Annotated in this window: 53 protein-coding genes (2 of these 53 only partly in view); 30 read left to right on the forward strand and 23 right to left on the reverse strand. The window is 70.8% G+C overall.

Translation table 11 applies throughout. From position 1 onward, the window contains the following. The 3 genes from DLJ49_RS04785 to DLJ49_RS04795 form a co-directional block, all read right to left on the reverse strand. A protein-coding gene (locus DLJ49_RS04785; protein WP_115392392.1) for a YbcC family protein crosses the window boundary here: on the reverse strand, positions 1–1,485 show its 5' portion. It extends 930 nt beyond the left edge of the window; the window shows 1,485 of its 2,415 coding nt (coding positions 1–1,485); its start codon is at positions 1,483–1,485; its stop codon lies beyond the left edge, outside the window. A gap of 19 nt (positions 1,486–1,504) precedes the next feature. Then, positions 1,505–3,049 (reverse strand): proton-conducting transporter transmembrane domain-containing protein, encoded by a 1,545-nt coding sequence (locus DLJ49_RS04790; RefSeq protein ID WP_115392393.1) that lies wholly within the window; start codon positions 3,047–3,049, stop codon positions 1,505–1,507. Positions 3,050–3,412: 363 nt separating this feature from the next. Further along, positions 3,413–4,057: a TetR/AcrR family transcriptional regulator gene (locus DLJ49_RS04795; protein ID WP_115392394.1), complete on the reverse strand. Its 645-nt coding sequence runs from the start codon at positions 4,055–4,057 to the stop codon at positions 3,413–3,415. A 97-nt stretch (positions 4,058–4,154) separates the two neighbouring features. On the opposite strand from DLJ49_RS04795, the gene DLJ49_RS04800 reads away from it, so the two are divergent. After that, positions 4,155–5,084, forward strand: a complete 930-nt coding sequence (locus DLJ49_RS04800; protein WP_115392395.1) for an AEC family transporter — start codon at positions 4,155–4,157, stop codon at positions 5,082–5,084. 254 nt (positions 5,085–5,338) lie between these two features. On the opposite strand, the gene DLJ49_RS04805 is transcribed toward DLJ49_RS04800, so the two are convergent. Then, entirely contained in the window at positions 5,339–5,536 is a 198-nt protein-coding gene (locus DLJ49_RS04805) for a CsbD family protein (RefSeq protein ID WP_115392396.1), read from the reverse strand. Between the two features lie 179 nt (positions 5,537–5,715). Here DLJ49_RS04805 and DLJ49_RS04810 point away from each other — a divergent pair, with 179 nt between their 5' ends. The 4 genes from DLJ49_RS04810 to ccoS all read left to right on the forward strand — a co-directional run bounded on the left by DLJ49_RS04810 (position 5,716) and on the right by ccoS (position 10,267). Next, positions 5,716–7,290 carry a 4Fe-4S dicluster domain-containing protein gene (locus DLJ49_RS04810; RefSeq protein ID WP_115392397.1) on the forward strand — a complete coding sequence of 525 codons (1,575 nt, stop codon included), beginning with the start codon at positions 5,716–5,718 and terminating at the stop codon, positions 7,288–7,290. A 25-nt stretch (positions 7,291–7,315) separates the two neighbouring features. Continuing rightward, on the forward strand, positions 7,316–7,792 hold the full coding sequence (locus tag DLJ49_RS04815) for a FixH family protein (RefSeq protein WP_115392564.1): 477 nt from the start codon (positions 7,316–7,318) through the stop codon (positions 7,790–7,792). Positions 7,793–7,901: 109 nt separating this feature from the next. Beyond that, on the forward strand, positions 7,902–10,106 hold the full coding sequence (locus DLJ49_RS04820) for a heavy metal translocating P-type ATPase (protein WP_199533300.1): 2,205 nt from the start codon (positions 7,902–7,904) through the stop codon (positions 10,104–10,106). Continuing rightward, complete coding sequence (ccoS, locus tag DLJ49_RS04825; protein WP_115392398.1) at positions 10,106–10,267, forward strand: cbb3-type cytochrome oxidase assembly protein CcoS; 162 nt, start codon at positions 10,106–10,108, stop codon at positions 10,265–10,267. The genes DLJ49_RS04820 and ccoS overlap by 1 nt, the downstream gene beginning before the upstream one ends. Positions 10,268–10,461: 194 nt before the next feature. On the opposite strand, the gene yaaA is transcribed toward ccoS, so the two are convergent. The 9 genes from yaaA to DLJ49_RS04870 form a co-directional block, all read right to left on the reverse strand. Continuing rightward, positions 10,462–11,250 (reverse strand): peroxide stress protein YaaA, encoded by a 789-nt coding sequence (gene yaaA, locus DLJ49_RS04830; RefSeq protein WP_115392399.1) that lies wholly within the window; start codon positions 11,248–11,250, stop codon positions 10,462–10,464. Between the two features lie 456 nt (positions 11,251–11,706). Continuing rightward, entirely contained in the window at positions 11,707–12,591 is an 885-nt protein-coding gene (locus DLJ49_RS04835) for a 2-oxo acid dehydrogenase subunit E2 (RefSeq protein WP_115392400.1), read from the reverse strand. Between the two features lie 2 nt (positions 12,592–12,593). Next, positions 12,594–14,051 carry an NAD-dependent succinate-semialdehyde dehydrogenase gene (locus DLJ49_RS04840; RefSeq protein WP_115392401.1) on the reverse strand — a complete coding sequence of 486 codons (1,458 nt, stop codon included), beginning with the start codon at positions 14,049–14,051 and terminating at the stop codon, positions 12,594–12,596. Positions 14,052–14,065: 14 nt separating this feature from the next. After that, positions 14,066–15,454, reverse strand: a complete 1,389-nt coding sequence (locus DLJ49_RS04845) for a biotin/lipoyl-containing protein (protein ID WP_115392402.1) — start codon at positions 15,452–15,454, stop codon at positions 14,066–14,068. Continuing rightward, positions 15,444–16,442: an alpha-ketoacid dehydrogenase subunit beta gene (locus DLJ49_RS04850; RefSeq protein WP_115392403.1), complete on the reverse strand. Its 999-nt coding sequence runs from the start codon at positions 16,440–16,442 to the stop codon at positions 15,444–15,446. Before DLJ49_RS04850 ends, DLJ49_RS04845 begins: the two co-directional genes overlap by 11 nt. Further along, positions 16,439–17,428 carry a thiamine pyrophosphate-dependent dehydrogenase E1 component subunit alpha gene (locus tag DLJ49_RS04855; RefSeq protein WP_233488769.1) on the reverse strand — a complete coding sequence of 330 codons (990 nt, stop codon included), beginning with the start codon at positions 17,426–17,428 and terminating at the stop codon, positions 16,439–16,441. The genes DLJ49_RS04850 and DLJ49_RS04855 overlap by 4 nt, the downstream gene beginning before the upstream one ends. A 191-nt stretch (positions 17,429–17,619) precedes the next feature. Next, a complete protein-coding gene (locus DLJ49_RS04860) occupies positions 17,620–18,918 on the reverse strand; it encodes a M24 family metallopeptidase (RefSeq protein ID WP_115392405.1) in 1,299 nt (432 codons plus the stop codon). 128 nt (positions 18,919–19,046) lie between these two features. Further along, positions 19,047–19,853, reverse strand: a complete 807-nt coding sequence (locus DLJ49_RS04865; RefSeq protein WP_115392406.1) for an SDR family NAD(P)-dependent oxidoreductase — start codon at positions 19,851–19,853, stop codon at positions 19,047–19,049. A gap of 27 nt (positions 19,854–19,880) precedes the next feature. Further along, a complete protein-coding gene (locus tag DLJ49_RS04870; RefSeq protein ID WP_115392407.1) occupies positions 19,881–21,635 on the reverse strand; it encodes an extracellular solute-binding protein in 1,755 nt (584 codons plus the stop codon). Between the two features lie 297 nt (positions 21,636–21,932). Here DLJ49_RS04870 and DLJ49_RS04875 point away from each other — a divergent pair, with 297 nt between their 5' ends. From DLJ49_RS04875 to DLJ49_RS04905, 7 genes are all read left to right on the forward strand, one after another. Then, positions 21,933–22,889: a sugar ABC transporter substrate-binding protein gene (locus tag DLJ49_RS04875; RefSeq protein ID WP_115392408.1), complete on the forward strand. Its 957-nt coding sequence runs from the start codon at positions 21,933–21,935 to the stop codon at positions 22,887–22,889. A gap of 75 nt (positions 22,890–22,964) precedes the next feature. After that, positions 22,965–23,777, forward strand: a complete 813-nt coding sequence (locus tag DLJ49_RS04880) for an SDR family oxidoreductase (RefSeq protein WP_115392409.1) — start codon at positions 22,965–22,967, stop codon at positions 23,775–23,777. A 160-nt stretch (positions 23,778–23,937) separates the two neighbouring features. Beyond that, positions 23,938–24,837 (forward strand): ABC transporter permease, encoded by a 900-nt coding sequence (locus DLJ49_RS04885; RefSeq protein WP_369932491.1) that lies wholly within the window; start codon positions 23,938–23,940, stop codon positions 24,835–24,837. Between the two features lie 16 nt (positions 24,838–24,853). Continuing rightward, positions 24,854–25,855, forward strand: a complete 1,002-nt coding sequence (locus DLJ49_RS04890) for an ABC transporter permease (protein WP_115392411.1) — start codon at positions 24,854–24,856, stop codon at positions 25,853–25,855. Further along, the gene (locus DLJ49_RS04895; RefSeq protein WP_115392412.1) at positions 25,852–27,366 is read left to right on the forward strand and encodes a sugar ABC transporter ATP-binding protein; all 1,515 of its coding nucleotides are present in this window, start codon (positions 25,852–25,854) and stop codon (positions 27,364–27,366) included. Before DLJ49_RS04890 ends, DLJ49_RS04895 begins: the two co-directional genes overlap by 4 nt. After that, positions 27,363–28,232, forward strand: coding sequence for an NAD(P)-dependent oxidoreductase (locus tag DLJ49_RS04900; RefSeq protein ID WP_115392413.1), 870 nt, complete (start codon positions 27,363–27,365; stop codon positions 28,230–28,232). The genes DLJ49_RS04895 and DLJ49_RS04900 overlap by 4 nt, the downstream gene beginning before the upstream one ends. Continuing rightward, on the forward strand, positions 28,229–28,942 hold the full coding sequence (locus DLJ49_RS04905) for a ThuA domain-containing protein (RefSeq protein WP_115392414.1): 714 nt from the start codon (positions 28,229–28,231) through the stop codon (positions 28,940–28,942). Before DLJ49_RS04900 ends, DLJ49_RS04905 begins: the two co-directional genes overlap by 4 nt. Before the next feature lie 33 nt (positions 28,943–28,975). Here DLJ49_RS04905 and recQ read toward each other — a convergent pair whose 3' ends face one another. Beyond that, positions 28,976–31,054, reverse strand: coding sequence for a DNA helicase RecQ (gene recQ / locus DLJ49_RS04910; RefSeq protein WP_115392415.1), 2,079 nt, complete (start codon positions 31,052–31,054; stop codon positions 28,976–28,978). Between the two features lie 10 nt (positions 31,055–31,064). Beyond that, a complete protein-coding gene (locus tag DLJ49_RS04915; protein WP_115392416.1) occupies positions 31,065–31,355 on the reverse strand; it encodes a YggT family protein in 291 nt (96 codons plus the stop codon). A gap of 227 nt (positions 31,356–31,582) precedes the next feature. Here DLJ49_RS04915 and DLJ49_RS04920 point away from each other — a divergent pair, with 227 nt between their 5' ends. The 6 genes from DLJ49_RS04920 to DLJ49_RS04945 all read left to right on the forward strand — a co-directional run bounded on the left by DLJ49_RS04920 (position 31,583) and on the right by DLJ49_RS04945 (position 37,023). Beyond that, positions 31,583–32,854: a lytic murein transglycosylase gene (locus DLJ49_RS04920; protein WP_115392417.1), complete on the forward strand. Its 1,272-nt coding sequence runs from the start codon at positions 31,583–31,585 to the stop codon at positions 32,852–32,854. Between the two features lie 285 nt (positions 32,855–33,139). Continuing rightward, entirely contained in the window at positions 33,140–33,613 is a 474-nt protein-coding gene (gene smpB, locus DLJ49_RS04925; RefSeq protein ID WP_115392418.1) for an SsrA-binding protein SmpB, read from the forward strand. Between the two features lie 88 nt (positions 33,614–33,701). After that, positions 33,702–34,316 carry a class I SAM-dependent methyltransferase gene (locus DLJ49_RS04930; RefSeq protein ID WP_115392419.1) on the forward strand — a complete coding sequence of 205 codons (615 nt, stop codon included), beginning with the start codon at positions 33,702–33,704 and terminating at the stop codon, positions 34,314–34,316. 84 nt (positions 34,317–34,400) lie between these two features. Then, the gene (sseA, locus tag DLJ49_RS04935) at positions 34,401–35,264 is read left to right on the forward strand and encodes a 3-mercaptopyruvate sulfurtransferase (protein WP_115392420.1); all 864 of its coding nucleotides are present in this window, start codon (positions 34,401–34,403) and stop codon (positions 35,262–35,264) included. Then, entirely contained in the window at positions 35,261–35,827 is a 567-nt protein-coding gene (locus DLJ49_RS04940; RefSeq protein ID WP_115392421.1) for a GNAT family N-acetyltransferase, read from the forward strand. Before sseA ends, DLJ49_RS04940 begins: the two co-directional genes overlap by 4 nt. An 8-nt stretch (positions 35,828–35,835) precedes the next feature. Next, the gene (locus tag DLJ49_RS04945; protein ID WP_115392422.1) at positions 35,836–37,023 is read left to right on the forward strand and encodes an amino acid aminotransferase; all 1,188 of its coding nucleotides are present in this window, start codon (positions 35,836–35,838) and stop codon (positions 37,021–37,023) included. Between the two features lie 4 nt (positions 37,024–37,027). Here DLJ49_RS04945 and DLJ49_RS04950 read toward each other — a convergent pair whose 3' ends face one another. From DLJ49_RS04950 to DLJ49_RS04970, 5 genes are all read right to left on the reverse strand, one after another. Continuing rightward, positions 37,028–37,456, reverse strand: a complete 429-nt coding sequence (locus DLJ49_RS04950; protein ID WP_115392566.1) for a GNAT family N-acetyltransferase — start codon at positions 37,454–37,456, stop codon at positions 37,028–37,030. After that, on the reverse strand, positions 37,456–38,595 hold the full coding sequence (gene dapE, locus DLJ49_RS04955) for a succinyl-diaminopimelate desuccinylase (RefSeq protein WP_115392423.1): 1,140 nt from the start codon (positions 38,593–38,595) through the stop codon (positions 37,456–37,458). The genes DLJ49_RS04950 and dapE overlap by 1 nt, the downstream gene beginning before the upstream one ends. Positions 38,596–38,684: 89 nt before the next feature. Continuing rightward, positions 38,685–41,018 (reverse strand): ribonuclease R, encoded by a 2,334-nt coding sequence (gene rnr, locus DLJ49_RS04960; RefSeq protein ID WP_115392424.1) that lies wholly within the window; start codon positions 41,016–41,018, stop codon positions 38,685–38,687. Positions 41,019–41,141: 123 nt separating this feature from the next. Beyond that, on the reverse strand, positions 41,142–42,497 hold the full coding sequence (gene amt, locus DLJ49_RS04965; protein WP_115392425.1) for an ammonium transporter: 1,356 nt from the start codon (positions 42,495–42,497) through the stop codon (positions 41,142–41,144). 35 nt (positions 42,498–42,532) lie between these two features. Further along, a complete protein-coding gene (locus DLJ49_RS04970) occupies positions 42,533–42,871 on the reverse strand; it encodes a P-II family nitrogen regulator (RefSeq protein ID WP_115392426.1) in 339 nt (112 codons plus the stop codon). A 309-nt stretch (positions 42,872–43,180) separates the two neighbouring features. On the opposite strand from DLJ49_RS04970, the gene DLJ49_RS04975 reads away from it, so the two are divergent. Beyond that, entirely contained in the window at positions 43,181–45,406 is a 2,226-nt protein-coding gene (locus DLJ49_RS04975; protein WP_115392427.1) for a transglycosylase domain-containing protein, read from the forward strand. A gap of 150 nt (positions 45,407–45,556) precedes the next feature. On the opposite strand, the gene DLJ49_RS04980 is transcribed toward DLJ49_RS04975, so the two are convergent. Continuing rightward, positions 45,557–45,955, reverse strand: coding sequence for a hypothetical protein (locus DLJ49_RS04980; protein ID WP_115392428.1), 399 nt, complete (start codon positions 45,953–45,955; stop codon positions 45,557–45,559). Between the two features lie 219 nt (positions 45,956–46,174). Here DLJ49_RS04980 and DLJ49_RS04985 point away from each other — a divergent pair, with 219 nt between their 5' ends. The 5 genes from DLJ49_RS04985 to DLJ49_RS05005 all read left to right on the forward strand — a co-directional run bounded on the left by DLJ49_RS04985 (position 46,175) and on the right by DLJ49_RS05005 (position 49,530). Continuing rightward, positions 46,175–46,642, forward strand: coding sequence for a RidA family protein (locus DLJ49_RS04985; protein WP_115392429.1), 468 nt, complete (start codon positions 46,175–46,177; stop codon positions 46,640–46,642). 2 nt (positions 46,643–46,644) lie between these two features. Then, on the forward strand, positions 46,645–47,400 hold the full coding sequence (locus tag DLJ49_RS04990) for a glycerophosphodiester phosphodiesterase family protein (RefSeq protein WP_199533307.1): 756 nt from the start codon (positions 46,645–46,647) through the stop codon (positions 47,398–47,400). Between the two features lie 64 nt (positions 47,401–47,464). Further along, positions 47,465–48,664, forward strand: a complete 1,200-nt coding sequence (locus DLJ49_RS04995; RefSeq protein WP_115392431.1) for a GNAT family N-acetyltransferase — start codon at positions 47,465–47,467, stop codon at positions 48,662–48,664. After that, a complete protein-coding gene (locus tag DLJ49_RS05000; protein ID WP_115392432.1) occupies positions 48,664–48,951 on the forward strand; it encodes a 4a-hydroxytetrahydrobiopterin dehydratase in 288 nt (95 codons plus the stop codon). Before DLJ49_RS04995 ends, DLJ49_RS05000 begins: the two co-directional genes overlap by 1 nt. Positions 48,952–49,044: 93 nt before the next feature. Beyond that, on the forward strand, positions 49,045–49,530 hold the full coding sequence (locus tag DLJ49_RS05005; RefSeq protein WP_233488748.1) for a DUF411 domain-containing protein: 486 nt from the start codon (positions 49,045–49,047) through the stop codon (positions 49,528–49,530). Positions 49,531–49,545: 15 nt separating this feature from the next. Here DLJ49_RS05005 and DLJ49_RS05010 read toward each other — a convergent pair whose 3' ends face one another. Then, positions 49,546–49,794: a ParB N-terminal domain-containing protein gene (locus tag DLJ49_RS05010; protein ID WP_115392433.1), complete on the reverse strand. Its 249-nt coding sequence runs from the start codon at positions 49,792–49,794 to the stop codon at positions 49,546–49,548. Positions 49,795–49,878: 84 nt separating this feature from the next. Beyond that, entirely contained in the window at positions 49,879–50,367 is a 489-nt protein-coding gene (locus DLJ49_RS05015; RefSeq protein ID WP_115392434.1) for a peroxiredoxin, read from the reverse strand. A 95-nt stretch (positions 50,368–50,462) separates the two neighbouring features. Between DLJ49_RS05015 and DLJ49_RS05020 the strand changes: the two genes are divergently transcribed. The 6 genes from DLJ49_RS05020 to rfbD form a co-directional block, all read left to right on the forward strand. Further along, the gene (locus DLJ49_RS05020) at positions 50,463–51,656 is read left to right on the forward strand and encodes an NAD(P)/FAD-dependent oxidoreductase (RefSeq protein ID WP_115392435.1); all 1,194 of its coding nucleotides are present in this window, start codon (positions 50,463–50,465) and stop codon (positions 51,654–51,656) included. Next, the gene (gene rsmD / locus DLJ49_RS05025; RefSeq protein WP_115392436.1) at positions 51,656–52,228 is read left to right on the forward strand and encodes a 16S rRNA (guanine(966)-N(2))-methyltransferase RsmD; all 573 of its coding nucleotides are present in this window, start codon (positions 51,656–51,658) and stop codon (positions 52,226–52,228) included. Before DLJ49_RS05020 ends, rsmD begins: the two co-directional genes overlap by 1 nt. 158 nt (positions 52,229–52,386) lie before the next feature. Then, positions 52,387–53,874 (forward strand): glycerol kinase GlpK, encoded by a 1,488-nt coding sequence (gene glpK, locus DLJ49_RS05030; RefSeq protein ID WP_115392437.1) that lies wholly within the window; start codon positions 52,387–52,389, stop codon positions 53,872–53,874. A gap of 77 nt (positions 53,875–53,951) precedes the next feature. Next, a complete protein-coding gene (gene rfbC / locus DLJ49_RS05035; RefSeq protein ID WP_115392438.1) occupies positions 53,952–54,509 on the forward strand; it encodes a dTDP-4-dehydrorhamnose 3,5-epimerase in 558 nt (185 codons plus the stop codon). After that, a complete protein-coding gene (gene rfbB / locus DLJ49_RS05040) occupies positions 54,506–55,552 on the forward strand; it encodes a dTDP-glucose 4,6-dehydratase (RefSeq protein WP_115392439.1) in 1,047 nt (348 codons plus the stop codon). The genes rfbC and rfbB overlap by 4 nt, the downstream gene beginning before the upstream one ends. Continuing rightward, positions 55,552–55,697 carry the beginning of a dTDP-4-dehydrorhamnose reductase gene (gene rfbD, locus DLJ49_RS05045; protein ID WP_115392440.1) on the forward strand. The gene runs 721 nt beyond the window's last position, so 146 of the gene's 867 nt are visible here — the first part of the coding sequence; its start codon is at positions 55,552–55,554; its stop codon lies off the right edge, out of view. Before rfbB ends, rfbD begins: the two co-directional genes overlap by 1 nt.

The raw sequence follows: 55,697 nt of genomic DNA on the forward strand, positions 1-55,697 counted from the left end.
GGTGACGTTCGCGCCGTGCCCCGCCAGCAGGACGATGCGCGCGAAGTTCTCGGTCAGCGACATGGCGCGCAGCACCGTCTCGGCGGCGCCGATACGCGCATCGAGCGGCAAAGCCGGGTCGAGACGCGGGGGCGGGCCGTCGGGCAGCCCGGCCGCATCGAGGCCGAGCGAATCGCGCACCAGCTTGCCGGCATAGACCGGACCCATCGCCTCGACGAAGGCGAACGACGACACCGCCGCCAGCTTGAAGCGGCCCCAGGCGCGCTTGGCGCGGGCGGCGAAGCGGGCATCCTGGTCTTCCTCCGCGGTGTCGGGGCCGCCGGAGCAGGTGCTGACCGAGGGGTTCAGCAGCACCGGCAGGCGCAGTTCGTCGACGTCGGAGGCGAAGCCGCGGTGCTTCGTCGCCACGCCGAAGAAGCCGGCGAAGCCCAGCGTCTCGACTCCGGGATCGACCGCTTCCAGCGCGCGGCGGAACACCTCAGACCGAACGTCGATGCAGAAGGCGGCCTGCACGGCGGGCCGCGCCTCCTGCGCCTGAGGCGTCTCGGCGGCGAAGAGGGCGGCGAGATCGCGCTGGGCGGCGCGCTCGGCGGCCTCCTGCAGGATCTCGTCGATGATGAGCGCGTCGGTGGCTGCCACCGGCTCTTCATGGGCCGCGCGGGTGCGGGCCCATTCGTCGGCGATCTCGTCCTCGTAGTGGCGGAAGAGCGCCTCCTCCCACGTCAGGCGGATCGCCAGCATCTCGGCCATGATCGGGTCGGCGCCGCCGCCGAGCTCGACCTGCCAGAGCCGGTAGCGGGCGAACTGCGCCCAGCCGCCCATGCTCATCAAGAGCTGGTGGAAGTAGGTCTCGAGCATCGGTCGGCTCAGGCCGAGCGTCAGCGCGGCGCGGGCGATGGCGCCCTCGGCGGTCTCGGGCGCGTCGAAGACATGGGCGGCGAAGCCGGTGAGGCCCTGGATCTCGGGCGTCAGGTCGTGGGTGGCGACGGCACGCCATTCCGTCCACGGCCCGCGCCGCTTGGGCGCGGCCCAGAGCGCCTGGCCGGCGTCGAAATAGGCGCCGGACCAGGCGCCGATCCGCTCGGCGATCAGGCCCGGCCAGTCGAGGCGCGAGGCATCGGCCGCGAGGTCGGCGACCGTGGGCAGCGCCTTGGGCGTGCGGGCCGGCGAGGCGACCGCGGCCCTGAGCGCGGCGAGGTCGGCCGGCCGCCCGTCCTGCGGGGCTGCGGCGAGGGCGGCGGCGAGATCATCGTCGGTGATCCGGCCGTCGGCGATGCGCTCGGCATACCAGTCGCGCGGCATGGCGACGGGGATGCCCGCGACCCGCGCAAGGCGCGCACCGGTCACGGCGAGGCGCTCGCCGGTCTGTCCGAGATAGGGGTTCACCGCGACCGACGAGGCGAGCGGCCAGACCGGGGGGATCGCCCGGCCGGCGCCGTCGGCGGCGGCCATCAGGGCGGCGGGGGAGAGGGGGGCGTTGGTCATGTCTCAGGTCTCCCTTGTCTCAGAGGGTCCGCCGGACGGCCCAGCCGCCGAGCACGCGGTCGAACACGGCGTTCGCGTAGAGGCCGTTGGAGAGGTGCACGCGCAGCCCCGCCGCGGCCGGGTGATAGGCCCAGAGCGGGAACATGGCCTGCGCGATCGCCACCGCGCCGAAGCTGACGACGGCAAGGACGATCAACGCCCATTCGAGCGGGCCCGGCGCGGGCGTGGCGGGCAGCGTGCCGGCCATCAGCCATTCCGAGCCGCGCTGGAGGGCGAAGTAGGCCACCGAGGCCGCGACCGACATCGCCGCCGTCCGCCGGGTCAGCGCCGCGGGGGCGGCGTCGGCGAGGCCCTGCGCGAGAAGGTAGGCGACCCCGAAGATCAGGATCGCGCCGAGGGCGATGGCCTGGGGCGACTTGTTCTCGAAGCCGAAGCCGAAGCCCACGAGACCGTAGATCGCCAGCGCCGCGACGAAGGCCTTGAGCACCGCCGCCCCGTTGGGGATGGCGACCGGCCCCGGGCGGCGCACCTGCGCGACCCCCTCGACGGCCTGCCCCGCGGCGAGGAAGGCATGCGCCTTGTAGAGCGAGTGCGCCACGATGTGCAGCAGCGCCAGCGGGAAGAGCGCGAGACCGCATTGCAGGATCATGAAGCCCATCTGCGCAACGGTCGACCAGGCGAGCGAGGTCTTGACCGCCGGCTGAGTCAGCATCACCAGGCCGCCGAACACCGCGGTGAAGCCGCCGATCATCACCAGCACCGCCAGCACGCCGGGCGAGAGCAGAAGCACGTCGGCGAAGCGGATCAGCAGGAAGCCGCCCGCATTGACGACGCCCGCGTGCAGCAGGGCCGAGACGGGGGTCGGCGTCTCCATCACTTCGGTCAGCCAGCCGTGCATCGGGAACTGCGCCGACTTGAGCAGCGCCGCGACGGCGAGGAAGGCCGCGGCCCAGATCGCGCCGTCCGGAGCCGTGCCCTCGCGGGCGGCCGCCAGGATCGCGCCGATGTCGCCGGTGCCGTAGCCCATCTGCAGCAGCACGGCCGCCGCGATCATGGCGAGGTCGCCGAGCCGCGAGGTGACCCACTTCTTGCGGGCGGCGCGGCGCGCGGGCACCCGGCCGGGGTAGAACAGCAAGAGCCGCTGGAGGAAGACGCTGGTCGCGATCCAGGCGAGCACGAACAGCCAGAGCGTGCCGGCGGTGACCAGCAGCATCACCGCGGCGAGGGTCGCGCAGAGCCAGCCGGTAAAGGCGCCCTGACGGTCCTCGCCGTCCATGTAGGTCGACGCGTAGCGCAGCACGACCCAGCCCACGAACGACACCAGCGTGAGCATCACGGCGCTCACGGCGTCGAGCCTGACGGTCAGGCTGAAGAGGCTGGCCGAGGCGGGCCCGGCGAAGATCAGCGTGAGGCCGGCGACGAGCGCGGCGGCGAACGCGGCGAGGCCCGCGGCCTCGGCCGCGCGGGGCGCGGCGCCTGGCCGGCGGCCGGGCGTGGTGAAGGCGAAGGCCATGGCGGCGACCATGATGGCCGGCGCCAGAAGCGGGATCGGGAAGGACTCCATCGTGCGCGTCTCCCATGATTGCGGCGAGATGTCGCCGCGAGGTAGCAGCGCGCAGGATGGGATAAAAATTCAATCTTTCGCGGATTTCGTTCTCTTTTATGGATTGGTTTGGCGGGTGTCCATGCGCCGGGCGAGGACGATCGCCTCTGGTGCCCACCGGCCCCCGCCACACCGGCCCCCGCCACACCGGCCCCCGCCGAACTGGCACCGCCACACCGGCCCCGACAGGTGAAGCCTCGTCTCGCCCACGCGGGAGCGGCGGCACACTCGCGCCAGCGCGGGGTCGAGTCCGCCCGGCGGGCGCATGGCCGTGGCCATCGGGCGCCCGCCCTGCGCCGCCACCTGTCGGGCGCCGTGCCCTGGTCAGGTGCCAGCGCCGTAGCGCGCGAGGAAGGTCTCGACCGCCCCGTCCGCCACGCGGGCGCGCTCGGCGTCGGTGAACTCGGTCGAAAGGCCGAAGATCAGCCGGGCGAAGAGGTCGGCCTTGCAAAGCTCTGAAAACTGGTCGGCCGCGAGCCGCAGGTCGTCTATGCGCAACTCGCCCCGGGCGCAGGCCTCGCGGAAATAGTCCACGAGGATGCCCTTGCCCCGCTCCGGCCCGCACAGCCAGAACTCGCGCCCGATCTCGGGAAAGCGCCCCGTCTCGGCCACCACGATGCGGAACACGCCGAGGCCGAAGGGCGACAGGACAAACTCCATCATCCGGTCGGCGGCGAAGCGCAGCACCTCGCGCGGCGGGCGCGACATGTCCACCCGTTCGAGCGCCGTGTCGGTCTGGCGGCGGCATTCGAGCGTCGCCACCTCCATGAACAGCAGGCGCTTGTCGGGGAAGTAGCTGTATAGCGTGGCCTTCGAGACGCCGGCCGACCGGGCGATCTCGTCGACGCCGGCGCCCTCGTAGCCCTTGGCGAGAAACACCTCGCGCGCGCCGGCCAGCACCTGCTCGTACTTGCGGCCGCGCTTGATGTCGGCAGCGGTGGCGCGCTGCGGGCTGGCCTGGACGTTCATGCGATCCTCCCCCCGTGCAACATAAACCGTCCGGTTCAGTTCCCGCAAGTTCGCGCGCCATTCCCTCTCGCTTCGCAAAGAGTTAGGGCGAGGGCGGATGCTGGCGATCTTTCTCGAAACGCTGCCCTTCTTCGGGGTGATCGGTCTCGGCTGGTGGGCCGGGCGCACGGGATTCTTCACGCCCGAGGCCACGGCTTACCTCACCAAGTTCGTCTTTTATTTCGCGCTGTCGGCGATGCTCTTCCGCTTCTCGGCCGACTTGTCGCTGCGCGAGATCCTCGACTGGAGTTTCGTCGCAGCCTACCTCTGGGCGTCGATGACGGTCTACCTGATCGCGACCGCCATCGGCTTTATCCGCCGCCGCCCGATGGAGGAGATCGCGGTCGAGGCGCAATGCGCCGTGATCGGCAACACCGGCTTTCTCGGCATCCCGATGTTCGCTCTGCTGCTCGGCCCGCAGGCCGTCGGGCCGCTGATGCTGGTGCTGGCCGTCGACCTGATCGTGTTCTCCTCTCTCATCGTCATCATCGTCACGGGCAGCCGCGACGGGCGGGTCAGCCCGGCGGTGCTGCGCACAGTGGGGCTGGGCCTGCTCAAGAACCCGATGATCGTGGCGATCACGGCGGGGCTGGGGTGGTCGGCGCTCGATCTTCCCTTCCCCGGGCCGATGGAGAGCTTTCTGGCGCTGCTCGGCGGCGCGGCCACCCCCGGTGCGCTCTTCGCCATAGGCGCGTCGCTCGCGGGCAAGAGCGCCGAGCGGCTGTCGGTGGCGGGCTATCTCGCCACGTTCAAGCTTGTGGTGCACCCCGCGGCGGTGGCTTTCGCCGCGCTGGTGCTCTTCCCGGTCGAGCCGTTCCCGGCGATGGTGATGATCGCCGCTGCAGCCCTCCCGGTGGCGGGCAACGTCTATATCCTCGCGCAGCATTACGGGGTGGCGCCGGCGCGCGTGTCGGCCTCGATCCTCATCTCGACAGTGGCCTCGATCGTGACGGTGCCGCTGGTCGTGGCGTGGCTTCAGGGCGGCTGAGGCCGTCGGGGCTGCCGGAACGCGGGCGATGCGGGGGCCGGCTCGCCATGATCGGCACCCGAGCGGCGAGACGGACCCTGCGGATGTGCCGCGCATCATCCGGTCGATCCGGCTGCCGCCACTTGGTCAGGCCCACGGCATTTTCCAGGCGGTCCGGATCATCGCGCGGCGTCGACGACCGATCGCCCTGACGCGTGAAGGCACCGAGGGGTCGACCCCCGGCGCCTGTTCGAGTCGGGTCACGGCCGGCGCGCTCAGTTGCGCGCCATCCAGTCGTCGACTTCCTTGCTGGCCTCTTCCCTGGTGCGGCCATAGCGCTGCTGGATCTTGCCCTCGAGCTGCTCGCGGTTGCCCGCGGCCTCTTCGACGTCGTTCTCGGTCAGCTCGCCCCATTGCTCGCGGACCTTGCCCTTCATCTCTTTCCAGCGGCCCTTCACTTCGTCCCAGTTCATGGCGGCACTCCTTTTCGTTGAGGTCGCTGAGAGAACCCGGGCAGGGGGGCACTGTTCCCCGCATCGTGCGGACGCCGCGCCCGCAGGGCGCCCGTGGGCAATTGATGCATGTCAAAGACGCCTTTTGGACGGCTTCATAGGAGGGACGGCATACCGTCATCGACCGGAGTCCGTCCCCCGTGAGCGACAGCCAGCCAGAGCGTCTCTACGCTGCCCGCGAGCCGATCTTTCCCAAGCGGGTGCACGGCTCGTTCCGCACGCTGAAATGGGCGATCATGATCGTGACGCTCGGCATCTACTACCTGACGCCCTGGATCAGGTGGGACCGGGGGCCGAACCTGCCCGACCAGGCTGTGCTGGTCGACCTCGCCAACCGGCGGTTCTTCTTCTTCTGGATCGAGATCTGGCCGCACGAATTCTACTTCGTGGCCGGCCTGCTCATCATGGCGGGGCTCGGGCTGTTCCTGTTCACCTCGGCCCTGGGGCGGGTCTGGTGTGGCTATACCTGCCCGCAAACGGTATGGACCGACCTCTTCATCGCGGTCGAGCGGTGGATCGAGGGCGACCGCAACGCGCGAATCCGCCTGCACCGGCAGGAGAAGCTCGACGCGCGTAAGATCCGGCTGCGCGCCACGAAATACCTCGTCTGGCTGCTGATTGCCGTGGCCACCGGCGGGGCCTGGGTCTTCTACTTCACCGATGCGCCGACGCTTGCGGTGGACCTGGCGACCTTCTCGGCGCACCCCGCCGCCTATACCACCATCGCGATCCTTACCGCGACGACCTTCTTCTTCGGCGGGTTCGCCCGAGAGCAGATCTGCATCTACGCCTGCCCCTGGCCGCGCATCCAGGGCGCGATGATGGACGAGGACACGATCACCGTCGGCTACCGCGAGTGGCGCGGCGAGCCGCGTGGCAAGGGCAACGTGCGCCGCGCGAGCAAGGCGCAGGCGGCGCAGGCCGAGGCCATCGCCGCCTTCGCCGGGCCGGAGAACGGCCCCGGCGGTGCCGTCTATCCGGCCACGCCATACCCTGGGCGCGACCGGCAGGTGGGCGGCGACATTCCCGCGGGCGCCGATGTCGGCCCCGGCGACTGCATCGACTGCATGGCCTGCGTCAACGTCTGCCCGATGGGCATCGACATCCGCGACGGCCAGCAGCTGGAATGCATTACCTGCGCCCTGTGCATCGACGCCTGCGACGAGATCATGGCCAAGATCGGCAAGCCGCGCGGCCTGATCGACTATATGGCCCTGTCGGACGAGGGGCGCGAGCGGGCGGGAGAGCCGCCCAAGCCGGTATGGAAGCACATCCTGCGGCCCCGGACCATCCTCTACACAACGCTGTGGTCGCTGGTGGGCGTGGGCCTCGTCGTGGCGCTGTTCGTGCGGCCCGACATCTCGATGACCGTCGCGCCCGAGCGCAACCCGGTCTACGTGACCCTGGCCGACGGCACGATCCGCAACACCTACGACATCCGCCTGCGCAACAAGCACGGCGACGACCGCCGCTTCCGCCTGTCGCTGCGCGGTCCGTCGGAACTGCGCGTGGCGGTCGAGGGCACGCCTTACGAAAGCATCGTCGTGCCGGCCGACACGACCGACCTCGTGCGCGTCTACGTGCTGGCCCCGCCCGACTCGGCGGCGGCCGAGGGCGAGCGCTCCGAGATCCGGTTCTGGGTCGAGGATCTGCAGAGCGGCGAGCGCGTGCACAAGGACAGCACGTTCATGGGAACGGGAGAGGCGGTGGAGTGACCCGCCGCGCGACAGGGAGCGAATGATGAGCGACACGGCGCATGACGACGGGAAGGGCAAGCTGACGGGGCGGCACGTGGCCCTGATCTTCGTCGGCTTCTTCGGCACCATCTTCGCGGTGAACGGCTTCATGGCGTGGATGGCGGTCGGCACCTTCCCCGGGCTGGAGGCCCGGAACGGCTTCGCCGAGAGCCAGACCTTCGAGGCGCGGCGCGACGCGCAGGAGGCGCTGGGCTGGGACGTGACCGCAACGCTCGACGATGGCGTGCTCGCCATCGCGTTTACCGACGAGTCCGGCGTGCCGGTCGACGTGGCCAGTATGGAAGCGATCGTGGGCAAGGCCACGAGCGTGGCGCACGACGTGACGCCCGAATTCAGCTATCGCGAGGGCACCTTCCACACGCCGCTCGATCTCGGCCCCGGCAACTGGAACATTCGCCTCACCGCCCACGCGCCCGACGGCACGCTCTTTGCCCAGCGGGTGGTGCTGCGGGTGAACTGACCCGGGCGGCGCGCCCGCTGCCGGCGGGCCTGCCTGCGTATTTGGAACAGAAAGAAGCGAGGGGGTGCGCGCGGCCGCCCCCCTTTGCGCCCCGAGAGGCCCGAGGCCCATGACCGACGCTTACACCGACGCCTTCACCGACGCGCCCTCGGCCTGCCCGGCCTGCGCGGCGACGCCCATGGCGCGGCGGCAGGCGGCGGCAGCGGCCGGCGAGGCGCAGGCCGGGCGGGTGATGCTGTCGCTGCCGGAGATCCGCTGCGCCGGCTGCATCTCGGGCGTCGAAAAGGCGCTCGCGGCCGAGCCGGGGGTGCGATCGGCGCGGGTGAACTTCACGCTCAAGCGCGCGACGGTCGAGACCGACCCCGGCGTGACGCCCGCGCGCCTGGTCGCCGCGCTCGACCGGGCGGGCCATGCCGCGCACGAGCTCGACGCCTCGGCCCTGTCGATGACCGAGACCGACCGGGCGGGGCGCGACCTGCTGATGCGGCTCGCCGTGGCCGGCTTCGCGGCGATGAACGTGATGCTCCTGTCGGTGGCGGTCTGGTCGGGGGCGGCGGATGCCACGCGCGACCTCTTCCACTGGATCTCGGCGGCCATCGCCATCCCCGCCGTGATCTTCTCGGGCCGGCCCTTCTACGTCTCGGCCTGGGGCGCGCTGCGCAAGGGGCGGCTCAACATGGACGTCCCGATCACGCTGGCCATCGTGCTGGCCGTGGGCACCTCGCTGTGGGAGACCTCGCTGTCGGGCAAGCACGCCTATTTCGACGCGGCCATCGCTCTGGTCTTCTTCCTCCTCGGCGGGCGCTATCTCGACCACCGCACCCGCGCCGTCGCCCGCTCGGCCGCCGAGGAACTGGCCGCGCTGGAAGTGCCGCGGGCCTGGCGCGTCGCGGAGGGCCGAGAGGAAGAGGTGCGCGTCGGCGACCTCGCCGCGGGCGACCTCGTGCGGGTGAAGCCCGGGGGGCGGATGCCGGTTGACGGCGAGATCGTGGCAGGCACGTCGGAGCTCGACCGCGGCCTGCTGACGGGCGAGACGCGCCCCGTCTTCGCGGGGCCCGGGCAGGCGGTGAGCGCGGGCGAGGTCAACCTGACGGGGCCGCTCGAGGTGCGGGTGACGGCGGCGGGGCGGGAGAGCTCGCTGCACCGCATGGCCGATCTCGTGGCCGTGGCCGAGAGCGCCAAGAACCGATACACCTCGCTGGCCGACCGGGCCGCGGGCCTCTACGCCCCCGGCGTGCACATCCTGTCGGCGCTGGCCGGGATCGGCTGGTGGCTCTACACGGGCGATCTGCGGCTGGCGCTCAACATCGCCGCAGCGGTTCTCATCATCACCTGCCCCTGCGCCCTCGGTCTCGCCGTGCCCGCCGTCACCACTGCCGCCTCGGGGCGCCTGTTCCGGCACGGCCTGCTGATCAAGGACGGCACCGCGCTGGAGCGTCTGGCCGAGGTCGACACCGTGCTTTTCGACAAGACGGGCACGCTGACGCTCGGCACGCCCGAGGTGACGGGGCTCGACGCCCATGCGCGCGACGACCTCGCCCTCGCCCGCGCACTGGCCGAGGGCTCGGCCCACCCGTTGTCGCGCGCGCTGGCCGAGGCGGTCGCGGCGCAGGGCATCGCGCCCGTCACGCTCGAGGCCCACCGCGAGGTGCCGGGCTACGGGGCGGAGGCGATCTGGCAAGGACGCACCGTCCGCCTCGGGCGCGCCGACTGGGTGGGCGCGGCGCCGGGCGAGACGACCGCCGCGTGGCTCGGGGTCGAGGGGCGGGCGCCCGTGGCCTTCACCTTCGCCGACCGGCTGCGGCCCGGCGCCCGCGAGGCGGTCGACGGGTTGAAGGCCGCAGGACTGCAGGTCGCGCTCGTCTCGGGCGATGCGGCGCCCGCGGTCGCCCGGTTCGCCGCGAGCGTCGGGATCGACGACTGGACGGCCGAGGTGCTGCCCGAGGGCAAGGCCGCCCGCGTCGAGGCGTTGCACTCGGGCGGGGCGAAGGTGCTCTTCGTCGGCGACGGTCTCAACGACACCGCCGCCCTCGCCGCGGCCCACGCCTCGATCTCGCCCGCCACGGCGCTCGACGCGGCGCGCACCGCCTCCGACATCGTGCTGCTGGGGGCCGACATCGCGCCGCTGGCAGGGGCGGTGACCACCGCACGCTCGGCCGTGCGCCGCATCCGCGAGAACTTCGCCATCGCCACATGGTACAACGTGATCGCGGTCCCCATCGCCATCGCCGGCTTCGCCACGCCGCTCGCCGCGGCGCTGGCCATGTCGGCCTCGTCGCTCACCGTGTCGCTCAACGCCCTTAGGGTGCGCTGATGGAGGTGCTCGCCCTTCTCATCCCGGTGGCGCTCGTGCTGGGCGGGATCGGCCTTGCGGCGTTCTACTGGGCGGTGCGCTCCGACCAGTTCGACGACCCCGAAGGCGACGCCCGCCGCATCCTCGACGACGAATACGACGACAGCCCGCGCGGAGACTGACCGGGGTGCAGGCCGGCCCGCCCTGCAGCCGCCAAAGTCGCACAAAACTGGGCCAGGCACGCAGTGCCCGCCGATGGTGCGGCAGCATCCGTCAGGCAGGTGGCCGCCGCTCGCGCCTCCACGGAACCGATGCAAGCGGAGGCACCCGTGGGGCGGGGGCGGTCCGGTCCCCGCCGAGGGCACGCCGAGCCGGATCAGGCGGCCTCGCGCGCCGCCGCGTCGGATCGCAGGAAGGCCGGGCGGCCGGGCTCCGACAGGTCGGGGGCATGGGCGTAGCCGCCGGCATCGAAATCGCGAATCGCCTCGGGGTCGGTCAGCCGCCGCTCGACGATGAAGCGGGTCATCGCACCGCGCGCCTTCTTGGCGAAGAAGCTGACGATCTTCGGCCCGCCCGGCTTGTCCTCGAGGAAGACCGGCGTGACGACGGGAATCCCCAGTGCCGAGGTGTCGACCGCGCCGAAATACTCCTGGCTCGCGCAGTTGACGAGGGCGCGCGCACCCGTCGCCTCGGCCTGCTGCTGGAGAGCGCGCCCCAGCCGGTCGCCCCAATACGCGTAGAGATCCTTCCCCTTCCGTGTCTTCAGCTTCGAGCCCATCTCGAGCCGGTAGGGCTGGATCGCGTCGAGCGGGCGCAGCACGCCGTAGAGCCCGGACAGGATGCGGAGGTGCTCCTGCGCCCAGTCGAGCGCGTCAGCGTCGAGCGATTTCGCCTCGAGCCCGGCATAGGTGTCGCCGGCGAAGGCACGCGCGGCGGGGCGGGTGCGCTCGCCCGTGGGCTCGGCCTCGAAGGCGGCGAAGCGCTCCTTGTTGAGCTTGGCGAGGTCGGCCGAGATGTCCATCAGAGTCTGCAGGTCGGCCTTCGAGAGGCGCCCCGCGGCCTTCGCCAGTTTCACCGCGTCGTCTTGGAAGGCGGGCGCGGTGGGCGTGATCCCTTCCACCTCCGACCAGTCGAGGCGCTTGGCGGGCGAGATGACGACGAGCATGGGCGGTCCTCCGTTTGCAGGCGCAGGATAACGGGGTGGTGCGCCGGGTCCAGCCCTGCGCGTCCTTGGCCGCGCCTGTTCTTGGCCCCGCGTGGCCGGCGCGCTCTCCCTGCCCTCGGGGCGGCGGCGTATGGGACTTATCCATGGCTTCATCCGAGAGCCAGGCGCGGACCGTGACAAGGTCATCCCTGCCGAGACGCTGGCGTTACGGCCTGCGGACGGATGCCTGCCGGGTCCACTACTCGCCGTTCGGCACCTCTCGGCGCCGCAGATGACAGCGAGGTTGGGGAACGGCCAGACACGACGGAATCCCTCGCGCGTTCATGCGGTGCCTCCCGGCCGCAGTCGAAAACGGACATGTCGGACACCCGACGTGACAGTCGCGCTCCGCGAGGAGCTCCCCTTCCAGTCGCGGGGCAGGCCAATCGTCGCGGGCCGGGCGCCGGTGGAGCGGCGCTAGAGGAGCCGGCGTGGATCGGCGAGGTAGCGGGCATGGGCAACGAGGAAGCGCGCGGCGTCGGCCCCGTTGATGACCCGATGATCGTAGGAGAGGTCGAGCGGGGCCATCGGGCGGGGCTGGAAGGCCTGGCCGTCCCAGACCGGGACCTGCTCGGTGCGGGTAATGCCGAGGATCGCCACCTCGGGCGGGTTGACGATGGGCGTGAACGCCGTGCCGCCGATGCCGCCGAGATTGGAGATGGTCATCGAGGCACCCCCCATCTCGTCGGGCCGGATCTTGCGCGCCTGTGCCCGCCCCGCCAGATCGGCGATCTCGGCGGCGATGGCCAGCAGGCCCTTTCGGTCGGCGTCGCGGATCACGGGCACCATCAGGCCGTGCGCGGTATCGACCGCGATCCCGACATGCACGTAGTCCTTCAGGATCAGGGTCTCGCCATCGGCCGACAGCGAGGCGTTGAACCGTTCGAAGTCGCGCAGCGTGCGGGCGAGCGCCTTGACATGGAAGGCGAGCGTGGTCAGGCGCACGCCCTTCGCCTGCGCCTCGTCCTTCACCCGCGCGCGGAACGCCTCGACCGCGGTCAGGTCGGCGCGGTCGTGGTGCGTGACGGCGGGGATCAGCGCCTGCGCCGCGGCGAGGTTCTGCGCCGCGACTCGGGCGAAGCGGCTGACGGGTTCCTCCCGGACCGGCCCGTAGGCGGCATGATCCACGTTCCAGTAGCTCGTGTCGGCCGTGGCCGGCGCCGCCGGCCCGGCAGAGCCGCTGGCCATCACGTCCTCCTTGCCGATGGTCTCGCGGCCGAGGTCGCGGGCGAGGGCGGCAAGGTCGACGCCGCGCTCGGCGGCGAGCTTGCGCACGGACGGGCTGGCGATCACGTCTTCCATGCTCACCACTCCGCCGAGATGTACTGGGCTTCCATGAACTCGTGCATCCCCTCGTGACCGCCCTCGCGCCCCAGCCCGGACTGCTTGGTGCCGCCGAAGGGCGCGGCGGGGTCGGAGACGAGCCCGCGGTTGAGGCCCACCATGCCGTAGTCGAGCCGCTCCGACACCTGCAGGCCGCGCCGGAAATCGCCGGAGAAGACATAGGCGACGAGGCCGTACTCGGTGTCGTTGGCGCGGCGGATCACGTCTTCGGTGTCGGTGAAGGTCTGGATCGCGGCGACGGGGCCGAAGATCTCGTCATGCACGCAGTCGGCGGTCTCCGGCACGTCGGTCAGCACCGTGGGCGGATAGTAGAAGCCCTTGCCGCCCGGCTTCTCGCCGCCGATCCTCAGCTTGGCACCCTTCTCTATGGCGTCCTGCACGAAGGCGTGCACCTTGTCGCGGGTGTCGGCGTTGACGAGCGGGCCGACATCGACGCCCTCCTCCAGCCCGTTGCCGACCTTCAGCGCGCCCATCGCCTCGGTCATCTTCCGCGCGAACTCTTCGGCCACCGCCTCGTGCACGTAGAAGCGGTTGGCGGCGGTGCAGGCCTCGCCGAGGTTGCGCATCTTGGCCAGCATCGCGCCCTTCACCGCCGCGTCGATGTCGGCGTCGTCGAAGACGATGAGCGGCGCGTTGCCGCCCAGCTCCATCGCGGGCTTGAGCACCTGGTCGGCGGCGCCGTGCAGCAGCTTGCGGCCCACGGGCGTCGAGCCGGTGAACGAGATGACCCGCACCCGCGGATCATGCATCAGGTGGTCGACCAGCGCGCCCGTCTGGCGCGAGGGGAGCACGTTGACCAGCCCCTTCGGCACGCCCGCTTCCTCGAGCAGCGGCATCAGCGCCAGCATGGTCAGCGGCGTCTCGGAGGCGGGCTTGATGATGCAGGGGCAGCCTGCGGCGAGGGCCGGCGCCAGCTTGCGCGTGCCCATCGCGGCCGGGTAGTTCCACGGCGTGACCAGCACGGCGATACCCGCGGGCTTGTGATGCACCACGATGCGCGCCCCGGTCGAAGGGCCGCGCGTCAGAAGGCCGTCGGTGCGCACGGCCTCTTCCGAGAACCAGCGGAAGAACTCGGCGGCATAGGTCGCCTCGCCCATGGCGTCGGCCCGCGCCTTGCCGTTCTCCAGCGTGATGAGGCGGGCGAAATCCTCCAGCCGCGCGGTCATCAGCTCCCACGCCCGGCGCAGCACTTCACCGCGCTCGCGCGGGGTGCGCCCCGCCCAGTCGGCGAAGGCGGACTGCGCGGCGTCGAGCGCGGCGTCGGCATCGTCCAGCGTGGCCGAGGCGACGGAGGCCAGCACGCTCTCGTCGGCGGGGTTGATCACGTCGAAGCGCGCGCCTTCGGATCCGGGGCGCCAGCCGCCGTCGATGTAGAGGTCCGTCGGCAGCGTCTCGAAGGTTGCGTCGAGCTTGGTCATGGGTGCCTCCCGTATCAGAGCAGGTGCCGCAGCGGCTCTTGCAGCCGGTCGGCGAGGCCCGAAAGCAGCGTCAGCGCCGCCTCGTCGGGCAGCGTGGCTTCGTGGGCGAGGTGCAGCGCCAGCGTGTCGCCGCGTCGGGTGATCGTCACCACCGGAACGGGCGCGGCGGCCGGTTTGATCCCCGTGAGCGCGGTGCCTGTCAGGTCGCGCAGGACCAGGCGGGGCCGGGCCTCGCTCTCCGGCAGATCGGCCGAGACCGGCGCGCGGTCGGGGTCGTCCCACGCGGTTGTCGTGCCTAGGGTGCCGGCGGCGACGGTGAGCGGAGCCTCGTCCGTGCGCGCCGCCCTCAGCGCCCCTGCCGCGAAAGCGGCGAGGAGGCGCGGCGAAGAGGGCGCGGTGCCCTCTTCCTGCAGCCACGCGCGGAAGGCGTCGAAGCCGGTCGCATCCACCTCCGCCGAGACGACGCCCACCTCGCCGACGCCCACCGGACCCGCGCCGGCCGCAGCCTGCGCCGCGGCCGGTTTCGGCAGGGCACGCAGCGTCTCGAGGTCGGCCACGTGGAAGGGCGGCTGGTGGCCGGCCGCGACGAGATCGGCGAGGTCGAGCCCCTCTTCCGCCGCCAGCCTGCGCGCCTTGGGCGAGGCAAGAACACGGCCGGCCGGTTTCGGCGCGGCGGCCGGGCGCGGTGTCGGCAGGGCTGCCGCGGCAGGGTCTGGCCCCGGTGCCGGCTCGGTTTGCGGCGTCGGCTCGGCCCTTGCCGCGGGCTCGGGCCCTGGCGCCGTCGCCCCGCCCTGCGGCGCCGCCGCCATCGCCCGCCGGATCGGCGCCCCGGGCGCCTCGGCAGAGATCACCGCGATGACCTGCCCGACCGGCACGTCGTCGCCCGCTTCGGCGAGGATCGCGGCCAGATATCCGGCACGGTCGGCCTCGACCTCCATCGTCGCCTTGTCGGTCTCGACCTCGAGCAGCGCGTCGCCCTCGGCCACCGCTTCGCCGGCCTCCTTGTGCCACGCCACCACGATGCCAGAATCCTGCGCCATGCCGAGCGCCGGCATGATCACCTCGTGCCCCTCCGGCACAGCCTCGGCCCCGGCCTGCGCCGGGGTCTCGTCGGGGGCCGCCCGCTCCGCGCCGTTGCCCGAAGGCGCCTGTCCCGCGCCCTCCGCCGTCTCGGCGATGATCGCCACGATCTGTCCCACGGGCACGCTGTCGCCGGCCCCGGCCCGCACGTCGGCAAGATAGCCGTCATGGGCGGCCTCCACCTCCATCGTGGCCTTGTCGGTCTCCACCTCCATCAGCGCGTCGCCGGTCTTCACCGGGTCGCCGGGGTTCTTCAGCCACGAGACGATGACGCCCGAATCCTGCGCCATGCCAAGCGCCGGCATGATCACCTCATGCGGCATCGGCCACCTCGCCCCTCACCGCGCGGCGCGCGGCCTCGGCCACTGCCTCGGGCGTCGGCACGGTCAGGTCCTCGAGCGCGGGGCTGAACGGCACCGGCACGTCCATCGCCCCCATCCGCTGCACCGGGTAGTCGAGGTGGTAGAACGCCTTCTCCGCGATGCGGCTGGCGATCTCGCCCGTCACGCCGAAGTTGCGGTGCCCCTCGTCGATCACGATGGCGCGGCTCGTCTTCCTCACGCTCTCCACGATGGTCGCCTCGTCGAGGGGCACCAGCGTGCGCGGGTCGATCACCTCGGCCGAGATGCCGTCGGCCTGAAGCGCCTCTGCCGCCTTCTGCGCCACCTGCACCATCGACGAGGTGGCGACGAGGGTGATGTCGCGCCCCTCCCGCAGGACGTTGGCCGCGCCGAAGGGGATCAGGTATTCCTCCTCCGGCACCGGCGCCTTGTCCTGGTACATGAGCTTGTCCTCGAAGATCACGACCGGATTCTCGTCGCGGATCGCCGTCTTCATCAGGCCCTTCGCCTCGTAGGCCGACGACGGCATCGCCACCTTCAGCCCCGGGATGTGTGCCACCAGCGCGTGCAGCGACTGGCTGTGCTGCGCCGCCGAGCGCCGCGTGGCGCCCAGATTGGTGCGCAGCACCATCGGCACGGTCAGCTTGCCGCCCGACATGTAGTGGGTCTTGGCCGCCTGATTGCAGAGCTGATCCATCACCAGGTACAGGAAATCGCCGAACATCAGGTCGACGATCGGGCGCGATCCGGTCATCGCGGCCCCCACGGCCATGCCGACGAAGCCGGGCTCCGAGATCGGCGTGTCGATCACCCGATCGGGGCCGAACTCGTCGACCAGCCCGGCCAGAACCTTGAAGGGCGTACCGGCCTCGGCCACGTCCTCCCCCATCAGAAAGACGGCCGGATCGCGCCGCATCTCCTCGGCGATGGCCTCGTTGACGGCCTTCGACAGCGTGATCTCGCGGGTCATGCCCCGGCTCCTTTCGCGTATCCGTCGATATAGGGAAGGGCGTGGTCGACCCCGGCGAAGACGTGCATGTCCACCTCGCCCGCCTCGGGGTAGCCGGCGTTCAGAGCGTAGGCGACGGCCGACTCGGCCTCCGCCCTGATCTCGTCGCCGATCGCCACTAGGTCGTCCGCCGACAGGATCCCCTCTGCCTCCAGCCACTTGCCGAAATTCACGATCGGGTCGCGCCGCTCCTTCCACTCCGCTTCCTCGTCCTTCGAGCGGTAGTAGTCGCGGTTGATGTCGCCCACATGGTGGCCATGGTAGCGGTAGGTGTCGAGCTCCACGAAGAACGGCCCTTCGCCGTGGCGCGCACGCTCCACCAGCCGCTGCGCCAGCTCGTTCACCGCCAGCACGTCCTGCCCGTCGACCCCGTGCGCCTCGATCCCGAACGCCTCGGCGCGCGCGGTCAGCGAGCCCGCGGCGATCTCCTCGGTCTTCGTGTACTCGGAATAGCCGTTGTTCTCGCAGGCATAGATGACCGGCAGCTTCCACAGAGCGGCCATGTTCATCACCTCGTACCACAGCCCCTGCGCCGTCGCCCCGTCGCCGAAGAAGCAGACGGTGACGAAATCGCGCCCCTGCAGCTTCGCGCTCAGCGCCGCCCCCGTGGCGATCCCCATCGATCCGCCCACGATGGCGTTGGCGCCGAGGTTGCCGTGGGCCTGGTCGGCGATGTGCATCGATCCGCCCTTGCCCCGGCAATAGCCCTCCTCGCGGCCGAGCAGCTCGCAGAACATCTGCCGGAACTCGGCCCCCTTCGCCACGCAGTGCCCGTGGCCCCGGTGGGTCGAGGTGATGCGGTCCTCGTCGGTCAGCGCCTCGCAGATGCCGACCGCGACCGCCTCCTGCCCCGAATACATGTGCGTCAGCCCCGGCATCTTCGCCGAGAGATAGAGCTGGTTCGCCTGGTCCTCGAAGGCCCGGATCTTCACCATCTGCCGGTACATCCGCAGATAGTCCTCGGTGTTCGCCTTCGCGGCCTTTGCGGCGCCCTGTGTCTTGCGCGAGCGGCTTCCGCCCGTCTTCTTCGCAGCCTGCGCGGCCATCGCGCCCTCCCTCGGGAGCGGCGCGCGCCGCCCCCGTCTTCTTCTTGCGTCAAATATCCCCGCCGGAGGCATCGCCCCCGGCACGGGGGCGATCAGTAGCGGTTGGCGATCGGCAGCTCCTCGGCCGGGAACAGCGAGATCACCTCGCAGCCGGTGTCGGTGACCACGACTTCCTCCTCGATCCGGGCGGCCGAATAGCCGTCCTTTGCCGGGCAGTAGGTCTCCAGCGCGAAGACCATGCCGGTCTCGATCTCCATCGGGTTGTCGAGCGACACCGCCCGGCTGATGATCGGCCGCTCGTGCAGCGCCAACCCGAGACCGTGGCCGAACTGCAGGCCGAAGGCCGACAATTCGTCGGGGAAGCCGAGGGATTCCGCCGTGGGCCACAGCTTGGCCACCTGGTCTGTCGTCACGCCCGGCTTGATCGCCGCGATGGCGTCGTCGAGCCACTCGCGCGCGCGGACGTAGGCATCGTTCTGCTCCGGCGTCGCGCGGCCGATGTTGAACGTGCGGTAGTAGCATGTGCGGTAGCCCTGGTAGGATTGCAGGATGTCGAAGAAGGCCTGGTCGCCGGGGCGGAAGTAGCGATCGGTAAAGTTGTGCGGGTGCGGGTTGCAGCGCTCGCCCGAGATGGCGTTGATCGCCTCGACGTCGTCGGACCCCATCTCGTAGAGCATCTTGTTCGACAGCGCGACGATGTCGTTTTCGCGGATGCCCGGCTTAAGCTCCTCGTAGATCATGTGGTAGACCCCGTCGACCATGCTGGCCGCCTGGGTCAGCAGCTGGATCTCGTCGACGTTCTTGATCTCGCGGGCCGACAGCATGATCTGCTGGCCGTCCACCACCTTGATGCCCGCCTCCTGCAGGGCGAAGAACATCGCTGTCTCGGCGTAGTCGACGCCCACGGGCATGTCGGCCACGCCCGCCTCGCGCAGCAGCGCCGCGATCTCCTCGGCATAGTGCTTCATCAGCCCGAAGGAGGGCGGGATCGTGCCGCGCATGCCCACGACGCCGGCGCGGCAATGCTCGGGGTCGAGCCAGTCGGCGTATTTCCTGTGGTGGACGGCGGCCGAGCCGAAATCCCACACATAAGGCTCGGCGTCGCCGGCGAGCAGGGCGAAGCGACACATCTTGTCCCGCTCCCACTCGCCGATCTTGGTGCCCGAGACGTAGCGGATGTTGTTGACGTCGAAGAGCAGCAGCGCGCCGCACTCCGAGCCCTTGAGCGCCTGCTTGGCGCGGCTCAGCCGGTAGCGGCGCAGGCGGTCGTGGTCGACCCGCCGCTCGAAATCGACCGAGGTATGGCCCCAGGCGGGCAGCCGCCCCTCCCAGCGCCAGTTCGGATCCAGATCGGATGGTTGCAGGATGCGTGGGTTCAGGGCCTGGTTCATGGGGTCGTCCTCCCGTGAGGCGTAGGGTGCGTGCTCGGCACGCACCGCGGGTTGGTCGGCGGGTCGCCGGCGGGCCGGCCGGCGGCGGGCGGTGCGTGCCGAGCACGCAGCCTAAGCCCGCGGTCACGTCACTGGATGCACCAGCCGCCGTCGATGTGGATCATCTGGCCGGTCATGTAGTCGCTGTCGGGGCTGGCCAGGAACGCAGCCGTGCCCTTCACGTCGTCGGGGTAGGAGACCCGCTTGATCTGCAGCGCGTCGCGCACGATGTCCTCGTAGGCCTGCCCCTCGCGCTCCTTGAAGCCGATGTCGATCAGGTCCTTGTCGAGCTGCTCCCAGAGCGGGGTGACCACCACGCCCGGCGCGTAGCCATTGACGGTGATATTGTGCTCGGCGAGCGCCACGGCGCCGCAATGGGTGAGCGCGAGGCAGCCGTATTTCGAGGTGCAGTAGACCGTCACGTCGACCAGCGGCTTGCGGCTGGCGATCGAGCCCACGTTGATGATCTTGTAGGGATAGTCGCGCTTGCCCTGCTCGATCATCTGGCGTGCGGTCTCCTGCATGCCGAGCCACATCGCCTTTGTGTTGACGTTCATGATCATGTCCCAGTTGTCTTCGTCGATATCCATGAAGAACCTGGGCTTGTTCAGGCCGGCGTTGAACAGTCCGACGTTGATCTCGCCGAAGGCTTCGACCGTGGCGGCGACGGCGGCGGCGTTGTCCTCCCTGCTGGTGACGTCCATCTTCACGGCGATGGCGCGGCCGTTGCCCGCGGCATTGATGGCGTCGGCCACCTTCTGCGCCTCTTCGACGTCGATGTCGCCGATGCAGACATTGGCGCCCTGCTCGGCGAAGTGCTCGGCATTCTTGGCGCCCATGCCCTTGGCGGCGCCCGTGATCAGGATGTTCTTGCCCTTAAGGCGGTTGGGGTCCATCTGGCTCCTCCCTTGGTCCCTCGTTGTTCAGAACAGCGCGTCGGCCCGGGACTGGGCCTTGCGCAGCGTCTCGCGCGGGGATTGCAGGCCCCGCAGCATGTCGTGAAATTCCTCGCCGCAGATGCGGATGATCTCGGTGATCTGCGGCACCGGCGGCCGCGGCCAGAATTGCAGTTCGTCGCGCCACGACATCGCCTCGACCGCCTCGAAGATCGGCGAGATGCGGCGCACCTCGGGGTCGGCGCCGACCGAGTAGCGCGGGTTGGTGCGGCTGCCGTTCTGCACGAATAGCTTCTGCGCCTCGGGCGAGGTGAAGACAGCGAGCGCCTCTGCCGCCGCCGCGCGCCGCTCGGGCGCGAGGTTGGCGGGCAGGCCGAGCGCGTAGCCGCCGACCGGGGCGACCGGCGTGCCCCCCGGCCCCGGCGGGTGCGGCAGGAAGCCCGTCTGCCCGCAGGCGGGCGAGCCCGGGTCGAGCTCGAAATACGGCGCGAGCAGGGTATAGCCGTAGGCCATGGCGACCGAGCCCGCCGCGTAGGGGCGGATACGCTCGTACCACGACATCGACAGGATGTCGGGCGGCGAGTAGGCGAGCAGCTCGAGCAGGAACTCCGCCGCGGCTAGGCCGGCCTCGGTGTCGATGGTTGGGCGATGGTCGCCGCTCGACAGTCCGGCGCAGTCGTAGCCGCCGGCGATGGCCGGCAGGTCGAGCGCGGGCTGGCCGAAATCGGCGAGCGTCATCAGCACGGTGTGCCCGAGGGCGGTGCCGCGGGCGGCGTTCCACGCGATGCCGTGAACCCCGCGTGAGGGGTCGTGCAGGGAGCGGGCGGCTGCGAGCAGCGCATCGGTGCTGTCTGGCGGCTCCAGCCCCGCCTCGGCGAACATGTCCTTGCGGTAGAACAGCAGCTCCGGCGTGGTCTGTGCGGGCACGCCGTAGGGGCGCCCGCCCCAGTGGGTGGCCTGCCAGCCCGCGGTGTGGAAGTCGGCCGGGTCGAGGCGAGCGAGGTCGATCACCTCGTCGAGCGGCAGGAGCACGCCTTTCTCCACGAACTCGCCGAACCACGGCAGGTCGACCGCGACGAGATCGTAGCGGCTGGCCGTGCGTTCGGCGTTGCGCAGGGCCTCGTCGCGCAGCCGGTCGATCGAAAAGGCGCGCTGGTGGATCGACAGGCCGATGGATTGCTCGAACTGGCGCTTGAGATTGTCCATCACCATGAAGGTCGGATCGCCATGGGCGAGCACGCGCAGGCCGCCCGCCAGCCGCAGCGGATCGGGGCGCACCTGCAGCGGCGGCAGCGACTGCGCCGCGCGGTAGGAGCCGCCGAAATAGTAGTCTTCGGTCGCGGGGTCGTGCCTGGGTGTGCCGAGGCGCGTATCGGTCAGGCGGCGGACACGGTCGGCCAGCTGCGTCCAGGCGTCGAGCAGGGCGGGGCTGGGATGAAGCGAGAAGGACTTCCCCGAGGGGGTCCGGGGGCGTTGCTCGATGAGCCCGGCATCCACCATGGCGCGCAGGCGGCGCGTGGCGGTGGCGTAGGGCACGCGGCTGGCGCCGATCAGCGATGTGGGCGTGACGGTGCGCCCCTCGAAATGGTTGCGCAAGAGGTTGAGCGCCATGCGCAGATGCGCATCGGTCTGGATCAGGTCGATGGTGCCTTCGACCTCTTCGCAGAGGTCGTCGAGGAAGCCGATCAGGCGCAGGGCGTCGCCGGTGGCCACGGACGACGCGATCGGCGACGCGACGGGGGTCGCGGCGGCGCGTGCGTCTGTAAGGCCCATCTTGTTCATTCCAACGGTCGCCCTGTGCGGTCGGGGCGCGACGGCTGCCGACCGATCGTTCGTTCTGGATGTTTTCGGTCGGGTCATTCGCGACGCCTCGCAGCTTGTTCATTTCGGTCAGCTGGTAATATCGGTTGTATATCCACTATGGATATTTTTATATCCGTAATGAACACTTTTCGGGCATCCCTGCTCACGCCTTCAGCGCAAGTTAAGCGCAGTCCGTCGGCGTCTGCCGCGGCGAATCCCCGGCCGTGAGGACAGGCAGGGGCCAGAATATCTAGAGGAACCGGGAGGAGACCCAGAATGAACATCCGCAGCATGCTCGCCGCCACCACCGCCGCCGGCCTCGCGCTGGCCGGCGCCGCGACCGCGCAGGAGTACACGATCGGCATCACGCAGAACAACGTGGGCGTCGACAGCTACCAGACCACGTATGAAAAGGCGTTCATCGCCGCCGCCGAGGCCAACCCCGACGTCGAGACGGTGGTGCTCGACGCCGGCGGCGACGTCGCCCGCCAGATCGCCCAGATGGAAGACCTCATCCAGCAGGAGGTCGACGCGATCATCATCTGGCCGACGAACGGCGAAGCGGTGATCCCCGTCGTGCGTCAGGCCTTCCAGGCCGACATCCCCGTCATCGTGACCAACTCGAACATCGCCGAGCAGGGCTTCGACTTCGTCGCCTCGTTCTCGGGGCCCGACAACATCACCCAGGGGTCGCGTTCGGCCGAGATCATGTGCGACCGCTTCAAGGAGCTCGGCATCGAGGACGAGGCGCAGATCGTGCAGATCTCGGGCCAGCCGGGCTACACCACCGCCATCGAGCGCGCCCAGGGCTTCGAGGAGCGTCTGCCCGAGGTCTGCCCGAACGTCACCCTGATGGAGACGCAGCCGGGCGACTGGAACCGGGAGAAGAGCCAGCAGGTGATGGAGGCCTTCCTCGTCAAGTATGACGACATCGACGGCGTCTATTCCGGCGACGATAACATGGGCGTGGGCGCCCTGAACGCCGCGCGGGCCGCGGGTCGCGCGGGCGACATCACCTTCGTCGGGGCCACCAACTTCGCCGTGGGCTACGAGGCGATGGCGGCGGGTGACTACTGGGGCTCGATCTACCAGTCGCCGGTCGATGACGCCGAGGCCGCGCTGCAGACGGCGATCGACGTGCTGAACGGCGAGGAAGTGCCCTTCCTCAACTATTTCGACACGCCGAAGATCACCCAGGAGAACATGGACGAGTTCGAGAAGCCCGTCTTCTGAGGAACCTCCCCTGGCGGCTGCGGGGAACGCGCCTCGCAGCCGCTTCTTGCCCACAGGGTCCGCAGGGAGGACGGCATGGGACGTGTATCGGGGCGCGTGTGCCTCGTGACCGGCGCCGCGCGCGGCATCGGCCGGGCCATCGGCGAGGCCCTGCTCGACGAGGGCGCACAGGTCTGTTTCGCCGATCTCGACGGCGACAAGGTGGCCGACGTGGCCGAGGCCGCCAACCGCCGGCTGAACGGCAACGCGGGCAACGCCATGGCGGCGGCCCTCGACGTGCGCGACCGGGCGTCGGTGCGCGACGCCATCGGCCAGGTCGTGGAGCGGTTCGGCCGGCTCGACGTGAAGTTCAACAATGCCGGCGTCAACCGGCCGATGAATTTCATGGACGTGACCGAGGACAACTGGAATTTCATCATGGGGGTCAACGGCCTCGGCTGCCTGATCGGGATGCAGGAGGCCGCGCGCCAGATGATCGCGCAGGGCAGGGGGGCCGACGGCGTGGCGGGCAAGATCGTCAACACCGCGTCCATCGCGTCCCGGCAGGGTTTCGACAACGTGGCCCCCTACTGCGCATCAAAATGGGCGGTCGTGTCGCTCACGCAGTCGGGCGCGCGCGACCTGGCCCGCCATGGTATCGTGGTGACGGGGTTCGCCCCCGGCGTGGTGGCCACCGAGATGTGGGAGCAGGTGGACCGCGACCTGATGGAGATCGGCGCCGCAGAGCGCCCCGGCCAGGCGATGGAGGAGTTCGCCGCCGACATCCTGAAGGGACGGGTGGCCACGCCAGACGACATAACGGGTACGACGACGTTCCTGGCCAGCAGGGACAGCGACTACATGACGGGGCAGATCGTGATGATCGACGGGGGCATGACCCTCGTCTGACGCGCCTGCCCGCCATTCGCCCGGAGACGGGCACGGGAGGAGTTGAGCCATGAGCGAGGCTGCGCAGGAAAGGCCTGCCCGCGGTGCGGGGGGATTGACCGGTGCGAAGGTCGGCACCTTTCTGGCGAAGCAGGGCATCCTGATCGCCTTCATCCTGTTCATGGTCGGCTTCACGCTGGCCAACGACCGCTTTCTCGACCCCGACAACATACTCGGCGTGATCCGCTCCTCGGCGATCCTGGGCGTGATGGCGCTCGGCGTCACGTTCGTGGTCATCAGCGGCAACCTCGACCTGTCGGTGGGCTCGCTGATGAGCTTTTCGACCATCGTGGTCCTCGATCTGCACGACACGCTGGGTCCGGCGCTGGCGATCCCGGCGATGTTCGGGCTGACGCTGGCGATCGGGGCGGTGATCGGATTTCTCGTCGGCTATCTCCGGCTCAACTCGCTGATCGTGACGCTGGGGATGCTATCGGCGATCCACGGCCTCACTCTCACGTGGTCGGGCGGCCAGAACATGGACATCGCCGACAAGGAGGGCACGTGGTTTTCCGTGTTCGGGCAGGGCACGGCGCTGGGCATTCCGGTGCCCATCCTGATGTTCGCCCTCCTCGCCGCGGTGCTGGGAATCGTGCTGGCCAAGACCCCCTTCGGGCGCAAGGTGTATGCGGTCGGGGGCAACGGGACGGCCGCCACCTTTTCCGGCATCCGGCGGGCGCGGACGGTGTTCACCTGCTACCTGATCTCGGCCTTCTGCGTGGCGACGGCGGGCCTGATCCAGGCGAGCCGGTCGATGGGCTCGCAGAACACCGTGGGTCAGGGGATGGAGCTCGAGGTGCTCGCGGCCGTCATCCTCGGCGGCGCCTCTCTGATGGGCGGTTCGGGGACGATCTTCAAGACCGTCATCGGCGTGCTGATCCTGGGCTTCATCCAGAACGGCCTGCTGCTGATCGGGCTGCAGTTCTACGTCCAGTTCGTCGTGACCTGGATCATCATCATCCTGGCGGTCTGGCTGGACATCGCGGCGAAGCGCGGCCGGCTGCTGTCGCCGATCGCCTGAGGAGGAGGGTAGCGTGATGGCACCTGGCAGACTGAGCACGTTCCTCCGCAGCGGCGCGATCTGGGCGTTCATCGCTCTCGAGCTTGCCTTCTTCTCGATCGCCGGCCAGTTCCTGTCGGCCTCGGACACGGCCTTCCTGACGTGGGACAGCCTGCTGCTGCTGCTCAAGCAGTCGGCGCCCCTGGGCATCATCGCCATGGGGATGACCCTCGTCATGGTCAACGGCAACATCGACCTGTCGGTCGGCGCGATCTTCGCGCTGGCCGCCGTGATCCTGCTCGACAGCATGACGTGGCCCTTCATGGCGGCGATGGGCGACTGGTCGCTCCCGCTGGCATGGGTGTTCGCGCTGCTGGTCGGTGTGGCGCTCGGGGCGGTCAACGGCTTCCTCGTGTGGAAGACCGGCGTCGACGCCTTCATCGTCACGCTGGGGGCCATGCTGGGCTTCCGCGGCCTCGTCTTCATGTACAACGGCGAGCAGCCGACCTCGCACCTCAACTGGACGCTGGTGGATTTCGCCGAGGCGCAGTTTCTCGGGTTGCACACCGCGACGTGGTTCCTGCTGCTCGTCACCGTCGGGATGTGGTGGCTGATGAACCGCACCGTGCACGGGCGCAACGCCTACGCCATCGGCGACAACCGCGAGGCGGCGGTGAATGCCGGCATCCGGGTGGGGCCGCACATGATGATCAACTTCATGATCATCGGCTTCCTCGCGGCCCTCTCGGCGGTGGTGTTCTATTCCGAGACGGGGTCGGTGAACCCCAATGACGGGATGCTCTACGAACTGTGGATCATCACCGCCGTCGTCCTGGGCGGAACCAAGCTGACCGGCGGCTCGGGCTCGATCGTCTCCACCCTCGGCGGGGTGCTGGCGATCCAGATCCTGCGCCGCGGGCTCAACCATATCGGCGCCGACACGTCGACGGTGAACCTGGTGATCGGCCTCATCCTGATCGCGGTGCTGTTCCTCGACCGGCAGCTGAACGTGAAGGGCAAGGAGGCCCTGAGGATATGACCAAGCCGGCGCTGAGACTGGAAAACATCGTCAAGACCTTTCCCGGCGTCCGCGCGCTCGACGGCGTCTCGTTCGAGGTGCTGCCTGGCGAGGTGCACGCCCTGATGGGCGAGAACGGGGCCGGCAAGAGCACGCTGATGAAGGTGCTCGGCGGCATCCATCAACCCAACGAGGGCCGCATCCTGGTGGGCGAGGAACCGGTCGTGATGACCAACCCGCTCGAGGCCAAGGCCAAGGGCATCGTCTTCATCCACCAGGAGCTGTCGCTCGCCGAAGAGCTGACGGTGGCCGAGAACATCTATCTCGGCGAGCTGCCGCGGAAGAGCTTCGGCCGCGTGGACTGGGCGAAGCTCCATGCGCAGACGAACGAGATCCTGAAGAAGCTGAAGGTGGGGTTCGACGCGCGCACGACCGTCGGCTCGCTTTCGATCGCCAATCAGCAGATGGTGGAGATCGCCCGCGCGCTGACGGTCGACGCCAAGGCGGTGATCTTCGACGAGCCGACAGCCTCGCTGACCGACGCAGAGAAGGTCGTGCTGTTCGAGGTGATCGAGGATCTCAGGAATGACGGGGTGGGGATCATCTACATCTCGCACCGGATGGAGGAGATCTTCAAGATCACCGACCGGATCAGCGTGCTGCGCGATGGCCAGTATCGGGGCACGCTGGTGACGGCCGAGACGACCGAGGACGAGGTGACGCAACTGATGATCGGCCGCTCGCTCGATCTCAGCCGCAACCACGAGCACGCCGAGCTGGGCGACGTGGCGCTCGAGGTGCGGGGGCTGTCCTGCGGCGACCTCTACCGCGACATCTCCTTCGAGATCCGGCGCGGCGAGGTGGTGGGCTTCTACGGCCTCGTGGGCGCCGGGCGCACCGAGATCGCCGAGACGCTCTTCGGCCTTCGCGCGCCGTCGGCCGGGCAGATCCTGCTCGACGGCCAGGAGGTTCATCTGCACTCGCCGGCCGACGCGATCGAGCGCGGCATCAGCCTCGTGCCCGAGGATCGCAAGGGGCAGGGCCTGGTGCTCGGCATGAACTGCCGGGACAACATGACCCTGCCTCAGGTGGGCGACCTGACCGCCGGCCCCTTCGTCTCGGACGGGGCCGAGGTGGCGATATTCGACCAGTACCGCGACAAGCTGGACATCCGCACGCCCGGGTGGCGCCAGTTGGTCGGCAACCTGTCGGGCGGCAACCAGCAGAAGATCGTGATCGGCAAATGGCTGTCGATGCACCCCACGCTGCTGATCGTGGACGAGCCGACGCGCGGCATCGACGTCGGGTCCAAGTCGGAAATCCACAAGCTGATCCGCCAGCTCGCCAGCCAGGGCTACGCGGTGATGGTCATCTCGTCGGAGATGCCCGAGGTGCTGCATGTCAGCGACCGGATCGTGGCGATGTATCACGGCGAACTGATCCGCACGTTCACCTCGGACGAGGTGACGGAAGACAGCCTCATTCAGGCGATCTCGGGCATCCGCGCCGAGGGCGGCGGCAAGGCGGCGTGAGGGTCGCCGTCGTCGGGCTGGGGCGCATGGGCGCGCCCATGGCGCGCAACCTCGCGCGGGCCGGGCACGACCTGGTGCTGTGGAACCGTACGCGCGACAAGGCCGCGGCGCTCGGGGCGCAGATCGGCGCCGGGGTAGTCGATACGCCCCGGGCGGCGGCGGCGGGCGCCGAGGCGGTGGTGACGATGCTGGCCGACGATCCCTCGTCGGAGGCGGTGCATCACGGGCCGGACGGCCTGTTCGCCGCGGGCGGGCCGCGCGTGATGCTCGAGATGGGCACGATGAGCCCCGACCACATCCGCGCGCTGGCCGCAGAGGCGCCCGAGGGCGTGACGGTGATCGACGCGCCGGTCTCGGGGGCGACGCAGGCGGCGGCGGATGCGCAGCTGCTGATCATGGCGGGCTGCGCGGAGGGGCAGGCCGCGCCCCTGCGGCCCCTCCTCGACGCGATGGGGCGCAAGACGATCTGCCTCGGCGCTGTCGGCGCGGGCGCGATCATGAAGCTCGCCGTCAATTCGCTGATCCACGGCCTCAACCAGACGCTGGCCGAGGCGGTGACGCTGGCCGAGGCGGCGGGCATCCCGCGCGAGGCGGCATTCGACGTGATCGGGGCGAGCGCAGCCGCGGCGCCGATGATCGGGTATCGCCGGCCGCTCTATCTCGACGAGGCCGCCCATGACGTGACCTTCACGGTGGCGCTGGCGAAGAAGGACATGGCGGTCACCGCGGCGCTGGCCGAGGCGCTGGGCACGGCGATGCCGCAGGGGCGCGTGACGCTCGACATCCTGGAAGAGGCCGAGCGCGCGGGCTTCGGCGCGCGTGACTTGGCCTCAATCCTGACGTTCATGGGAGACAGACAGGCATGAAGGCCTCTCTTTTCGTCGGCGGTTGGGAGGGGCACACGCCCACCGACTTCGCCGACTGGTGCGAAGGGTTGCTGAAGGAAAACGGCTTCGAGGTCGATGTGCGCGACACGCTCGCGCCGCTGGCCGACCCCGACGGGATGGCCGATGTCGACCTGATCGTGCCGATCTGGTCGTCGGCGCGCTCGGCCCACCGCCCCGAATTCGGCAACATGACGAAGCAGGAGGAGGACGGCCTGCTCGAGCTGGTCGGCAAGGGCTGCGGCCTGGCCGGTTGGCACGGCCACATGGGCGACGCCTTCCGCGACCGGCCGACCTATCACTTTCTCATCGGGGGGCAGTTCGTGGCGCACCCGCCGGGCTGGCCCGACAACCCCGTGCCGTCGGACGATTTCGTCGACTACGACGTGACGATCTGCAAGCCGCACCACCCTCTGGTCGAAGGCATCGGCAGCTTCCGCCTGCACTCGGAGCAGTATTACATGCTCGTCGATCCCTCGAACGAGGTGCTGGCCACGACGACCTTCTCGGGCGAGCACCTGTGGTGGATCGAGGGCACCGTGATGCCCGTGGTCTGGACCCGGCGTTGGGACCGGGGGCGCATCTTCTACTGCTCGATCGGGCACACGCTCGACGACCTCAAGGTGCCGCAGGTGACCGAGATGATCCGGCGCGGCGCGCTCTGGGCCGCGCGCGGCGCCGCTCCGGCCTGATCCGCCCCCCTCGCCGAGCACGGCCCCCGGTCGCTAGTCGCCCGCCTCCGCGATGGCGGCGAGGAAGGCGGCGCCGAAGCGCTCGACCTTCATCTCGCCCATGCCGGGGATGCGGGCGAGGTCCGCCTCCGTCGCGGGGCGCCGCTCGGCGATCTGGCGCAGCGTCGAGTGGGTGCAGGAGAGATGCTTGCCCGTCCCGTCCTCGCCGCGGGCGAGCCGCAGCTGGATCGCCTGCAGCCGGTCGAAGAGCGGGCCGGCGTCGGAGCCCGCCAGCCTGCGGCGCGCGGGGTGCAGCCCGGGCGCGGGGGCGCCGGCGATCACCTCGAGAAAGGCCGTGCCGTAGCGCTCCAGCTTGGTCGCGCCGACGCCCGAGATGCCGGCCATCGCGTCGAGCGAGGCCGGGCGGCGCTCGGCCATCTCGATCAGCGTCTTGTCGTTGAAGACGACATAGGGCGGCACGCCCTGCGCCTCGGCCAGCGCACGCCGCTTCGCCTTGAGCGCCGAGAGCAGCGGTGCGTCCTCGTCGGACACCAGCGCCTTGGGCTGGGGCCGGCCGCGCTCGCGCGCCAGCGCGTCGCGGCGCAGGGTGATCGCCTGCTCGTCGCGCAGGATGGGGCGGGCGGCCTCGGTCATGCGCAGCGCGCCATGGCGCTCGGGGTCCGGGCGGATCAGGTCGTGCCCCATCATCTGCCGAAAGATCGCCTGCCACTGGCGCTTGTCCCAGTCGCGCCCGACCCCGAAGGTGGGCAGCCCGTCATGCCCCCGCTGGCGCACCTTGTCGGTGGCGTTGCCCGTCAGAATGTCGATCAGGTGCCCCGCGCCGAAGCTCTCGCCCGTGCGCAGCGCCGCCGAGAGGGCCATGCGCACGGGCGTCGTGCCGTCGAACGTGTCCGGCGGACGGTCGCACAGATCGCAGTTGCCGCAGGGCTCCGGCATTTCCTCGCCGAAATAGGCGAGCAGCTGGCGTCGGCGGCAGCCCAGAGCCTCGGCCAGCCCCAGCAGCGCATTGAGCCGCCCGTGATCGGCCGCCTTGCGCTCGGGGGGGGCGAGGCCCTCGTCGATCTGCGCGCGCCGCAGGCGGATGTCCTCGGGGCCGTAGAGGGTAAGCGTCTCGGCGGGCGCGCCGTCGCGGCCCGCGCGCCCGATCTCCTGGTAATAGGCCTCGATCGACTTGGGCAGATCGGCATGGGCGACCCAGCGGATGTCGGGCTTGTCCACCCCCATGCCGAAGGCGACGGTGGCCACCACGATCAGCCCGTCCTCGCGCTGGAATGCCGCCTCGACCTCGCGGCGCGCGTCGGCCTCCATACCGCCGTGGTAGAACAGCGCAGCGTGGCCCGCCTCGCGCAACCCCTGCGCCAGCGCCTCGGTGCGCGCCCGCGTGCCGCAATAGACGATGCCCGAGCGGCCCCTGCGCACATCGGCGAAGCGCAGGATCTGGGCGCGCGGGCTATCCTTCGGCTGGAAGGCGAGGTGGATGTTGGGTCGGTCGAAGCCGCGCAGGAAGGTGCGCGGCGCGCGGCCGGCGAAGAGCCGCGCCACGATCTCGTCGCGCGTCTCGGCGTCGGCGGTGGCGGTGAAGGCGGCGAGAGGCACGCCGAGGGCCTGCCGCAGCGCGCCGATCCGCAGGTAGTCGGGGCGGAAGTCGTGCCCCCACTGGCTGACGCAATGGGCTTCGTCCACCGCGATGAGCCGCACGCCCGCCCGCGCCAGCACCCTGTCCATCGCGCCCGAGGCGAGGCGCTCGGGCGCGAGGTAGAGCAGTTTCAGCCGGCCCGCGTCCAGGTCGCGCCAGACCGCGTCGGTCTCGTCGTCGGTGTTGCCCGAGGTCAGCGCGCCGGCGGCCACGCCCGCCTCGCGGAGGGCGCGCACCTGGTCGCGCATCAGCGCGATGAGCGGCGAGACGACAAGCGTGACGCCATCGCGGCAGATCGCCGGAAGCTGGTAGCAGAGCGACTTGCCGCCGCCCGTTGGCATGATCGCCAGCGTGTCTGCCCCGCGCAGCACGGTCTCGACAATCTCTTCCTGGCCGGGGCGGAAACTGCCGAACCCGAAGACCGAGCGCAGCGCCTCGCGCGGGTCGCGCGCACCCTGTGCCGGCTCGTCGCGCACGGGCCTTGCCTCAGCGCAGGCCGAAGGCCGTCGGCAGGATGATGTCGCGCAGGGCGATGACGATAAGGAAGGCCACGAGCGGCGCGAGGTCGAGCGGCCGCGTATCGGGCAGGATGCCCCGGATCGGCTGGTAGACCGGCTCGAGCAGGCGGTTCAGCCCCGTCCAGATGGCGCCGACGAATTCCTGCCGGGCGTTGAGCACGTTGAAATTGATCAGCCAGCTCATGATGATGTGCACGATCATGATGAAGAAGACCGCCCCGAGGACGAGCTGGAGGACCTGGTAGATCGCGATGAGCATCGGGCGGAACTCCTCTTGGCACGTGCGCCGCACAGGTAGGCCGGCACGCCGGCGCGCGCAAGCGCTGCCGCCCCGCTGCCGGCGGCAGCCGCGGCGAGGGAGCGCCGTGCCGAAAGGGCGACAGCCCGCCGATAGGGAGAATCCGGGCCATGCTTCACTTTCCGGAAACCCTGGCTCCGGCTATACTCCGTCCAAACGAAGAACGGCAGTGACAGGCGACCCACCCCATGATCCGAGCATCCGCCGCGGCCCTCGTCGCCGCGACAGTCTTCCTCTATCCCGTGCTTGCCGCCGCGGCGCCGGCGGTCGAGGCGTCGCTGCGGCCGCAGGCGCGGCCGTCGGCGCTGGCTGACATGGAGTTCACCGCCGCGCGCGCCAGCCATGCCGGGTTCGACGCCTGGGTGGCCGACTTCAAGCGCCGCGCCGCGGCCGAGGGCATCTCGGCGCCCGTGCTGCAGTCGGCCTTTGCCGGGGTCGGCTACGACCCCGAGGTGATCCGCCTCGACCGCAACCAGGCCGAGTTTTCCCGCACACTGTGGGACTATCTCGACAGCGCCGTGTCGGACACGCGCGTGCGTAACGGCCGCGCCGCGCTCGACCGGCACCGCACGACGCTCGCGGCCATCGAGCAGCGGTACGGCGTGCCGGCCGAGGTGGTGGTGGCGGTCTGGGGTCTCGAGACGTCCTACGGCAGCTTCCGCGGGTCGAACGACGTGATCCGCTCGCTCGCCACGCTGGCCTTCGACGGGCGCCGCGCCGCCTTCTTCGAGGCGCAGCTGATCGCGGCCCTGCGCATCCTGCAGGCGGGCGACACCGACCCGCGGTCGATGCGCGGCTCGTGGGCCGGCGCGATGGGGCACACCCAGTTCATGCCTACCTCGTTCCTCGACTACGCGGTCGACTTCACCGGCGACGGGAGGCGCGACATCTGGGGCAAGGATCCGACCGACGCGCTCGCCTCGACGGCCGCCTACCTTGCCCGGTTCGGGTGGCAGGCGGGTCAGCCCTGGGGCGTCGAGGTGGTGCTGCCGCAGGGCTTCGACTACGCGCTGACGGGGCGCGCGATCACCCGCGACCCGGACGAGTGGGCGCGGATGGGCGTGCGCGACACCGCCGGGCGGGCGGTGCCCGATCACGGGCCCGCCTCGATCCTGCTGCCGGCGGGGGCGCGCGGCGCGACCTTCATGGTGTTCGACAATTTCGGCGTGATCGAGCGCTACAACCCCGCCGACGCCTACGTAATCGGCGTCGGCCACCTCGCCGACCGGATCGCCGGCGGCCCGCCCATCCAGGCCGAATGGCCCCGCGGCGACCGCGCACTCAGCTTTTCCGAGCGGGAGGAACTGCAGGCGCGGCTGACGCGGGCGGGCTTCGACACGCAGGGCGTCGACGGCCGGATCGGCCCCAATACCGAGGCCGCCATCCGCCGTTACCAGACCGCTGCCGGCCTGATCCCCGACGGCTACGCTTCGCTCGCGTTGCTCGAACGCCTGCGCTGAGTGCCCGGCCGCGCGTCGGCGGCACGGGCGGAACGCCTTCGGCGGGCGTATTTGGAACAGAAAGAAGCAGGGGGCCGCGCCCGTCCCGCGACGGGCGCCCCCGCCGCGCCCGCTTTGCCGGTGGCCCGCGTGCCGGGGTGCCGCTGGCCGTTCCTTTCGGCTTCTTTCTGTCTCAAATACGCATCTGCACGACCGGGCAGCCGGGTGCGGCGCCGGGGCGGCCCCCTGCGTGGCCCGCGCGCGGTGGCTTCACAGCGACGGGTCGGACGCCTATATCGCCGCCCCATGGCCAAGCGCGACGACAACAAGAACTACAAGGTGATCGCCGAGAACCGGCGCGCCCGCTACGACTACGCCATCGACGAGGAGATCGAGTGCGGGATCGTGCTGCAGGGCTCGGAGGTGAAGTCGCTCCGCCTCAACACGGCGCAGATCACCGAGAGCTATGCCGAGGTGAAGGATGGCGAGCTGTGGCTCGTCAACAGCTACATCGCGCCGTACGAGCAGGCCATGTTCGGCCACGAGGACAGGCGTCGCCGCAAGCTCCTCGTCTCGAAGCGGGAAATCGCGCGGATGTGGGCCGACACCCAGCGCAAGGGCATGACGCTGGTGCCGCTGGTGCTCTACTTCAACCACCGCGGCATCGCGAAGGTGAAGATCGGCATCGCCAAGGGCAAGAAGGCGCCCGACAAGCGCGCCACCGAGGCCAAGCGCGACTGGCAGCGCCAGAAGCAACGGCTGCTGAAGGAGCACGGCTGAGCGGCGGTCGCCGAGGCCGGGGGGCGATGGTCGGCCGCCCGTCTCGCGGCCATGGCCGTCCGGCCAACCGAGACCGGAGATCTCTCGCATGGCCGATGCCCGATTCTGGGACCGTGTCGCCGACCGCTACGCGAAACGGCCCATCGACGACCCCGCCGCCTACGAGGCGACGCTGGAGCGGGTGCGCGCGCATCTGCGCTCCGACGACCGCGCGCTCGAGATCGGTTGCGGCACCGGCGCCACCGCACTCCTGCTCGCGCCATCGGTCGCCACCTACCACGCCACCGACCTCTCGCCCCGCATGATCGGAATCGCGCAAGGAAAACCCGAGGCGCAGGCGCTGCCGCAGCTCTCCTTCGCCGTCGCCGAGGGGGTGCCGGACGGGGGCGGTCCGTGGGATGCGGTGCTGGCCTTCAACGCGTTGCACCTGCTCGACGACCTGCCGGGCGCGCTGCGGGCCATCCACGCGGGGCTGCGCCCCGGCGGGCGGCTGATCTCGAAGACGCCGTGCTTCAGCGACCTTGCCCTCTGGATACGCCTGCTCGTGCCGGCGCTGCGGCTGGTCAGCCTCGCGCCACCGCTGACATTCGTGAGCGCCCGGGGTCTCGAGCGCGCCATCGCGGGCGCCGGCTTTCGCATCGTCGAGACGGGCGACTACCCGGCGCGTCGCGCCCAGCGCCTCATCGTGGCCGAGCGCGACTGATCGCGCGGCGCGCCTCGCTTGCCACCCCGCCGCGCGCGATTTAAGCAGTCCGGACGATCCGAGCCAACGAGGGACGACGCGCCCATGCAGGACGACCCCCGCACGCTGGTCAGCACGGACTGGCTCGCCGCCCACCTCTCCGACCCCGATCTGAGGGTCCTCGACGCCTCGCTCTACCTGCCGGGCACCGACCGCGACGCGCGGGCGGAGTACGAGGCGGCGCACATCCCCGGGGCGCGGTTCTTCGACATCGACGAGGTGTCGGATTCGCGGTCGGAGCTGCCGCACATGGCGCCGCCTCCCGAGAAGTTCATGAGCCGCTGCCGCGCGATGGGCGTGGGCGACGGGCACCAAGTGGTCGTCTACGATGGCGCCGGGCTGTTTTCGGCCGCGCGCGTCTGGTGGCTCTTCCGGCTGATGGGCAAGCCCGACATCGCCGTGCTCGACGGCGGCTTCCCCAAGTGGCAGGCGGAGGGGCGCCCGGTGGAGGATTTGCCGCCGCTCGCTCGCGACCGGCACATGACGGCGCAGCGGCAGGCCCACCTGGTGAAGGATGTCACGCAGGTCGCGCAGGCCGCCAAGCTGCGCGACTGGCAGATCGTCGACGCCCGGTCGCCGGGGCGGTTTGCCGGCGAGGAGCCGGAGCCGCGCGCGGGCCTTCGGTCGGGGCACATTCCCGGCTCGACGAACCTGCATTACCGGCAGCTTCTGAACGAGGATGGCACGATGAAGGACGCGGCCGGCCTGCGCGCCGCCTTCAATGCGGCGGGGGTCGATCTCGGCAAGCCCGTCATCACCACCTGCGGCTCGGGTGTGACGGCGGCGATCGTGAATCTCGCGCTCGCCCGCCTGGGCCACGAGGGCAACGCGCTTTACGACGGGTCATGGGCGGAATGGGGCCGCTTCCCCGATCTCGCCGTCGCCACCGGCCGCCCGGAGACGGCATGACCGTCACGCCCGCCGGAACCGAACTGCGCTATACCGTCACCTGGCTCGAGATGACGGAGCGCCCCGCCTATCCCTACCCGGCCGCGCCGGCGGGCAAGCCCGCCGCCCTGCTCAAGGCCGAGAACCCGCCGCCGTGGTTCTTCCTCTGCCTCTACGACGCCGTGGGGCGCGACTATGCGTGGGAGGACATGCACGAGCATGACGAGGCGTCGCTCGCCGCCTGGCTCTCCGACGGGCAGACCTATCTCTACACGCTCATGCGCGACGGCTGGCCGCACGGCTTCTTCCTGCTCGACGCGCGGCGCGAGGGCGTCTGCGACCTGTCGTATTTCGGGCTGGTTCCGCAGGCGGTGGGCACGGGGCTGGGGCTCTTCCTGCTCGAGAGCGCGGTGCACACGGGGTGGGACCTGCCCGGCACGCGGAAGATGACCGTCAACACCTGCACGCTCGACCACCCCCGCGCCCTCGGCCTCTACCAGCGGGCCGGCTTCGAGCCGGTGGGGCGCAGCGAGCATACCCGCGTGCTGACCCGCCCGCTGGATTCATCGCGCGTGCCCGACTGAGCGGCGCGATGGTGCTCGAAAGGGTAACGGCGCCGGAGCCCGACGCCATCCTGCGGTTGATGCGGGCCTTCGCCGACGATCCGCGCCCCGAAAAGATCGACCTCGGCGTGGGGGTCTACCGCACCGAGGCGGGCGAGACGCCGGTGATGCGCGCGGTCAAGGCTGCCGAGCGGCGCCTGTGGGAGGAGGAGCAGAGCAAGGGCTACGTTGCGCTTGCGGGCGACCCGGCCTTTCTCGACGCGGTGCGCGGGCTCACGCTGGGCGACGCGGTGGAGGGCAGGCGCGTCGCCGCCGCCGCCACGCCGGGCGGCACGGGTGCGGTGCGGCAGGCGCTTGACCTCGTGCGGATGACGGCGCCCGGCGCGACCGTATGGGTGAGCGCGCCGACATGGCCCAACCATGTCTCGATCCTTGCCGCGATCGGCCAGCCCTTCCGCGCCTACCGGTATCTCGACGCAGAGACCGGCGCGCTCGACCGCGAGGGGATGCACGCCGACCTCGCGCAGGCGCGTCCGGGCGACGTGGTGCTGCTGCACGGCTGCTGCCACAACCCCACCGGCGTCGATCTCGCCCCCGGAGACTGGGCAAGGGCGGCACGGGACTGTGCCGCGCGGGGCCTCCTGCCCATGGTCGATCTCGCCTACCAGGGCTTTGGCGACGGAGTGGAGGCCGACGTGGCGGGGCTGCGGTCGCTCGCCGCCGCGGTGCCGGAGCTGCTGCTGTGCGTGTCGGGCTCCAAGACCTTCGGCCTCTACCGCGACCGGGTGGGCGCGGTGTTGGCGGTGACGGGCGATCCGCCGGCGCGCGACCGGGTTGCCGCCCGCCTGGCCGGGCTCAACCGTCAGGCCTACGCCTTTCCGCCCGACCATGGCGCGCGGCTGGTGACGATGATCCTCGCCGATCCCGCGTTGCGGGTGGAGTGGGAGGCGGAACTCGCCGCCATGCGCGCCCGCATCGCCGGGATGCGCCGCGCCCTGGCCGATGCGCTGCGGGCCGAGACAGGCTCCGACCGCTTCGGCTTCCTCGCCGACCAGCGCGGCCTCTTCTCGCTGCTCGGCGCCACGCCCGACCAGATGGACCGGCTGCGCGGGGACCACGCGCTCTACGCCGTGCAGGACGGGCGCATCAACGTGGCCGGCCTGACACCCGCCACCGTCGCGCCCGCCGCGCGGGCCATCGCCGCCGTGCTCGGCTGAGCCGTCAGGGCAGCGGGCGCGTCATGTTGCGGTGCGGGATCCGCGCGTCGAGGTATTCCGGCCCGTGCGCGGTAAAGCCGAGCCGCTCGTAGAAGGGGATCACCGCCACCTGCGCGCCGAGCCGCGCCTCGGTCGCGCCCGCCTCGGCGGCCAGCCGCAGGGCCTCTCGCATCAGCGCCGCGCCGAGGCCGGTGCCGCGATGGGCGCCGGCCACGCAGACGCGCTCGACTTTCGCCGCTTCGCCCTGGAAGCGCAGGCGCAGGGTGCCGCCGGGGCTGCCCGCGACGGTGGCCAGCAGGTGGCGGGCGCCGTCGTCCAGCCCGTCGATCTCTTCCTCGCGGGTGACGCCCTGCTCGCCGCAGAATACCTCGATCCGCAGGGCGAGGCAGGCGGCGCGGTCGGCCTCGGTCGCCGCCTCTGCGATGGTCCACATCATGCGAAGTAATCGGCCAGGATGCGGCGGTAGATCGCCTCGAGCTGGCGGATCTGGGCCACCTCCACCCGCTCGTCGACCTGGTGCATGGTGCGCCCCACCAGCCCGAACTCCACCACCGGGCAGTGGTCCTTGACGAAGCGCGCGTCCGACGTGCCGCCCGTGGTCGACAGGTCGGGCCGGCGGCCTGTCTCGGCCTCGACCGCGCGCGCCACGAGATCGGACAATGCGCCGGGGGGCGTCAGGAACGCCTCGCCCGAGACCTTCACGCGCATGTCGATCTCCACCCCCGTCTCGGCAGCCACCTGCGCCGCCTCGGCGCGCAGCCACTCGGTCAGCGAGGCCCCGGTATGGGTATCGTTGAACCTCACGTTCACGATGGCGCGCGACGTGGCGGGGATGACGTTGGTCGCCGCGTTGCCGGTGTCTATCGAGGTGAGCGCCAGCGTCGTGGGGTCGAAGTGCTCGGTTCCGCGGTCGAGCTCGGCCGAGGCGAGGCGGTGGCACAGCGCGGCGATGGCGGTGACGGGATTCTTCGCGCGGTGGGGATAGGCGGAATGGCCCTGCACGCCCGTCGCCTCGATCCAGGCCGAGAGCGAGCCGCGGCGCCCGATCTTGATCGTGTCGCCCATCTCGTCGCGGCAGGTGGGCTCGCCCACCAGGCACACGTCCATCCGCTCGCCCTCGTGCTCCATCCAGTCGAGGAGCGCCGCGGTGCCGTCGACGGCGTCGCCCTCCTCGTCGCCGGTGATGGCGAGGATCACGGCGCCGTCGGGCGGCGTGGCCCGCACGAAGCCGCAGGCGGCCGAGACGAAGGCGGCCACGCCCGACTTCATGTCGGTGGCGCCGCGGCCCCAGAGCTGCCCGCCCTTCTGCGTGCCGCCGAAGGGGTCGGCCGTCCAGGCCTGCGCGTCGCCCACCGGCACCACGTCAGTATGGCCATTGAAGCCGAAGGTGCGGGCCGCGCCCCTCTCGCCCCAGCGGGCGAAGAGGTTGCAGACATGGCCCCGGTCGACGCGGGTGCAGGAAAAGCCCGCGTCGCTCAGCACCCCCTCCAGCAGGTGCAGCGCGCCGCCCTCCGAGGGCGTGACGGAGGGGCATCGGATCAGTTCGGCGGTGAGGCGGACGGGATCGGTCATGCGATCGGCTTAGCCCCGGGCACGTCCGAGGGCAATCTCTCCGCGATCCGGCATCGGCGTCGCGACAAGCGCCCCGCGCGGGGAGGGCGCTACTTGCGGCGCCGCGTGACCTTCCGGGCACCCTTCGCCGGCGCCTTGCCGGCGGGCTTGGCCCCCTTGCCGGCCTTGCCTTTTTGCGCGGGCCTGGCGCCGCCCCCGCCCTTGCCCGGCGGCTTGCCCTTGCCGCGCGCCTTGCGCGGCCCCCGGCGGAAGCCGTCGGGCATGGCGCCGCCCTCGACCTCTTCTCCCGCGATCTCGAGCGGCTCGAGCATCAGCCCCCCTGTCACCGGCACCGCCTCGACCAGCCGCACGCGCACCCGCTGGCCGAGCGAGATGACGCGCCCCGTATCGGCGCCCATCAGCGTGTTCTCGTCCTGATCGTGGTGGAAATACTCGTTGCCCAGCGCGCGGATGGGCACGAGGCCGTCGGCGCCGGTCTCGTCGAGCTTCACGAACAGGCCGAAGCGGGCGATGCCGGAGACACGGCCCCCGAATTCCTGCCCGACCCGCTCCGACAGGTAGGCGGCGAGGTAGCGGTCGGTCGTGTCGCGCTCGGCCAGCATCGAGCGCCGCTCGGTCTGCGAGATCGCCTGCGCGGTGCTCTCGAGACGGTCGATCTCGCCATCGGTCAGCCCGTCGTCGCCCCAGCCATGCGCGCGGATCAGCGCGCGGTGCACCACCAGGTCGGCATAGCGGCGGATCGGCGAGGTGAAGTGGGCGTAGGTGCGCAGCGCCAGCCCGAAATGGCCATAATTCTCCGGTGCGTAGTAGGCCTGCTGCATCGCGCGCAGGGTGGCCATGTTGACGAGTTCCGCCAGATCCGTCCCCGCCGCCTCGTTGAGCAGGCGATTGAGGTGGCGGGTCTGCAGCACCTGCCCCTTGGCGAGCTTGAGCCCGCTGGCCTGCGCCGTCTCGCGCAGGGCGTCGAGCTTGTCGGCATCGGGCTCTTCGTGCACGCGGAACAGGAGCGGAGTATTCTTCTTCACCAGCGTCTCGCCGGCGCAGACATTGGCGAGGATCATGAATTCCTCGATCAGGCGGTGCGCCTCGAGCCGCTCGCGGAAGGCGACCGACAGCACCTCGCCCTTCTCCGACAGCACGATCCGCCGCTCGGGCAGGTCGAGATCGAGCGGCTGACGCTTCTCGCGGGCGAAGGCGGCGGCGCGGTAGGCGGCATGCAGCGGCTTGAGCACCTCCTCCACCAGCGGGCCGGCCTTGTCGCCCGGCTGGCCGTCGATGGCCGCCTGAACCTGTTCGTAGGTCAGCGAGGCGGCCGAGCGCATCAGGCCGCGGTGGAAGGTCGAGCCGACCAGCGCGCCGTTCTCGGCCAGCCGCATCCGCACGGCGAGGCAGGCGCGCGGCACGCCCTCGTGCAGCGAGCACAGGTCGCCCGACAGCCGCTCGGGCAGCATCGGCACCACCCGGTCGGGAAAGTAGGTGGAGTTGCCCCGCGTCAGCGCCTCGCGGTCGAGCGCGCTGCCGGAGCGGACGTAATGGGCGACGTCGGCGATGGCGACCCACACGACGTGACCGCCGGGATTGTCCGGCGCGTCGTCGGGGTGGGCATAGACGGCGTCGTCGTGGTCGCGAGCGTCCTCGGGGTCGATGGTGACGAGCGGCAGGTGGCGCAGATCTTCGCGGCCCTTCAGCCCCGCCGGCTTCATCCGGTCGGCCTCGGCCAGCGCCGCGTCGGGAAAGACGTCGGGGATGCCATGCTGATGGATCGCGATGAGAGAGACCGATTTCGGCGCGGACGGGTCGCCCAGCCGCTCGACCACGCGCGCCCGCGGCAGGCCCATGCGGGCGCCGGGGCCGGCCTGCTCGGCCTCGACCAGCTCGCCGTCCTTCGCACCGCCGGCATTGCCCGGGGGCACCATCCACTCGCGGTCGGCGCCCTTGTCGATCGGCACGATCCGCCCACCCTCTGCCCCGGCGCGATAGATGCCGAGGATCGTGCGCGGCGCGGTGCCGATCTTGCGGATCAGCCGGCCCTCGTACTGGTGGTCCTCGCCCGAGACCTCGCGCAGGCGCAGGAGCACCCGGTCGCCCTCGCCCAGCGCCGGCTCGCCCTCGCGCGGGATCATCAGGATGCGCGGCTCGGGCCCCTCGCCGTGCCATTCCAGCGGCTTCGCGGTCAGGTCGCCGTCGTCGTCGGGGGCGCCGATCTGGCAGACGGTGACGGGCGGCAGCTTCTCCGGGTCGCGATACTGGCCCTTGCGCTTGTCGAGGTGGCCGTCGTCCTCCAGCTCGCGGAGCATCCGCTTGAGGTCGATCCGCGCCGAGCCCTTGACGCCGAAGGCGCGGGCGATGTCGCGCTTGGCGGTCTGGCCGGGGTTTTCGGCGATCCAGTCGAGGATCTGCGCCTTGGTGGGGAGGTCTGCCATGGGCGGGAGGTAGCACTTCGCCCCGGTCGTTGCGAGGGGCGACAGGCGCCGTGCCGTCGGGCATGAAAAAGGCCCCGGGCGACATGCGCCCGGGGCCGGAGTGTGGCTGACGGAAGGGAGGGGTCAGCCCTTGGAGAAGTCGGGGTAGGCCTCCATGCCGAGCTCGGAGACGTCGAGGCCGTTCACCTCGCTCTCCTCGTCGACGCGGATGCCCACCACAGCCTTGAGGATGAACCACACGATCAGCGAGAGCACGAAGGTCGTGCCGATGATCGCGACCATCCCGAGCACCTGCGTGCCCAGCGCCGCCTCGCCATGGTAGCCGCCGGTGAGAACCACCGCGAACGTGCCCCAGATGCCGGCGAAGCCATGCACCGGGATCGCGCCGACCACGTCGTCGATCTTCATCTTGTCCAGCAGAGGAACCGTGAAGACCACGATCGCGCCGCCGACCGCGCCGATGATGAGCGCCAGCAGCAGCGTGGGTGCGAGCGGCTCGGCCGTGATCGAGACGAGCCCGGCAAGCGCGCCGTTGAGCACCATGGTCAGGTCGGCCTTGCCGTAGACGAGCTGCGTCAGGATCAGCGCCGAGACGGCGCCGGACGCGGCCGCCATGTTGGTGTTGGAGAAGATCCGGCTGATGTCGGCCACGTCGCCGGCCGAGCCCATGGCGAGCTGCGAGCCGCCGTTGAAGCCGAACCAGCCGAGCCACAGGATGAACATGCCGAGCGTCGCGAGGGCGAGGTTCGAGCCGGGCATCGGGTTGACCTTGCCATCCTTGTACTTGCCCATGCGGGGCCCCAGGACGATCGCGCCGGCCAGCGCTGCAGCGGCACCGCAGGCATGCACGACGGTCGAGCCGGCGAAGTCGGAGAAGCCCGCCTCGGACAGCCAGCCGCCGCCCCACTGCCAGGACGCGGTCAGCGGGTAGATGAAGCCCGTCAGCACGATCACGAAGAGCAGGAACGGCCAGAGCCGGATCCGCTCGGCGAGCGCGCCCGACACGATGGAGGCCGTCGCGGCGCAGAACATCAGCTGGAAGATGAAGTCCGACCCTGTCGAGGCATATCCGGCGTCGTCCGCCGCCGCGAGGCCCTCGTCGTTCAGGTAGACAGGCTCCAGCACGCCCCAGGACGGGAACAGCCCCGAGAACCAGCCCTCGATCGCCCAGTCGCCGAGCGGATACATCAGGTTGTAGCCGATGAGCCAGTACATGATCGCGGCCAGCGAAAACAGGCCGACGTTCTTGGTCATCTGCATGGTGACGTTCTTGGAGCGCACGAGGCCGCCCTCGAGCATGGCAAAGCCCGCGGCCATGAAGAAGACGAGGAAGCCGCCGATCAGGAACAGCAGCGAATTGAGGATCCAGACCACCTCGTCGGAGACGGCCGGCGCGGCCTCCTCCTGCGCGAGGGCCGCCCCGGGCAGCGCGAGCGCGGCGGCCGCGGCCAGGACGGGAACGTACTTGGTGAGTTTCATGTGTGAATCTTCCCCTTTTTTCTCTTTGCCGCCGCTCAGAGCGCTTCTTCGTCGAGTTCGCCGGTCCGCACGCGCACCGCCTGCTGGATGTCGAGCACGAAGATCTTGCCGTCGCCGATCTTGTCGGTCTTGGCGGTCTTCTGGATCGTCTCGACGACCTGGTCGGCCATCGAGGCCGACACGGCGATCTCGAGCTTGACCTTGGGCACGAAGTTCACGGCGTATTCGGCGCCCCGGTAGATCTCGGTGTGTCCGGACTGCGAGCCGAACCCCTTGATCTCCGTCACCATCATGCCGCGCACGCCGATGGCGGTGAGCGCCTCGCGCACCTCCTCCAGCTTGAACGGCTTGATTGCTGCAATGATGAGTTTCACGTGGGTCCCCTTCGATAGGGCCAGGGCGCACCCGGCCGGTTCACGGACCCGACAGAGCCGCAAAAGGATTGGGCGCCTCAAGCAATGTGACGGGGCGACGACAGGCTCGGACCGGGAAGTTTGCACAATTTTTGCACAAAGCGAATGCGGTGACTAAAAAATGGGCAAGCACGAAAGCGCGCGCAGGGGTCGCAGGCCTCCCCAAGACGCGCCCGAGCGGCTATCAAGCGAAAAAACGGGGCGAAGCCCGAGTCAGCAGGGTCCGGGGCCGGAGGGGCCGGCCGGACAGAGGCAGGAAGCGGGGCAGAGATGGCGTCCAACCGGGGAAAGCGGCCGGTCCTGAAGGCAGACAAGCGCTACCCGTCTACGGGCAGGGGGCGCGGTGGCTCGGGCAGCGGGTCAGGGTCGGGGTCGGGGCGCTCGGGCGCCAAGGCGCCGCCGAAGCCGCGCCGGCGCGCCCGCAAGGCGGCGCCGCGGCAGCGCCGGGGCCCGATCGGCTGGGTGGCGGCCGCCATCGGCGCGGTGATCCGCGCCGCGGTGGGGCTGGTCTGGCGCGTCGGCCTCGTGGCCGCGGTGCTGGTCGGCGGGGGGGTGCTCTACTTCTACAACCAGCTTCCGCCGGCAGGCGAGCTGATCGACGGCCGCACGCGCGGCTCGGTCACGCTCCATGATCGCGACGGGCAGGTCTTCGCGTGGCGGGGCGAGCAGTTCGACCGCATCGTGTCGGTCGACCAGGTCTCGCGGCACCTCAAGAACGCGGTTATCGCCACCGAGGACAGGCGGTTCTACTGGCATCCCGGCATCGACCCGCAGGGCATCGCCTCGGCCATCCGCATCAACCTGAGCGAGGGGCGCGGCCCGCTCTCGGGGCACGGCGGCTCGACGCTCACGCAGCAGGCGGCGAAACTGCTGTGCCTCGGCGTCCCCTACGACCCCGACCTCTGGGAGAGCGAGGCCGACTACGAAGCCGATTGCCGCCGCACCACGCTGGGCCGCAAGGGGCGCGAGGCGCTCTACGCACTGGCGATGGAGCTGAAATACACCAAGGACGAGATCCTGACGATCTACCTCAATCGCGCCTATCTCGGCGCTTCGGCACGCGGCTTCGAGGCGGCGGCGCAGCGGTATTTCGGCATTCCCGCAGCAGGCCTCAGCCCGGCGCAGTCGGCCATGCTGGCGGGGCTTCTGGTGGCGCCGTCGCGCTATGCGCCCACCAACGATCTCGAGCGGTCGCAGCGCCGGGCGGCCACCGTGCTGCGCCTGATGCACGAGCAGGGCTACCTGACGGATGCCGAGTATACCGCCGCGCAGGCCGACCCCGCGACGCTTGCCGAAAATGCCGAGCAGACGGTCGGCGGCTACTTCGCCGACTGGGTGATGGGCACGGGGCCGAGCTTTCTCACCCGTGACACGACCGAGGACGTGCTGCTGCGCACCACGTTCGACCCCGAGATCCAGGCCGCCGCGGAAGAGGCGATGCGCCTGATCTTCCAGGAGAAGGTGCGCGACGGTTCCCGGGCCGAGGCGGCGATCGTGGTGATGTCGGCCGACGGTGCCGTGCGGGCGATGGTCGGCGGGCGCGACACGACCGTCTCGGGCGGCTTCAACCGTGCGGCTCAGGCCAGGCGGCAGACCGGCAGTTCCTTCAAGCCGTTCATCTACGCCGCGGCGATGGATCTGGGCTACAGCCCCAACGACACGGTGGTCGACGAGCCCTACTGCATCGACGTGCCCGGCTCGGGGCAGTACTGCCCCAAGAACTACAGCCGCGACTTCGCGGGCCGCGTGACGCTGACCGAGGCCCTCGCGCGGTCGCTCAACATCCCCGCGGTCAAGATCTCCGAGTTCGTCGGCCGCGACATCGTGCAGAAGGTCGCCGAGGATTTCGGCATCGAGAGCAGCCTTGCCGACGGCCCGGCGCTCGCGCTCGGCGTCAGCGAGTCGACGCTGGTCGAGATGACGGGCGCCTTCGCGGGATTCCTCAACGGCGGTCGGGCTGTGCTGCCCTACGGTCTGGAGGAGCTGCGCCTTCAGGGCGAGACCGAGCCTCTGATGGGCCGTGGCGGCGGCTACGGCAAGCGGGTGATCTCGGAAGAGGCAGCCGGAAAGCTCGTTTACATGCTCTCCCGCGTGGTCGAGGGCGGCACGGGCCAGCGCGCCCGGCTGGGCGATCGGCCCGCGGCGGGCAAGACGGGCACGACGCAGGCCGCGCGCGATGCGTGGTTCGTCGGGTTCACGGCCGATTACGTCATGGGCGTGTGGATGGGGTATGACGACAACACGCCGCTGTCGGGCGTCACCGGCGGCACGCTGCCGGCCGAGATCTGGCGCGAGGCGATGCTGCGCATCCACGAGGGCGACGAGATCCGCCCGCTGCCCATGCGGGTGCCAGAGCCGCCGCGCGCGGTCGTCGAGGCGCAGCCCGCCCCGCAGACCTCTCCGCCCGGCTTGCGCCAGCCCGCGCCCCAGCCGGTGCCGCAGCCGCAGGAGCGGCGCGGCCTGATCGGCGTGCTCGAGGGCATTTTCGGGAACTGACGCACCGCGCCTCTCGCCGGACCTCCGCGGCGCGCGCGCAGAGCCTCGCCCAACCCGGAGTGCGCACCCGCCATGCGCCATTTCCCGACAGCCCGCACGCGACGCGGCCGCCGATGGCGGCGCGCGGGCGTCGCCCTCCGAGAGGGGAGCTCACTCGGCGGCCAGCCTCGGCGACGGCCTGGGGCGGGGGCGTATCGGCGCTTCGGGGCAGGCGGGGTAGGCGAAGGCGTAGCCGTCCCATACCAGGACAAGCTCGTCCTCGGCGCCGTGCATGAGCATCGCCCGCTCGCGCCAGGCCATGCCCTCGCCCGTGCAGACCATGTCGTAGAGCGTGGCGTCCATGTCGCGCACGTCGACCGGGTCTGTCATGCGGCAGACGCTCTCGGCGCCGTAGAGCACGTCGTCCTCGATGCGCAGGATGCCGGGATCGCCCTCGGGGGCGGCGCAATCGGCGCCTGGCACGATGCGGTAGCGGCCGTCGTATTCTTCGGCCCCGGCGGGCAGGCCGAGCGCGAGGGCGGCAGCGAAGGCGAAAACGGGGTTCGGCATGCGTCAGCCGCCGCGGGCGGGCGGTCGAGACGCCGGAAGACGCAAACGATGACGGATCACGGGCACCCGCGGGCAGCGCACGCGGATCGGCCCGCGCGCCGGAATGGTAGCGCCGCGGAAGGGGAGAGACAACCGCGCCTGCCGGTGGCGGGCGCGGGCGGTTCCATCGGGGCGCGAATGCCGTAGGGTGCGCGCGAAGCCCACAGAAGGAGGAGCGCCATGCCCGGCCCCATCGAGACCCGCCTATCCGAGATCGGTGTCACCCTGCCCGATGCCCCGGCCCCTGCGGCCAACTACGTGCCGTTCGTTCAGGTCGGCGATCTGGTGCACGTGTCGGGGCAGATCAGCATGAGCGAGGACGGCACGCTCATCACGGGCAAGCTGGGCGAGACGCTGGGCGTCGACGAGGGGGCGGCGGCCGCGCGCCGCTGCGCCATCGCCCTGCTGGCGCAGGTCAGGGCCGCGTGCGGCGGTGACATCGAGCGGCTGGTGCGGGTGGTCAAGCTCACGGGGTTCGTCAACTCGACAGTCGATTTCACCGATCAGCCAAAGGTCATCAACGGGGCCTCCGACTTCCTGGTGGAGGCGCTGGGCGATGCCGGACGGCACGCGCGCTCGGCCGTCTCGGCCGCCTCGCTGCCACTGGGCGTGGCGGTCGAGATCGAGGGCATCTTCGAGGTCCGATGACCGTGTCGACGCCCCTCCCCCGGGGTTTCCTCGCCCGCCCGGTCGCCCACCGCGCCCTGCACGGCCCCGGCCGCCCGGAGAACTCCCGCGCGGCGGTGCGGGCAGCGGTGGCGGGCGGCTGGGGCATCGAGATCGACCTGCAGCCCTCCGCCGACCGGGTGCCGATGGTATTTCACGACGGCGGGCTCGCGCGCCTGACGGCCGAGACCGGCCCGGTGCGGGAGCGCAGCGCCGGGGCGCTGGGCGCGATCCCCCTGACGGGCGGCGACGAGGGCATTCCCACCTTCGCCGAGGTGCTCGAGATCGTTGCCGGCCGCGTGCCGCTGCTGGTCGAGATCAAGGACCAGTCGGGGACGATGGGGCCGACCGACGGAGCCCTCGAACGTGCGGCCGCCGAGGCCGCCCGCGGCTACGAAGGCCCGCTCGCCTTCATGTCTTTCAACCCGCACGCCGTGGCGGCCGTGGCCGAGGCCGCGCCCGGCACCCCCCGCGGCCTCGTCACCTGCGCCTTCCGGCCAGAGGACTGGCCCGGCGTGACGCCGGACCGCTGCGCCGAGCTTGCGGCGATGGGCGATGTGGCGCGCGTCGGCGCAGCCTTCGTCAGCCACGGGCACCGCGACCTCGGGATGCCCCGCGTGGCGGAGCTGAAGGCGCAGGGCCTGCCCGTTCTGTGCTGGACGCTCCGCTCGGCCGCCGAGGCTGCAGCGGCGCTTCGCGTGGCCGACCAGATCACCTTCGAGGGGTTCGACCCGTCTTGACGAGGCTGTCTTGACCGGCTTTCCCGCGGGGCCACCTATGGGGCGTCCCTCACGGAGCGACAGGATGGCAGCCCAGCCCGAGCCCGACATGGCCGTCGAAGTGCAGGTGCACCGCAGCCTCGCCGACATCCCGGCGGCGGAGTGGGATGCCTGCGCCTGCCCCGAGGCGGCGGATGGCGGGCCGCCGGACGACCCGTTCACGACCCACCGCTTCCTCTCTGCGCTGGAGGACTCCGGCTCGGTCGGGCGCGGCACCGGCTGGCAGCCGATGTACCTGGTCGCCCGCGCCGGGGGCGAGGCGGTCGCCGCCCTGCCGCTCTACGGCAAGTCGCACAGCCAGGGGGAATACATCTTCGATTTCTCCTGGGCGCACGCCTACGAGCGGGCCGGCGGGCGGTATTACCCCAAGCTGCAGGCGGCCGTGCCCTTCACCCCCGCCACCGGCCGGCGCTTCCTCGTGAAACCCGGCTGGGAAGAGGCGGGCACCGCCGCGCTGGTCGAGGGGGCGCTGCAGGTGGCCGAGAACAACCGCATCACCACCTTCCACGTCACCTTCTGCACGTCGGAAGAGGCCGAGCGGGGCCGCGAGATGGGCCTGCTGCACCGCCGCACCCAGCAGTTCCACTGGGAAAACCGCGGCTACGAGAGCTTCGACGCCTTCCTCGCCGACCTGTCCAGCCGCAAGCGCAAGAACATCCGCAAGGAGCGGCGGACGGCGCACGACTTCGGCGGCGAGATCCGGCAGCTCACGGGCGACGCCATCGAGCCCCGCCACTGGGAGGCCTTCTGGCGCTTCTACCAGGATACCGGCGCGCGCAAATGGGGCACGCCCTACCTGACGCGCGCGTTCTTCGACATCGCTCACGAGACGCTGCGCGACGATTCGCTGCTCGTCGTGGCCGAGCGGGCGGGGCGGCCGGTGGCCGGCGCGCTCAACTTCATCGGGCGCGACGCGCTCTACGGCCGCTACTGGGGCTGCGTCGAGGATCACGCCTGCCTGCACTTCGAGTGCTGCTACTACCAGGCGATCGACTTCGCCATCGCCCGGGGGCTGGCCACGGTCGAGGCCGGCGCGCAGGGCGAGCACAAGCTGGCGCGCGGCTATCTGCCCACCGCCTGCCACTCGCTCCACTGGATCGGCGACCCCGGATTTCGCACCGCGGTCGAGGAGTTCCTCCGCGCCGAAGCCCGCGCCGTCGACCAGGAGATCGACATTCTCACCTCATACGGACCCTTCAAGCAGACGGGAGAGGACCACGACTGATGCCCGAAAAGCTCACCGACCGCAGCGCGCTCGACCCCCTCAAGGCCACCGGCTGGGCCGAGGTGGACGGGCGTGACGCCATCGCCAAGACCTTCACCTTCAAGGATTTCCGGCAGGCGTTCGGCTGGATGACGCAGGTCGCGCTGGTGGCCGAAAAGATGGATCACCACCCCGAATGGTCGAACGTCTACAAGACCGTCGACGTGACCCTGTCGACCCACGACGCAGGCGGTCTGACCGAGCTCGACGTCAAGCTGGCCCGCGCGATGGACAAGGCCGCGGGCTGAACCTCGCGCCATCCTCTGCCGGCGGGTGTTGACCTTCCCCCTGCGGTAAGGCCCAGCTGACGACCTGTTGCACATCTGACAGGAGACCGGTCCATGCCCGTGACCATGATCGCGCGCCGCAGCTTTCTCGCCGGGGTCGCCGGCGTCGCCGCCACCGCGGCCCTGCCGCATGTCGCCCGCGCCCGGGGCGGCCCGCCGATCCACGTGCTGAAGGATCCGAATTGCGGCTGCTGCTCGGCGTGGATGGAGATCCTCGCTCGCGAGGGCTTTGCGGTGACGTCGGAGCCGTCGCGCGGCACGGCGCTCTTCCGGGCAAAGGCCGATGCAGGCGTGCCGGCCGACATGGCCTCGTGCCATACGGCCTTCGTCGAGGGTTACGTGATCGAGGGGCACGTGCCGCCCGGCGACATCCGTCGCCTGCTGGCCGAGCAGCCCGACGCGGTCGGCCTCGCGGTGCCCGGCATGCCCTACGGCTCGCCCGGCATGGGGCCCGAAAGCCGACGCGAGGCCTACGACGTGCACCTGATCCGGCGCGACGGCACGACGGAGGTGTTCACGCGCTACGAGGCCGCGGCCTGAGGCTTGGCGCGCCGCTCAGTGCAGCCGCGCCCGAACGAGGTAGGCCAGCACCGTCTCTTCCCCCAGCGCGCGCAGCGCCTCGAGCCGGTGATACCCCTCGACCAGCACGTAGCGGTCCCCGTCGGCCCGCAGCCGGATCGGCGTCGTCTGCCCGTTCTCGAGCATGTCGTTGGCGAGCGCCTCGACCCGCGCCGGATCGAGCGTCTTCACCCGCTTGACCGGCACATGGATGGCCTCGATCGGATACGGCTTCTTCTCGAGCATGGGGGCGAGCCTCGCACGGCCCGCCCCCTGTTGTCTCGTCAAACTTCGCCACCGTGGGCGCCAGGCGCCCGCGGCGCGGCGGGCTCAGGCCTGCTCGAGCAGGGCTTCTCCGGCAGAGGCCTCGCACACGCCGGGGTTCTCCTCGACGCCCATCGCCTTGACGACGCCGTCCTCGACGATCATCGCGTAGCGCTTCGACCGGTCGATCAGGCCCACGGGCGGGGCCGAGAAATCCATCCCCATCGCCTTGGTGAACGAGGCGTCGGCGTCGCCCAGCATGGTGATGCCGGCCGCGGTGGCGCCGGTCTGCTCGCCCCAGGCCTGCATGACGAACGGGTCGTTGACCGACACGCAGATGATCTCGTCGACGCCCTTCTCGGCGAAGCCGTCCTTCGTGCGCACGAAGCTCGGCACGTGGGCCTCGGTGCACGTGCCGGTGAAGGCGCCCGGCACGGCGAAGATCACCACCTTGCGCCCCTTCACCTTGTCGGCGAGCGAAACGGGCTCGGGCCCGCCCTCTCCCATCGCGGTCAGCGTGGCGTCGGGCAGGGTATCTCCAGTCGTCACGGTCATGTCGGCGTCCTTCTCGCGTTGCGTTTCCCGGCCGCCGTTATAGGGTCGTGCGCCGTTCGGTGCCAGAGCCGGGGCTGCGGATGAGGGAGCGGGGCATGACGGGAATCGTCGTCGTGGGTGCGGGCCAGGCGGGCGCGTCGCTGGTGGCGCGGCTGCGCGCCTCGGGCGAGAAGCGCCCGATCACCCTGATCGGGGAAGAGCACGCGCCGCCCTACCAGCGCCCGCCGCTGTCCAAGGCGTATCTCAAGGGCGAGATGGCGCTCGAGCGGCTCTTTCTGCGCCCCGAGGCGTGGTATCGCGAGAACGGGATCGAGCTGCGGCTCGACACCCGCGTCGACGCGATCGACCTCGCCGACCGCACGGTGATCGCCGGGGGCCATGCCCTGGCCTATGACGAGCTGGTGCTCACCACCGGCGCTGTCCCGCGCCGCCTGCCGCCGGGGATCGGCGGCGACCTCGGCGGCGTGCACGTCGTGCGGGGCCTTCGCGACATCGACCGGATGGCGCCCGAGATGGCGACGGGCAGGCGCGCCGTGGTGATCGGCGGCGGCTACATCGGGCTCGAGGCGGCAGCGGTCGCCTCGGCCCTCGGCCTCGACGTGACGGTGGTCGAGGCCGCGCCGCGCATCCTGCAGCGGGTCGCGGCGCCCGAGACCTCCGACTTCATCCGCAAGGTTCACGAGGACAAGGGCGTGACGATCCGCGAGGGAGTCGGGCTGGCGCGGCTGACCGGCGAGGGCCGCGTGACCGGCGCGGTGCTGGACGATGGCACCGAACTGCCCGCCGACCTCGTGATCGTGGGCATCGGGATCACCCCCTGCACCGCGCTCGCCGAGGCCGCCGGCATCGCGCTGGAGAACGGCATCCGGGTGGATGCCCGCGGCCGCACCTCGGCCCCGCATGTCTGGGCGGCGGGCGACTGCGCCTCGCTGCCGTATCGCGGGGCCCGCATCCGGCTGGAAAGCGTGCAGAACGCCATCGACCAGGCCGAGACGGTGGCCGACAACATTGCCGGTGCCGAAAGGGATTACGACCCCAAGCCCTGGTTCTGGTCCGACCAGTACGACCTCAAGCTGCAGATCGCGGGGCTGAATACCGGTTACGACCGCGTGGTCGTCCGCCCCGGAACCTCTCACTGGTACTACGCGGGCGACCGGCTGCTCGCCGTCGACGCGCTGGGCGATCCGCGCGCCTACATGGTCGGCAAGCGCCTGATCGAGGCGGGCCGCTCGCCCGACCCCGCGGCGGTGGCCGACCCCGAGACCGACCTCAAGGCGCTGCTGCGCTGATGCGGATCGTGGCGGGGCGCAATCGCGGGCTGCAGCTCGCCGTGCTCGGGCCGGGAGACCCGCTTGCGCACCTGCGCCCGACCCCCGACCGCGTGCGCGAGAGCCTGTTCAACCTGCTTGCCGCCCGCGACGACGTGAGCGTCGAGGGCGCCCGCGTGCTCGACCTCTTCGCCGGCACCGGCGCGCTCGGCCTCGAGGCGCTGTCGCGCGGCGCCGCCGAGGCGGTCTTCGTCGACGACGGCGCCACCGCCCGCGCCCTCCTGCGCGAGAATATCGGGCGGGCGAGGGCACAGGGGCAGACCAGGGTCTTCCGCCGCGACGCGACCGACCTCGGCGAGGCGCGCGGCGCGCCATTCGACCTCGTCTTTCTCGATCCGCCCTACGGGCAGGGCCTCGGCGCGACCGCCCTCGCCTCGGCCGTGGCCGGCGGCTGGCTCGCCCCCGGCGCCACGATCGTCTGGGAGGACAACGCGCAACAGCCCCCGCCCGCCGGCTTCGCCCTGCTCGATACCCGCCGCTACGGCGACACGCATCTGACGATCCTGCGCGCGCCCGGCGCAGACGCGGGGTGAGACGCCCCGCCCCATCATCCTGGCCCAAGTACTCCGGGGGAGTCGCCCGGAACGGGCGACGGGGGCAGCGCCCCCGCAACGCCCCCCTCGCGCGCCCGGTCGGCGCCTCTTTCCCCTGCGGGCGCCAAGTGCTTGTCTGACGTCAAAGGGAGGATTCGATGACCCACGTTCTCGCCATCGACCAGGGCACCACCTCGACCCGCGCGATCCTGTTCGACGGAAACATGAAGATCGTCGCCACCGCGCAGGAGGAGTTCCCGCAGCATTACCCCGCCTCGGGCTGGGTCGAGCACGACCCTGCCGATCTCTGGGGTACCACCGCCGGCACCTGCCGCGAGGTGATGGAGCGCGCCGGCATCCGCGGCTCCGACATCGCCGGCATCGGCATCACCAACCAGCGCGAGACCGTCGTGGTCTGGGAGAAGGATACGGGCCGGCCCGTCCACAACGCCATCGTCTGGCAGGACAGGCGCACCGCCGAGATCTGCGAAGACCTGCGCGCGGCCGGCCACGAGAAGACGGTGACCGAGGTGACGGGGCTGCTGCTCGATCCCTACTTCTCGGGCACCAAGCTGAAATGGATCCTCGACACCGTCGAGGGCGCACGCGCGCGGGCGGCCGCGGGCGAGCTGCTGTTCGGCACCGTCGACACCTGGCTGATCTGGCGGCTGACGGGGGGCGCGGCGCACGTGACCGACGCGACCAACGCCTGCCGGACGCTGCTCTACGACATCCGCAAGGGGCAATGGTCGCCCGAGATCTGCGAGCTGCTCGGCATTCCCATGGCGATGCTGCCCGAGGTGCGCGACACGGCCGGGCAGTTCGGCACGGCGCGGCCCGACCTCTTCGGCGCGGCGATCCCGATCCTCGGGGTCGCGGGCGACCAGCAGGCGGCGACGCTGGGGCAGGCGTGCTTCAGGCCCGGCATGCTCAAGAGCACCTACGGCACCGGCTGCTTCGCCCTGCTCAACACCGGGGCCACGCCCGTCGCCTCGCAGAACCGGCTGCTGACCACGGTGGCCTACCAGCTGGACGGAACGCCCACCTACGCGCTCGAGGGCTCGATCTTCATCGCCGGCGCCGTGGTGCAGTGGCTGCGCGACGGGCTGCAGGTGATCCGCTCGGCGCCCGAGACACAGCCGCTCGCCGAAAGGGCCGACCCCGGGCAGGAGGTGGTGCTGGTGCCCGCCTTCACCGGGCTCGGCGCGCCCTACTGGCGGCCCGATTGCCGCGGCGCGATCTTTGGGCTGACGCGCAACTCGGGGCCGGCGGAGTTCGCGCGCGCGGCGCTCGAATCGGTGGGCTACCAGACGCGCGACCTGCTCGAGGCGATGAAGGCGGACTACCACGGCGAGGGGGCAGGCAGCACCCTGCGCGTCGATGGCGGCATGAGCGCCTCGGATTGGGCGATGCAGTTCCTCGCCGACATCCTCGGCGCGCCCGTCGACCGGCCCGACGTGCTGGAGACGACGGCGCTCGGCGCGGCATGGCTCGCGGGCATGCAGGCCGGCGTCTATCCCGGCAGGGAGGACTTCGCCCAGACCTGGGCGCTCGAGCGGCAGTTCGTGCCCGAGATGGCCGAGCCCGAGCGGGAGCGCCGCTACGAGCGGTGGACATCGGCCGTCAACGCCACGATGGAGTTCTGAGCGCCGGCCGTTTCGGGCCGTGACCCCGGCGCCGGCTGTTGCTAAGGGCAGGGGCGAGGGCAACGGACGGGCGCCGCATGGACATCATCGAGACAGAGCTTCCCGGCGTTATGGTTCTGATCCCGCGCCGCTTCGGCGATGAGCGCGGCTGGTTCTCGGAGACGTGGAACGCCCGCACGCTGGCGCATCACGGGATCACGACGGCCTTCGTGCAGGACAACCAGTCGTTCTCGGCCGAGGCGGGCACGCTGCGCGGCCTGCATTACCAGGCCCCGCCGCACGCCCAGGCCAAGCTGGTGCGCTGCCTTTCGGGCCGCATCCTCGACGTGGCCGTCGACGCACGGGCGGGGTCGCCCACCTACGGGCGATGGGCGGCGCGCGAACTGACGGCGGAGGGCGGCGAGCAGCTGCTGGTGCCAGAAGGCTTTCTGCACGGGTTTCTCACGCTGACGCCCGACGCGATGGTGGCCTACAAGTGCTCCGACTACTACGCCCCCGAGGCCGACGGCGCGGTGCGGTGGGATTCGGTCGGCATCGACTGGGGGCTGTCGGGCCCGCCCACGCTGTCGCTGAAGGATGCAGAGGCGCCGGCTTTCGACGCCTGGGAGAGCCCGTTCGCGTGGGGCGAGCCATGAAGCTGCTGGTCACCGGCGGTGCCGGCTTCATCGGCTCGGCGGTCGTGCGGCTCGCGGTGGCGCGGGGGCACGCCGTGGTCAACCTCGACGCGCTGACCTACGCAGCCGACCTGCGCAACGTGGAAGATGCGGCGGAAAGCGGGGCCTATGCCTTCGAGCACGCCGATATTCGCGACCGGGCGGCGCTCGACCGCGTTCTCGACCGGCATCGGCCCGACGCGATCCTGCACCTCGCCGCCGAGAGCCATGTCGACCGGTCGATCGACGGCCCCGCCCCGTTCATCGAGACGAACGTGACGGGCACCTACACCCTGCTCGAAGCGGCGCGGCGCTACTGGGAGGGGCGGGGCCGGCCCGAGGCCTTCCGTTTTCACCACGTCTCGACCGACGAGGTATATGGCTCGCTCGGGGCGACGGGCACGTTCACCGAAGAGACGCCGTATGCCCCGCGCTCGCCCTACTCGGCGTCGAAGGCGGCCTCCGATCACCTCGCGATGGCCTGGCACGAGACCTACGGGCTGCCGGTGCTGCTGACCAACTGCTCCAACAATTACGGCCCCTATCACTTCCCCGAGAAGCTGATCCCTGTGGCGATCCTCAACGCGCTGCACGGGAAGGCGATCCCGGTCTACGGGACGGGAGAGAACGTGCGCGACTGGCTGTTCGTCGAGGACCACGCGGACGCGCTCCTGACGGTGCTGCAGCGGGGCCACGTCGGGCGGAGCTACAACATCGGCGGCGAGAACGAGGCGCGCAATATCGACCTCGTTCGCACGATCTGCCGCCTGCTCGATGCCCGCCGACCCGAGGGCGCCCCGCACGACCGTCTGATCGAATTCGTCACCGACAGGCCGGGCCACGACCTGCGCTACGCGATCGACCCCGCCCGCATCCGCAGCGAGCTGGGCTGGCGCCCCTCGGTCACCCTCGAGGAGGGGCTGGCGCGCACCGTCGACTGGTTCCTCGCCAACGAGTCGTGGTGGCGCCCCCTGCTGGAGCGCGACGGCGTGGGCCGGCGTCTCGGCACGGCGAAGGCGGGCTGATGCGGCTCCTCGTGATCGGGCGGACGGGGCAGGTGGCCACCGAACTCGCGGCGCTGGCCCCCGGGGCCATGATCCTGTCGCGCGCAGAGGCCGACCTCGCCCACCCCGAGGCGGCAGCCGAGGCCGTGGCGGGCGCGCTCGCGGC

Source organism: Rhodovulum sp. 12E13, assembly GCF_003340565.1.
Classification (GTDB): Bacteria; Pseudomonadota; Alphaproteobacteria; order Rhodobacterales; family Rhodobacteraceae; genus HLUCCA09.

Coding starts and splice junctions, on each gene's coding strand:
- DLJ49_RS04790 (WP_115392393.1), bottom strand. CDS start 3,049: ATGGAGTCCTTCCCGATCCCGCTTCTGGCGCCGGCCATCATGGTCGCC.
- DLJ49_RS04795 (WP_115392394.1), bottom strand. CDS start 4,057: ATGAACGTCCAGGCCAGCCCGCAGCGCGCCACCGCTGCCGACATCAAG.
- DLJ49_RS04800 (WP_115392395.1), top strand. CDS start 4,155: ATGCTGGCGATCTTTCTCGAAACGCTGCCCTTCTTCGGGGTGATCGGT.
- DLJ49_RS04805 (WP_115392396.1), bottom strand. CDS start 5,536: ATGAACTGGGACGAAGTGAAGGGCCGCTGGAAAGAGATGAAGGGCAAG.
- DLJ49_RS04815 (WP_115392564.1), top strand. CDS start 7,316: ATGAGCGACACGGCGCATGACGACGGGAAGGGCAAGCTGACGGGGCGG.
- DLJ49_RS04820 (WP_199533300.1), top strand. CDS start 7,902: ATGACCGACGCTTACACCGACGCCTTCACCGACGCGCCCTCGGCCTGC.
- ccoS (WP_115392398.1), top strand. CDS start 10,106: ATGGAGGTGCTCGCCCTTCTCATCCCGGTGGCGCTCGTGCTGGGCGGG.
- yaaA (WP_115392399.1), bottom strand. CDS start 11,250: ATGCTCGTCGTCATCTCGCCCGCCAAGCGCCTCGACTGGTCGGAGGTG.
- DLJ49_RS04835 (WP_115392400.1), bottom strand. CDS start 12,591: ATGGAAGACGTGATCGCCAGCCCGTCCGTGCGCAAGCTCGCCGCCGAG.
- DLJ49_RS04840 (WP_115392401.1), bottom strand. CDS start 14,051: ATGACCAAGCTCGACGCAACCTTCGAGACGCTGCCGACGGACCTCTAC.
- DLJ49_RS04845 (WP_115392402.1), bottom strand. CDS start 15,454: ATGCCGCATGAGGTGATCATGCCGGCGCTTGGCATGGCGCAGGATTCG.
- DLJ49_RS04850 (WP_115392403.1), bottom strand. CDS start 16,442: ATGACCCGCGAGATCACGCTGTCGAAGGCCGTCAACGAGGCCATCGCC.
- DLJ49_RS04855 (WP_233488769.1), bottom strand. CDS start 17,428: ATGTACCGGCAGATGGTGAAGATCCGGGCCTTCGAGGACCAGGCGAAC.
- DLJ49_RS04860 (WP_115392405.1), bottom strand. CDS start 18,918: ATGAACCAGGCCCTGAACCCACGCATCCTGCAACCATCCGATCTGGAT.
- DLJ49_RS04865 (WP_115392406.1), bottom strand. CDS start 19,853: ATGGACCCCAACCGCCTTAAGGGCAAGAACATCCTGATCACGGGCGCC.
- DLJ49_RS04870 (WP_115392407.1), bottom strand. CDS start 21,635: ATGAACAAGATGGGCCTTACAGACGCACGCGCCGCCGCGACCCCCGTC.
- DLJ49_RS04875 (WP_115392408.1), top strand. CDS start 21,933: ATGAACATCCGCAGCATGCTCGCCGCCACCACCGCCGCCGGCCTCGCG.
- DLJ49_RS04880 (WP_115392409.1), top strand. CDS start 22,965: ATGGGACGTGTATCGGGGCGCGTGTGCCTCGTGACCGGCGCCGCGCGC.
- DLJ49_RS04885 (WP_369932491.1), top strand. CDS start 23,938: ATGGTCGGCTTCACGCTGGCCAACGACCGCTTTCTCGACCCCGACAAC.
- DLJ49_RS04890 (WP_115392411.1), top strand. CDS start 24,854: ATGGCACCTGGCAGACTGAGCACGTTCCTCCGCAGCGGCGCGATCTGG.
- DLJ49_RS04895 (WP_115392412.1), top strand. CDS start 25,852: ATGACCAAGCCGGCGCTGAGACTGGAAAACATCGTCAAGACCTTTCCC.
- DLJ49_RS04905 (WP_115392414.1), top strand. CDS start 28,229: ATGAAGGCCTCTCTTTTCGTCGGCGGTTGGGAGGGGCACACGCCCACC.
- DLJ49_RS04915 (WP_115392416.1), bottom strand. CDS start 31,355: ATGCTCATCGCGATCTACCAGGTCCTCCAGCTCGTCCTCGGGGCGGTC.
- DLJ49_RS04920 (WP_115392417.1), top strand. CDS start 31,583: ATGATCCGAGCATCCGCCGCGGCCCTCGTCGCCGCGACAGTCTTCCTC.
- smpB (WP_115392418.1), top strand. CDS start 33,140: ATGGCCAAGCGCGACGACAACAAGAACTACAAGGTGATCGCCGAGAAC.
- DLJ49_RS04930 (WP_115392419.1), top strand. CDS start 33,702: ATGGCCGATGCCCGATTCTGGGACCGTGTCGCCGACCGCTACGCGAAA.
- sseA (WP_115392420.1), top strand. CDS start 34,401: ATGCAGGACGACCCCCGCACGCTGGTCAGCACGGACTGGCTCGCCGCC.
- DLJ49_RS04940 (WP_115392421.1), top strand. CDS start 35,261: ATGACCGTCACGCCCGCCGGAACCGAACTGCGCTATACCGTCACCTGG.
- DLJ49_RS04945 (WP_115392422.1), top strand. CDS start 35,836: ATGGTGCTCGAAAGGGTAACGGCGCCGGAGCCCGACGCCATCCTGCGG.
- DLJ49_RS04950 (WP_115392566.1), bottom strand. CDS start 37,456: ATGTGGACCATCGCAGAGGCGGCGACCGAGGCCGACCGCGCCGCCTGC.
- dapE (WP_115392423.1), bottom strand. CDS start 38,595: ATGACCGATCCCGTCCGCCTCACCGCCGAACTGATCCGATGCCCCTCC.
- rnr (WP_115392424.1), bottom strand. CDS start 41,018: ATGGCAGACCTCCCCACCAAGGCGCAGATCCTCGACTGGATCGCCGAA.
- amt (WP_115392425.1), bottom strand. CDS start 42,497: ATGAAACTCACCAAGTACGTTCCCGTCCTGGCCGCGGCCGCCGCGCTC.
- DLJ49_RS04975 (WP_115392427.1), top strand. CDS start 43,181: ATGGCGTCCAACCGGGGAAAGCGGCCGGTCCTGAAGGCAGACAAGCGC.
- DLJ49_RS04980 (WP_115392428.1), bottom strand. CDS start 45,955: ATGCCGAACCCCGTTTTCGCCTTCGCTGCCGCCCTCGCGCTCGGCCTG.
- DLJ49_RS04985 (WP_115392429.1), top strand. CDS start 46,175: ATGCCCGGCCCCATCGAGACCCGCCTATCCGAGATCGGTGTCACCCTG.
- DLJ49_RS04995 (WP_115392431.1), top strand. CDS start 47,465: ATGGCAGCCCAGCCCGAGCCCGACATGGCCGTCGAAGTGCAGGTGCAC.
- DLJ49_RS05000 (WP_115392432.1), top strand. CDS start 48,664: ATGCCCGAAAAGCTCACCGACCGCAGCGCGCTCGACCCCCTCAAGGCC.
- DLJ49_RS05005 (WP_233488748.1), top strand. CDS start 49,045: ATGCCCGTGACCATGATCGCGCGCCGCAGCTTTCTCGCCGGGGTCGCC.
- DLJ49_RS05010 (WP_115392433.1), bottom strand. CDS start 49,794: ATGCTCGAGAAGAAGCCGTATCCGATCGAGGCCATCCATGTGCCGGTC.
- DLJ49_RS05015 (WP_115392434.1), bottom strand. CDS start 50,367: ATGACCGTGACGACTGGAGATACCCTGCCCGACGCCACGCTGACCGCG.
- DLJ49_RS05020 (WP_115392435.1), top strand. CDS start 50,463: ATGACGGGAATCGTCGTCGTGGGTGCGGGCCAGGCGGGCGCGTCGCTG.
- rsmD (WP_115392436.1), top strand. CDS start 51,656: ATGCGGATCGTGGCGGGGCGCAATCGCGGGCTGCAGCTCGCCGTGCTC.
- glpK (WP_115392437.1), top strand. CDS start 52,387: ATGACCCACGTTCTCGCCATCGACCAGGGCACCACCTCGACCCGCGCG.
- rfbC (WP_115392438.1), top strand. CDS start 53,952: ATGGACATCATCGAGACAGAGCTTCCCGGCGTTATGGTTCTGATCCCG.
- rfbB (WP_115392439.1), top strand. CDS start 54,506: ATGAAGCTGCTGGTCACCGGCGGTGCCGGCTTCATCGGCTCGGCGGTC.